At 61.2% G+C, this 55,679-nt stretch carries 54 protein-coding genes and 1 tRNA gene (2 of these 55 running past the window's edge); 26 read left to right on the top strand and 29 right to left on the bottom strand.

Annotated elements, in window-relative coordinates; all coding sequences use genetic code 11:
• Together MEFOE_RS10090 and MEFOE_RS10085 are read left to right on the top strand one after the other, a co-directional pair.
• Positions 1–2,092: the 3' portion of a thioredoxin domain-containing protein gene (locus MEFOE_RS10090; protein ID WP_067051709.1), read on the top strand. 47 nt of this gene lie to the left of the window's left edge; 2,092 of the gene's 2,139 nt are visible here — the last part of the coding sequence; the start codon falls outside the window, past its left edge; the stop codon is at positions 2,090–2,092.
• 19 nt (positions 2,093–2,111) lie between these two features.
• On the top strand, positions 2,112–2,756 hold the full coding sequence (locus MEFOE_RS10085) for a fasciclin domain-containing protein (protein WP_201785191.1): 645 nt from the start codon (positions 2,112–2,114) through the stop codon (positions 2,754–2,756).
• On the opposite strand, the gene MEFOE_RS10080 is transcribed toward MEFOE_RS10085, so the two are convergent.
• Both MEFOE_RS10080 and MEFOE_RS10075 read right to left on the bottom strand, forming a co-directional pair.
• Entirely contained in the window at positions 2,740–4,113 is a 1,374-nt protein-coding gene (locus MEFOE_RS10080; protein ID WP_067051707.1) for an MBL fold metallo-hydrolase, read from the bottom strand. The genes MEFOE_RS10085 and MEFOE_RS10080 overlap by 17 nt on opposite strands.
• Positions 4,114–4,189: 76 nt before the next feature.
• On the bottom strand, positions 4,190–4,501 hold the full coding sequence (locus MEFOE_RS10075; RefSeq protein WP_067051704.1) for a YbjQ family protein: 312 nt from the start codon (positions 4,499–4,501) through the stop codon (positions 4,190–4,192).
• Positions 4,502–4,743: 242 nt separating this feature from the next.
• Here MEFOE_RS10075 and MEFOE_RS10070 point away from each other — a divergent pair, with 242 nt between their 5' ends.
• Positions 4,744–5,112, top strand: a complete 369-nt coding sequence (locus MEFOE_RS10070) for a hypothetical protein (RefSeq protein ID WP_153015940.1) — start codon at positions 4,744–4,746, stop codon at positions 5,110–5,112.
• A 23-nt stretch (positions 5,113–5,135) separates the two neighbouring features.
• On the opposite strand, the gene MEFOE_RS10065 is transcribed toward MEFOE_RS10070, so the two are convergent.
• Genes MEFOE_RS10065 through MEFOE_RS10055 form a run of 3 tightly spaced genes read right to left on the bottom strand, consistent with a single transcriptional unit; the run spans position 5,136 to position 8,273 of the window.
• Complete coding sequence (locus MEFOE_RS10065) at positions 5,136–5,954, bottom strand: ABC transporter ATP-binding protein (RefSeq protein WP_067051699.1); 819 nt, start codon at positions 5,952–5,954, stop codon at positions 5,136–5,138.
• The gene (locus tag MEFOE_RS10060) at positions 5,951–7,066 is read right to left on the bottom strand and encodes a FecCD family ABC transporter permease (RefSeq protein ID WP_067051697.1); all 1,116 of its coding nucleotides are present in this window, start codon (positions 7,064–7,066) and stop codon (positions 5,951–5,953) included. The genes MEFOE_RS10065 and MEFOE_RS10060 overlap by 4 nt, the downstream gene beginning before the upstream one ends.
• Before the next feature lie 43 nt (positions 7,067–7,109).
• Complete coding sequence (locus tag MEFOE_RS10055) at positions 7,110–8,273, bottom strand: iron ABC transporter substrate-binding protein (protein ID WP_067051695.1); 1,164 nt, start codon at positions 8,271–8,273, stop codon at positions 7,110–7,112.
• Between the two features lie 303 nt (positions 8,274–8,576).
• Between MEFOE_RS10055 and MEFOE_RS10050 the strand changes: the two genes are divergently transcribed.
• From MEFOE_RS10050 to MEFOE_RS10040, 3 genes are read left to right on the top strand one after another with little or no spacing between them, the layout of a single operon-like run.
• Positions 8,577–9,071, top strand: coding sequence for a hypothetical protein (locus MEFOE_RS10050; RefSeq protein ID WP_067051693.1), 495 nt, complete (start codon positions 8,577–8,579; stop codon positions 9,069–9,071).
• On the top strand, positions 9,071–10,087 hold the full coding sequence (locus MEFOE_RS10045) for a PIN domain-containing protein (RefSeq protein WP_067051692.1): 1,017 nt from the start codon (positions 9,071–9,073) through the stop codon (positions 10,085–10,087). The genes MEFOE_RS10050 and MEFOE_RS10045 overlap by 1 nt, the downstream gene beginning before the upstream one ends.
• Positions 10,051–10,734 (top strand): HAD family hydrolase, encoded by a 684-nt coding sequence (locus tag MEFOE_RS10040; RefSeq protein WP_067051690.1) that lies wholly within the window; start codon positions 10,051–10,053, stop codon positions 10,732–10,734. Before MEFOE_RS10045 ends, MEFOE_RS10040 begins: the two co-directional genes overlap by 37 nt.
• A gap of 661 nt (positions 10,735–11,395) precedes the next feature.
• Here the strand turns inward: MEFOE_RS10040 and MEFOE_RS10035 are convergent.
• Positions 11,396–11,719 carry a DUF1622 domain-containing protein gene (locus MEFOE_RS10035; protein ID WP_067051688.1) on the bottom strand — a complete coding sequence of 108 codons (324 nt, stop codon included), beginning with the start codon at positions 11,717–11,719 and terminating at the stop codon, positions 11,396–11,398.
• 97 nt (positions 11,720–11,816) lie between these two features.
• Between MEFOE_RS10035 and MEFOE_RS10030 the strand changes: the two genes are divergently transcribed.
• On the top strand, positions 11,817–12,098 hold the full coding sequence (locus tag MEFOE_RS10030) for a glutaredoxin family protein (RefSeq protein ID WP_067051686.1): 282 nt from the start codon (positions 11,817–11,819) through the stop codon (positions 12,096–12,098).
• On the top strand, positions 12,095–12,589 hold the full coding sequence (locus MEFOE_RS10025; protein ID WP_067051684.1) for a ferredoxin-thioredoxin reductase catalytic domain-containing protein: 495 nt from the start codon (positions 12,095–12,097) through the stop codon (positions 12,587–12,589). Before MEFOE_RS10030 ends, MEFOE_RS10025 begins: the two co-directional genes overlap by 4 nt.
• Positions 12,590–12,595: 6 nt before the next feature.
• Here the strand turns inward: MEFOE_RS10025 and MEFOE_RS10020 are convergent, their stop codons facing one another.
• Positions 12,596–13,405, bottom strand: coding sequence for a DNA-methyltransferase (locus tag MEFOE_RS10020; protein ID WP_235809608.1), 810 nt, complete (start codon positions 13,403–13,405; stop codon positions 12,596–12,598).
• A gap of 95 nt (positions 13,406–13,500) precedes the next feature.
• On the opposite strand from MEFOE_RS10020, the gene hxlB reads away from it, so the two are divergent.
• The 3 genes from hxlB to MEFOE_RS10005 are packed head-to-tail and all read left to right on the top strand — an operon-like array spanning position 13,501 to position 16,285.
• Positions 13,501–14,100, top strand: a complete 600-nt coding sequence (gene hxlB, locus MEFOE_RS10015) for a 6-phospho-3-hexuloisomerase (protein ID WP_067051682.1) — start codon at positions 13,501–13,503, stop codon at positions 14,098–14,100.
• Between the two features lie 7 nt (positions 14,101–14,107).
• Positions 14,108–15,220, top strand: a complete 1,113-nt coding sequence (locus MEFOE_RS10010; protein WP_067051681.1) for a pyridoxal phosphate-dependent aminotransferase — start codon at positions 14,108–14,110, stop codon at positions 15,218–15,220.
• A 27-nt stretch (positions 15,221–15,247) separates the two neighbouring features.
• Positions 15,248–16,285, top strand: coding sequence for a M42 family metallopeptidase (locus MEFOE_RS10005; RefSeq protein ID WP_067051679.1), 1,038 nt, complete (start codon positions 15,248–15,250; stop codon positions 16,283–16,285).
• Between the two features lie 461 nt (positions 16,286–16,746).
• On the opposite strand, the gene nadC is transcribed toward MEFOE_RS10005, so the two are convergent.
• The 3 genes from nadC to nadX are packed head-to-tail and all read right to left on the bottom strand — an operon-like array spanning position 16,747 to position 19,243.
• On the bottom strand, positions 16,747–17,589 hold the full coding sequence (nadC, locus tag MEFOE_RS10000) for a carboxylating nicotinate-nucleotide diphosphorylase (protein WP_067051677.1): 843 nt from the start codon (positions 17,587–17,589) through the stop codon (positions 16,747–16,749).
• A gap of 5 nt (positions 17,590–17,594) precedes the next feature.
• The gene (gene nadA / locus MEFOE_RS09995) at positions 17,595–18,488 is read right to left on the bottom strand and encodes a quinolinate synthase NadA (protein ID WP_067051675.1); all 894 of its coding nucleotides are present in this window, start codon (positions 18,486–18,488) and stop codon (positions 17,595–17,597) included.
• Complete coding sequence (gene nadX / locus MEFOE_RS09990; RefSeq protein WP_067051673.1) at positions 18,485–19,243, bottom strand: aspartate dehydrogenase; 759 nt, start codon at positions 19,241–19,243, stop codon at positions 18,485–18,487. Before nadX ends, nadA begins: the two co-directional genes overlap by 4 nt.
• Before the next feature lie 135 nt (positions 19,244–19,378).
• On the opposite strand from nadX, the gene MEFOE_RS09985 reads away from it, so the two are divergent.
• Together MEFOE_RS09985 and MEFOE_RS09980 are read left to right on the top strand one after the other, a co-directional pair.
• Positions 19,379–20,647: a tRNA (N(6)-L-threonylcarbamoyladenosine(37)-C(2))-methylthiotransferase gene (locus tag MEFOE_RS09985; RefSeq protein ID WP_067051671.1), complete on the top strand. Its 1,269-nt coding sequence runs from the start codon at positions 19,379–19,381 to the stop codon at positions 20,645–20,647.
• A gap of 1 nt (position 20,648) precedes the next feature.
• Positions 20,649–21,182: a hypothetical protein gene (locus tag MEFOE_RS09980; RefSeq protein ID WP_067051669.1), complete on the top strand. Its 534-nt coding sequence runs from the start codon at positions 20,649–20,651 to the stop codon at positions 21,180–21,182.
• A 31-nt stretch (positions 21,183–21,213) separates the two neighbouring features.
• Here the strand turns inward: MEFOE_RS09980 and MEFOE_RS09975 are convergent, their stop codons facing one another.
• Positions 21,214–21,666, bottom strand: coding sequence for a hypothetical protein (locus MEFOE_RS09975; RefSeq protein WP_067051667.1), 453 nt, complete (start codon positions 21,664–21,666; stop codon positions 21,214–21,216).
• A 398-nt stretch (positions 21,667–22,064) separates the two neighbouring features.
• Here MEFOE_RS09975 and serS point away from each other — a divergent pair, with 398 nt between their 5' ends.
• Positions 22,065–23,342, top strand: coding sequence for a serine--tRNA ligase (gene serS, locus MEFOE_RS09970; protein ID WP_067051665.1), 1,278 nt, complete (start codon positions 22,065–22,067; stop codon positions 23,340–23,342).
• A gap of 59 nt (positions 23,343–23,401) precedes the next feature.
• Complete coding sequence (locus MEFOE_RS09965; protein ID WP_067051663.1) at positions 23,402–24,070, top strand: TMEM175 family protein; 669 nt, start codon at positions 23,402–23,404, stop codon at positions 24,068–24,070.
• 340 nt (positions 24,071–24,410) lie between these two features.
• Here MEFOE_RS09965 and MEFOE_RS09960 read toward each other — a convergent pair whose 3' ends face one another.
• From MEFOE_RS09960 to MEFOE_RS09950, 3 genes are all read right to left on the bottom strand, one after another.
• A complete protein-coding gene (locus MEFOE_RS09960; protein ID WP_235809607.1) occupies positions 24,411–24,779 on the bottom strand; it encodes a hypothetical protein in 369 nt (122 codons plus the stop codon).
• Between the two features lie 375 nt (positions 24,780–25,154).
• Positions 25,155–25,685: a hypothetical protein gene (locus tag MEFOE_RS09955; RefSeq protein ID WP_067051659.1), complete on the bottom strand. Its 531-nt coding sequence runs from the start codon at positions 25,683–25,685 to the stop codon at positions 25,155–25,157.
• A gap of 374 nt (positions 25,686–26,059) precedes the next feature.
• Positions 26,060–26,132 (bottom strand) — tRNA-Ile (locus MEFOE_RS09950).
• Between the two features lie 135 nt (positions 26,133–26,267).
• Here MEFOE_RS09950 and iorA point away from each other — a divergent pair.
• The 6 genes from iorA (at position 26,268) to MEFOE_RS09920 (ending at position 31,730) form a co-directional block, all read left to right on the top strand.
• Positions 26,268–28,040, top strand: a complete 1,773-nt coding sequence (iorA, locus tag MEFOE_RS09945; RefSeq protein WP_067051657.1) for an indolepyruvate ferredoxin oxidoreductase subunit alpha — start codon at positions 26,268–26,270, stop codon at positions 28,038–28,040.
• Positions 28,037–28,615, top strand: coding sequence for an indolepyruvate oxidoreductase subunit beta (locus MEFOE_RS09940; RefSeq protein ID WP_067051654.1), 579 nt, complete (start codon positions 28,037–28,039; stop codon positions 28,613–28,615). Before iorA ends, MEFOE_RS09940 begins: the two co-directional genes overlap by 4 nt.
• A gap of 49 nt (positions 28,616–28,664) precedes the next feature.
• Positions 28,665–29,093 carry a GNAT family N-acetyltransferase gene (locus tag MEFOE_RS09935; protein WP_067051652.1) on the top strand — a complete coding sequence of 143 codons (429 nt, stop codon included), beginning with the start codon at positions 28,665–28,667 and terminating at the stop codon, positions 29,091–29,093.
• Positions 29,077–30,003, top strand: a complete 927-nt coding sequence (locus MEFOE_RS09930; protein WP_067051650.1) for a DUF2156 domain-containing protein — start codon at positions 29,077–29,079, stop codon at positions 30,001–30,003. Before MEFOE_RS09935 ends, MEFOE_RS09930 begins: the two co-directional genes overlap by 17 nt.
• Entirely contained in the window at positions 30,000–30,527 is a 528-nt protein-coding gene (locus MEFOE_RS09925; RefSeq protein ID WP_067051647.1) for a flavodoxin domain-containing protein, read from the top strand. The genes MEFOE_RS09930 and MEFOE_RS09925 overlap by 4 nt, the downstream gene beginning before the upstream one ends.
• Before the next feature lie 213 nt (positions 30,528–30,740).
• On the top strand, positions 30,741–31,730 hold the full coding sequence (locus MEFOE_RS09920; protein ID WP_067051645.1) for a hypothetical protein: 990 nt from the start codon (positions 30,741–30,743) through the stop codon (positions 31,728–31,730).
• Positions 31,731–31,769: 39 nt separating this feature from the next.
• On the opposite strand, the gene MEFOE_RS09915 is transcribed toward MEFOE_RS09920, so the two are convergent.
• Complete coding sequence (locus MEFOE_RS09915) at positions 31,770–33,380, bottom strand: sodium:solute symporter family transporter (RefSeq protein WP_153015939.1); 1,611 nt, start codon at positions 33,378–33,380, stop codon at positions 31,770–31,772.
• A gap of 445 nt (positions 33,381–33,825) precedes the next feature.
• Between MEFOE_RS09915 and MEFOE_RS14065 the strand changes: the two genes are divergently transcribed.
• Complete coding sequence (locus tag MEFOE_RS14065; protein ID WP_160329533.1) at positions 33,826–34,071, top strand: hypothetical protein; 246 nt, start codon at positions 33,826–33,828, stop codon at positions 34,069–34,071.
• A gap of 570 nt (positions 34,072–34,641) precedes the next feature.
• Here MEFOE_RS14065 and MEFOE_RS09910 read toward each other — a convergent pair.
• The 8 genes from MEFOE_RS09910 to purH form a co-directional block, all read right to left on the bottom strand.
• The gene (locus MEFOE_RS09910) at positions 34,642–37,092 is read right to left on the bottom strand and encodes a DNA-directed DNA polymerase (protein WP_067051641.1); all 2,451 of its coding nucleotides are present in this window, start codon (positions 37,090–37,092) and stop codon (positions 34,642–34,644) included.
• Positions 37,085–37,957 (bottom strand): malate dehydrogenase, encoded by an 873-nt coding sequence (locus MEFOE_RS09905; protein ID WP_067051639.1) that lies wholly within the window; start codon positions 37,955–37,957, stop codon positions 37,085–37,087. Before MEFOE_RS09905 ends, MEFOE_RS09910 begins: the two co-directional genes overlap by 8 nt.
• A 254-nt stretch (positions 37,958–38,211) precedes the next feature.
• The gene (locus MEFOE_RS09900; protein WP_067051637.1) at positions 38,212–39,714 is read right to left on the bottom strand and encodes a sodium:solute symporter family protein; all 1,503 of its coding nucleotides are present in this window, start codon (positions 39,712–39,714) and stop codon (positions 38,212–38,214) included.
• Positions 39,715–40,413: 699 nt separating this feature from the next.
• Complete coding sequence (ilvN, locus tag MEFOE_RS09895; RefSeq protein WP_067051635.1) at positions 40,414–40,917, bottom strand: acetolactate synthase small subunit; 504 nt, start codon at positions 40,915–40,917, stop codon at positions 40,414–40,416.
• Positions 40,914–42,584 (bottom strand): biosynthetic-type acetolactate synthase large subunit, encoded by a 1,671-nt coding sequence (ilvB, locus tag MEFOE_RS09890; protein ID WP_067051633.1) that lies wholly within the window; start codon positions 42,582–42,584, stop codon positions 40,914–40,916. Before ilvB ends, ilvN begins: the two co-directional genes overlap by 4 nt.
• A complete protein-coding gene (locus MEFOE_RS09885; protein WP_394326511.1) occupies positions 42,581–44,056 on the bottom strand; it encodes a 2-isopropylmalate synthase in 1,476 nt (491 codons plus the stop codon). Before MEFOE_RS09885 ends, ilvB begins: the two co-directional genes overlap by 4 nt.
• A 574-nt stretch (positions 44,057–44,630) precedes the next feature.
• Positions 44,631–45,290, bottom strand: coding sequence for a DUF4013 domain-containing protein (locus MEFOE_RS09880; RefSeq protein ID WP_067051628.1), 660 nt, complete (start codon positions 45,288–45,290; stop codon positions 44,631–44,633).
• A gap of 253 nt (positions 45,291–45,543) precedes the next feature.
• A complete protein-coding gene (purH, locus tag MEFOE_RS09875; protein WP_067051626.1) occupies positions 45,544–47,028 on the bottom strand; it encodes a bifunctional phosphoribosylaminoimidazolecarboxamide formyltransferase/IMP cyclohydrolase in 1,485 nt (494 codons plus the stop codon).
• An 84-nt stretch (positions 47,029–47,112) separates the two neighbouring features.
• Between purH and MEFOE_RS09870 the strand changes: the two genes are divergently transcribed.
• From MEFOE_RS09870 to dnaJ, 4 genes are all read left to right on the top strand, one after another.
• The gene (locus MEFOE_RS09870) at positions 47,113–48,486 is read left to right on the top strand and encodes a phosphoadenosine phosphosulfate reductase domain-containing protein (RefSeq protein ID WP_067051624.1); all 1,374 of its coding nucleotides are present in this window, start codon (positions 47,113–47,115) and stop codon (positions 48,484–48,486) included.
• A 120-nt stretch (positions 48,487–48,606) separates the two neighbouring features.
• A complete protein-coding gene (locus MEFOE_RS09865) occupies positions 48,607–49,164 on the top strand; it encodes a nucleotide exchange factor GrpE (protein WP_067051622.1) in 558 nt (185 codons plus the stop codon).
• A 10-nt stretch (positions 49,165–49,174) separates the two neighbouring features.
• Entirely contained in the window at positions 49,175–51,022 is a 1,848-nt protein-coding gene (dnaK, locus tag MEFOE_RS09860; RefSeq protein ID WP_067051620.1) for a molecular chaperone DnaK, read from the top strand.
• A 6-nt stretch (positions 51,023–51,028) separates the two neighbouring features.
• Positions 51,029–52,165 carry a molecular chaperone DnaJ gene (dnaJ, locus tag MEFOE_RS09855; protein WP_067051617.1) on the top strand — a complete coding sequence of 379 codons (1,137 nt, stop codon included), beginning with the start codon at positions 51,029–51,031 and terminating at the stop codon, positions 52,163–52,165.
• Between the two features lie 219 nt (positions 52,166–52,384).
• Here dnaJ and MEFOE_RS09850 read toward each other — a convergent pair whose 3' ends face one another.
• The 6 genes in view from MEFOE_RS09850 to MEFOE_RS09825 are tightly spaced (at most 60 nt apart) and all read right to left on the bottom strand, a layout consistent with a single transcriptional unit that may run on beyond the window.
• Entirely contained in the window at positions 52,385–53,251 is an 867-nt protein-coding gene (locus MEFOE_RS09850) for a universal stress protein (protein ID WP_067051615.1), read from the bottom strand.
• Positions 53,248–54,327 (bottom strand): ACR3 family arsenite efflux transporter, encoded by a 1,080-nt coding sequence (gene arsB, locus MEFOE_RS09845; RefSeq protein WP_067051612.1) that lies wholly within the window; start codon positions 54,325–54,327, stop codon positions 53,248–53,250. Before arsB ends, MEFOE_RS09850 begins: the two co-directional genes overlap by 4 nt.
• Positions 54,324–54,710 (bottom strand): DUF2703 domain-containing protein, encoded by a 387-nt coding sequence (locus tag MEFOE_RS09840; protein ID WP_067051610.1) that lies wholly within the window; start codon positions 54,708–54,710, stop codon positions 54,324–54,326. The genes arsB and MEFOE_RS09840 overlap by 4 nt, the downstream gene beginning before the upstream one ends.
• An 11-nt stretch (positions 54,711–54,721) precedes the next feature.
• Positions 54,722–55,126: a putative zinc-binding protein gene (locus MEFOE_RS09835; RefSeq protein WP_235809657.1), complete on the bottom strand. Its 405-nt coding sequence runs from the start codon at positions 55,124–55,126 to the stop codon at positions 54,722–54,724.
• A gap of 60 nt (positions 55,127–55,186) precedes the next feature.
• Entirely contained in the window at positions 55,187–55,426 is a 240-nt protein-coding gene (locus MEFOE_RS09830) for a thioredoxin family protein (protein ID WP_067051606.1), read from the bottom strand.
• A protein-coding gene (locus tag MEFOE_RS09825) for a hypothetical protein (RefSeq protein ID WP_067051604.1) crosses the window boundary here: on the bottom strand, positions 55,423–55,679 show its 3' portion. The gene runs 4 nt beyond the window's last position; 257 of the gene's 261 nt are visible here — the last part of the coding sequence; its start codon lies off the right edge, out of view; its stop codon occupies positions 55,423–55,425. Before MEFOE_RS09825 ends, MEFOE_RS09830 begins: the two co-directional genes overlap by 4 nt.

Raw genomic sequence — 55,679 nt, 5'->3', positions numbered from 1 at the left:
GAAAAGTCCGTACCTGCTGCAGCACGCCTACAACCCGGTGGACTGGTATCCCTGGGGAGAGGAGGCGTTCGAGAGGGCGAAGCAGGAGAATAAACCGATATTTCTCTCGATAGGCTATTCCACCTGTCACTGGTGCCATGTGATGGCCCGTGAGTCCTTCGAAGACCCCGAGGTCGCCAGACTGATGAACGAGACCTTCGTCTCCATCAAGGTGGACAGGGAGGAGAGACCAGACATCGACGCCGTGTACATGCAGGCATGCCTCGCCCTCACCGGACAGGGGGGCTGGCCCCTCTCCATCATCATGACCCCCGAAAAACTCCCCTTCTTTGCGGCAACCTATATCCCGAAGATGTCACGCTTCGACATGACCGGGATGCTCGACCTCGTCCCGAAGGTCAGGGACCTCTGGACAGAACGGAGGGAGGAGGTCAGGTCTTCTGCCGAAGAGGTCGCCGTCGCCCTGAAGACCGCGCTGCAGGAGAGTTCCGGCGGGGAAAAACCCGGCATGGCACTCGTCCACCGCGCCTTCAGGAACCTGGAGCGGGAGTACGACCGGGACCACGGCGGTTTTGGCCATGCCCCGAAGTTTCCCTCCCCTCATGTCCTCATCTTCCTCATCAGGTACTGGCAGGCGACAGGGGAGAAGATGGCCCTTGAAACGGCGGTAAAGACCCTGACTGAGGTCCGCAGGGGGGGTGTCTTCGACCAGATCGGTTTCGGTGTCCACCGCTATGCCACCGACGATGCATGGGCGCTCCCGCATTTCGAGAAGATGCTCTACGACCAGGCGATGCTGGTCCTTGCCTGCACGGAGGCCTTCGAGGCGACGCGCAACCCGGCGTGCCGGCGGACGGCAGACGAGGTCATCACCTATGTGCTCCGCGACCTTGCCGCGCCCGACGGTGCATTCTATACGGCCGAGGACGCAGAGAGCGAGGGTGCCGAGGGGAGGTTCTATCTCTGGACGGCACCTGAGGTGCGCGAGGTTGCAGGGTCGGACGACGGCGACCTCTTTGCCGCGGCCTATGCTCTCGGTGAGAGAGCTCCGGCCCGGGTGCCGCAGGTCGGGATGAATGTCCCGCACAGGGCAGGGACGACCGCAGAGATCGCGCGGCACGCCGGCATCACGGAGGAGGAGTGTGCCGGGCGACTTGAAAAGGTGCGAAAGGAACTTTTATCGGCGCGGGCCGGGCGGATACGGCCGCACAGGGACGAAAAGATCCTCCTCGACTGGAATGCCCTGATGGTCGCCGCCCTTGTCCGGGCCGGGAGGGTCTTTGGAGAGGAGAGGTACACCGGCGCCGCCCTGCGTGCCCTGGCATTTCTCCGGGCGCACCTCCGCGACGCGGACGGGCGACTCTTCCACAGTTACAGCGGCGGCGAGACGGCCATTCCTGCCATGCTCGACGATCACGCCTTCCTGCTCTGGGCCCTGAACGAGGTCTACCAGACGACATCCGACTCCACAGTCCTGAAGGAGGCCTGCGAAGTCGCCGACAGGATGATCGCCGGGTTCGCCGACACCGCAGGGGGAGGATTTTTCTTCGCACATGAAAGCGGCGAGGAACTCCTCTTCAGGCAGAAAGACGCGTACGACGGGGCGATGCCGTCGGGCAACGCGGTGGCGCTCCTGAACCTCCTTGTCCTCTCGCGGATGACCGGGGAGAGCAGGTACGAAGAGGCCGTGGCCGAAGGCTTCAGCGCGTTCTCGGGCAGAGCCGCAAAAAACACGTCCGCGTCGATAGGGTACCTGGCGGCGCTTCTCTCTGCGGTCACGCCTTCCTACGAGGTCGTCATCGCCGGAGAACGAGAGGATATGGTGACAGGGGCGATGCTCGACGTCGTGCGCGGATTCTACATCCCGAACCTCACCCTCGTCCTCAGGGACGATGAGAACGCCGGCGTGCTTGCCGTTATCGCCCCTCATACTGCCCGTCTCACACCTATCAGGGGAGGCACGACCGCGTATCTCTGCCGGGAGCGGCTCTGTGAACAACCGGTGCAGGACGCCGCTGCCCTGAAAGAACTGCTCAGCGTGGACAGTCACGCGGGAAAATATTATATGGCATATGCCCAGGGTATGCGTTGACCCGGAGGAGGGGAAGAATGTGAACACGATCTATGGGGGGATAGCATGTGTCGTGCTCGTCGTTGCCGTCATGATCTGCGGATGTACCGGACAGCAGCCGGGAGTCACGCCGACGCCGACGCCGCTGACGACTGTACCGACAACGGAAACGACAGTCCCTGTTATGGGGAATGAAACGATAACGGCAACGGAAACCACAGCAACAGAAACGACTGCGGCGACAACGGAGACGGCGGCCGTCAATACGACCGGATCGGCCGCGGAGAAGGACATCATCGAAACGGCGACAGAAGCAGGGACATTTACCACGCTGCTGACGGCGATCGAAACCGCAGGCCTTACCGAAACCCTGAAGGAGGACGGACCGTTCACCGTATTCGCTCCGCCTGACGAGGCCTTCGCCGGAATCCCGGCAGGGACGCTCGACGCCGTGTTCTCGAACGAGACTGAACTCACCCGGGTGCTGACCTACCACGTGGTGCCGGGCACCTACACCGCCGCCGATCTCGCCGGAACCGATAACCTGACGACCCTGTCAGGCGCAAACCTCACCGTCTCCACAGACGGGGGGGTGAAAGTGGACGGCGCCACCGTCGTGACCGCCGACATCCAGGCGAAAAACGGTGTCATCCATGTCATCGACACCGTTATGCTGCCCCCATAAGGGGGGCCACCTCTTTTTCCAGCGGCAGGCCGGCATTCATCCATGCCGTCATCCCGCCGAGAACGGTTGTCAGCCGCGTGTAGCCGTGTCTGAGCAGGATGGAAACGGCGAGGCTTGCCTTGAAACCGCTGTCGCAGATGACATAGACGTCCCGATCCCGCGGCACCTCGTCGATGTGTCCCTCGATCTGGCCGGCATAGATGTGGGCCGATCCCGGGATATGGCCGGTCTTCTTTCTGACGTCGATATCCCTGACGTCGAGGATGTACCGAGTTGCATCGACCTCATGGACGGTGCAGGTGCCGCACCTCCCGATGAGTCGGCCGCTCCTCGCCCATGCCGTCATCCCGCCGGCACAATATCCAGAGATCAGGTCATAGCCAATACGCCGGGCCTGCACCACCGCATCCGTGACGCCGCAGTCGAACTCGTCGACAAAGATGATCGGGTGCGTGTAGTCGGCATAGTAGCCAAGGAAGGAGGAGATGCCCCTCTGCCAGATGCTCAGGCTGCCCGGGATGTGGCCGGCTGCAAAGGCCGATGGTCCCCTGATGTCGACGACCAGGGCGCCCTTCGCGGCCGCACCGGCGACCTCGTCGGGCGAGAAGGGGCGGGGCGTCCTGGCAGGAATCGGGGGAGGGCCTGCCCGGTTGTACCGTTCCATCACGGCAAAGTACGGCGGATAATAGTGGCGCTCTGCAACCTTGAAGCGGATGAAGGTGTCCCGGTCCATATCGAGGGCGGGGTTCGTCCTCTTTTCGTACCCGATCGTCGTGAGGGGCCTGTCGGCTATCCCTCCGCCGCATACAGACCCCGCCCCATGGGCCGGGCAGACGATGACGCCGTCGCCAAGGGGAAGGATCTTTTTCCAGAGAGAGTCGTGGAGTTTCCCGGCCATCTCGCCCAGGCGGTCAGGGAAAAAGTCGGTCCTGCCGACGTCGCCGGCAAAGAGGGCGTCGCCGGTGAAAACGAGGAAGGGGTCGCGGGAGACCCTCGTGTCGGTCAGCACGAGCGATATGCTCTCGTCCGTGTGGCCGGGCGTCTCCAGGACGCGGAGGCGGAGAGGGCCGACGGAGAACTCGTCGCCGTCACGGACGGGGACGCCGTATGTGAAGTCCATCTGCGCACCGTGCAGGACCTGCGCCCCGGTCTTCTCTGCCAGTTCGAGAGACCCGACACAGTAGTCCTCGTTTCTGTGAGTCTCGAAGATGTGCGTGATCGCAAGGCCGTGCTGTTCGGCGAGGTCCAGGTAGACGCCGGTGTCGCGCCGCGGGTCGATGACGGCCGCCTCGCCCCCTGCCCCGATCAGATAGGAGTTGTGCGCCAGTCCATCCGAGACGATTCTTTCGATGATCATGTTCCCTCGATGAGGGGGTATCGATCTCTCTATATAAACCTGCCCGGTGCAGGGGGTGCAGAAAAAAGGGAGGGGTTTACCGCAGTTTGACTGCAGTCCCATAGGCCATAAGTTCGGCGGCGCCGGGCATTGTCTCCGCGGTCGAGAACCTGAGGGCGATGACGGCGTCGGCACCGAGCTTTTCGGCCTCTTTCTGCATCCTCTCCAGTGCGATCTTCCGTGCCTCGGAGAGCATCTCGGTGTAGGCCGTGATCTCCCCACCGACCATGCCCTTCAAACCGCTCAGGATGTCGCGCCCGATATTCTTTGCCTGTACAGTGTTGCCCACGACGAGACCGAGCACTTCGAATTCGTGGCCGGGGATGGATTCATTGGTCGTAATGATCATCGAATTTCACCAGAATTGTACAGAAAGTCTTTGGTATGGTATGATATATGCTTTCTTCACCGGGATTGTTCCGCCCGTCGTTTCTGGAGAAATCTGCTGGATCGGTGGATCTGCTTCGGTCCGATCTCTGAGTGAGGAAGAGAACGTCCCGGAGTTCCGGGATCTGCTCATCCCGTAATGAGACTACGAAAATATTCGCAGTCTTAAAAAGCACTATGTCCCACCAGGGCAACCACATGGTGATGGAAATGATGCGTGGCAGACCATGGATGACCGCCCTGGTACTCATCGCACTCCTCTGCGGTGCGGTGCTCATCGGAGGGTGCACCGGCACAGACAGCAATAAAGAGTTGAATGAGACACCCGACAGAACGATGAATGAAACGCCGACCGCCGCGATCACCGGCACCGGCACCGTGACCTACATTGACCTCGAAGGCGGTTTCTACGGGATCGTCGCCGACGACGGCATGCGGTACCTGCCCATGGACCTCGACCCCGCGTTCGAGCAGGACAACCTTTCCGTGACGTTCACCGTCGAGAAAGTGGATGTCGTCACCATCCAGCAGTGGGGGACGCCGGTGAAGGTGATATCCATTGAAAAAGCCTGAAGAAGGGACCTTTGTTCCCCTCTTCATATCTCTGCCCGACTTTTCTCCTGTTTCATAACCGGGACGTGTATCTCCGGGACATCCGCTCCTCCGTCAGGGATGACGCACTGGACGCCGGCGATCTCGCCGATGATCACGGGCAGCCCGTAGACCTCCTCGATCACGTCGGCCGTGACGACTTCGCGGTCGCCGTGGACGTAGATCCGCCCGTCTTTCAGGAAGATAAAGCGGTCCGCGTACCTGAGCGCCTGGTTGAGGTCGTGCATCGTCATCACCGCCGCAATGTCGTGCTGGCGGACGACCTGCACGATGATGGAGAGGATCTCCACCTGGTTCTTGAGGTCCAGACTGCTCGTCGGTTCGTCGAGGAGGAGGATCTTCGGTTCCTGCACGAGGGCCCGCGCGATCGCGATCTTCTGGAGTTCGCCGCCGCTCATCTCGTCGATATAGGAGAGGCGGAGGCGGTCCATCGAGAGGCGGTGGAAGATGGCATCGACGATCCTGAGGTCATGCTCGGTGACGTCCCACCCGATATGAGGGCGCCGGCCGAGGAGGACCGCGTCGAACGCGGTCAACCGCCCGGTCTCCACTCTCTGGGGGACATACCCTACTCTTCTGGCGATATCCATCTGGTCGAGGCGGCAGAGGTCTTCGCCGTCGAGGTTGACGACGCCCCCTTTCGGGCGGAGGATACGGTTGAGACACTTCAGGAGGGTTGTCTTCCCGACACCGTTCGGACCGAGGATCGCAACGACCTCGCCGGCATCGATCGAGAAGGCGATCGTGCTGAGCACCTCCCGGTTCTTGTAGAGGAAACAGAGTTCTTCGACCGAGAGGATCATCGCCGATACCCCCGCAGGAGCAGATAGATGAAGACCGGCGCACCCATGAACGCCGTCAGGACGGCAACAGGAAGGACATACGGCGCTATGATAAGTCTGGCGACGGTGTCGGAGGCGAGGAGGAGGATGCCGCCCATCACGCACGACCCCGGGATCAGGTAACGCTGGTCGTCGCCGATGATCCTTCTGACCATGTGCGGGCAGACCAGCCCCACAAAGCCGATCACCCCGAGGAACGAGACGATCACAGCGGAGACGAGCGTCGCGACGACCATTCCGACATTCCGCACCCTCTCGACATTGACGCCGAGCCCTCGTGCGGTCTCGTCGCCGGCATCGATGGAGTTGTAGTTCCAGCGGTTCGCGATAAAGAAGACGCAGGCTGCCACGACGACGAAGGCCATGACCCAGAGTTCCTGCCAGGTGATCCGGCCGACGTCGCCGAAGGTCCAGAAGACGACGGCGGCGAGCTGTGTGTCGTCGGCGAAGTACTGGAGGAACATCGTCCCGGCCGTGAAGAGGGAGGAGAGGGCGACGCCGGTGAGGATCATCACCTCGGGAGACGCCCCGCGTATCCGGGAGATGAGGAGGATCACGATGGTGGCAAGGAGGCAGAACGCGAATGCCACTATCGTCGTCAGGTAGGGGTTGTTGAGGGTGACGGCACTGGCGACCGTCGACTGCATCTGCCCGGTGCCGAGGACGATGACCGAGAAGGCCGCCCCGAAGGCGCCGGCATGCGTGATGCCGAGGGTGATCGGCGAACCGAGCGGGTTCCTGAGGATCGACTGCATCGCGACCCCTGCCACTGAGAGGCCGGCACCGGCGACGATCGCGGCGAGTGCCTGCGGGAGGCGGATGTTCCAGATGATCAGGTCCCAGTTGCCGGGCACGCCCGTGGATACGCCGGGGTGAAGCAGTGCATTGATCCGGTCGATGATGCCGTTCACGAGGGAGAGAAAGACGTCGTACGGGGGGATGCTGACCGCACCGACAGAGATGGATAGGATCAGGAGGAGAAAAAGGAGGGCAATACCCCCCAGAATCCAGAGGTACTTGCGCCGCACGTACCCCATGTAATCCATGGGGATGGTCCCGTCTGCAAAGTGCACGTCTCTACATCCTCCTTTGCGATCTCGTGCCCCGGGTCATGGATCACACCGAAATCTGCGCGAAGCCGAGGTCCCTGTACTGGCCGTTCAGGTCGCCAAAGTTCGATTTGCCGATGAAGAAGGTGTAGATCTCGTCCGCCTTCTGGACCGGATCGACGTCGGCGAAACGGTCGGGATACAACGTCTTGCCGATGAAGTACGCGTCGGCAAGCACGGTCTCGTAGTTCGTGTTGTAGAAGTTGTACGGGAGGACGCCGTAGACTTTACCGCCCTTCGATGCGGAGAGGCCCTGCAGTGAGGCGTCGGTCTTCAACTCACCAATCGCCCCGTCACTGTCCATCTGGATGGTGCCGACGTCGACGAAGATATACTCGGGGTCCCAGTCGACGAGTGCCTCTTTCGCCACATCGACGTGGGCCGTGCCCATGCCCGAGGCGACGTTCTTTGCGTGCACCCAGAGGAACGGCGGGTAGGCCGGTTCGGTGGAGATGATGCCGTGGGCGCCTGCCGACGAGACCCCGCCGATATAGACGGTCTTCTGTTCGGCTTCAGGGATGTCGCCTGTCCGGCGCTCAAGGTCGGCGATCGTTGCATCGATATAGGTGATCACCTCTTCGGCACGGTCCTGCTTCCCGATTACCTGGCCCATAGTCCGGAGACCGCCGTACATCTCGGCCTTCTCGGCGTCGTTCCGCAGGGAGCCGTACGGGAACGCCACGACCGGGATGCCCGTCTTCTCCTGTAGTTTGTCGGCCTCGGCGGCGCTCGTCCCGTACGCCGTGCCGGTTGAACCGGTCTTGAAGACGAGTTGCGGGGAGATCGCAAGGATCTTCTCCGGGTCGTCCTTGCCCCTGAACTCGCCGATCAGGGGGAGACCCTTGAACTGCGACCCATAGGCAAGGGCATAGGGGCGCCCTTCGATCTCCTGATCTTTCTTCTCGATGCTGTCGACACCGATGGTCAGGTCCTGACTCTGCAGGTACACGAGGTAGCGGAGACATCCCGACCCGGAACAGACGACGCTCTCGGGCGGAGACGGGACGGTGACGGTGCGGCCGAAGCCGTCGGTGAGGGCGTTCTCGGCGGACGGCGCGGGGGTGACCGCAGGAGTCTCCTGGACGGTTGATGAACTTCCCGTGCATCCGGCCACGGCGATCATGGCGACAAAGAATGCCGCCACAATAATACTATTATTAATACTTATCATATATTTGCCAACTCCATTGATACAAAAATACTACTTAAGCGCACCTATTTTAAAGTATGTAATGAGGAACACATACCAGATTAAAAGTGTGGTGAATTTTTGCTATAAGTATTCACAAAAATATACATCTGATCGGAAAAATGTACCCCTTCCGCAGATCCCTGAACGGATGGGGGAAGTCATCGTCTGTCGCAGAAGAAGGAGAGAAGAAGTCTTGGGGGCAGCACCCCGGAGAAGAGGAGATCTCTCTACCCCGCCGCCTTCAGCAGAGCTTTTTTTAACCCTCGCCCCCGACTCCCCATCATGGGATCAGGGACCCGGGGCAGGACAACATACATCACTTTTGCCGGACGGTCAGTCTGGGCGCTCCTCAACACCTACCACGCCGTCCTGCGGGAGGGGCGCTGCCTCCCCGACGAGGTTCATATCGTCTCGGAGACACCGTACATGCCCGGCACGGCCACGACCGTCGAAGGGATCGGGATCATCTCGCGGAGGTACGTGACCTCGCCTGTCGTCTCGGTGACCGCGGTGCCGTGCGGCGACTTTGCCGGAGCCGCCGGGACGGTGCTCGACCTTGCCCGCGGCCGCGTCGCGGAGGGGTACGAGATCGCCCTCGACATCACGCCAGGGAGGAAGGCCCTCATCGTTGCGGCCTGCCTGGCCCTGGCCGACGCCGGCATCGCCCCGGCGCACATCTTCTACCTCGGCTTGCATGGCGGCGGCCCCCTCCCCCTGCCGCACCCGATGATCCCGTTCCACCTCCAGACCCTCCACGACCTTGCAGGAGGGGCCTGATGCCGGGCGCCAGCGAGGTGGTCGAGGGCAGGGAACTGGTCGTCCTTGCAAACCTCTTTGCCGACGGCTTCACCCTCTCGTATCCGGTCTACGGGACCGACCTGCTCTCCGCCCGTCCTGCCGGTGACGGGTATGCGATCACAGTCCTCTGCCGGTACGAGGACTTTTTCGACGGTGCCGAACAATTCGGGGAGCACGCGCAGGAGATGCCCCTCTTCACCGACTTCGAGGAATGCCTCCTTGCGAGCGGGATCACCGCCTACGAGAACCTCGACGAGTTCGTGACGCGGGCCGACCTGTACAGGGGCCTCCGGAAGGACGTGTACTACGGCATCGACACCAACCTCCTGTACCACCGGTTCGTCACCGTCACTGGCGCCCTCCAACCCGAAGAGACGATATTAGTCGACGTGGTCAGGCAGGAGATCGAGTACGTCATGAACCACAAGTACTCGGCCCGCCTGATCGGCGAACTCATTGCAGGCGCCCCGGAAAAAGAATGGATCATCGCGGAGTTCGAGAACAGGCGGAAGAAGAAGTCGAGAAAAGCGGCATACCGTGCGATGGCCGAGTACAGGGCGCTCCGCGACCGCGCCATCCTCCTCGAATCGGGCCAGAAGGCCACCCATGCCACGCGGGAGAACGACCAGTTCATCGTCAGGGCGCTCAGGCGGTTCGAGGAGGAGCGCTTCAGCCTCCCCGTCCTCCTCACCGCCGACGCCGCGATGGCCGACCTCTGCGACGCCGACGGTCTCGAGTACTTCCTCTTCAGGGTGCCGTACCATGCACGGCCGCGGACGGTCTCCCCGGAAGCGCTCCTCGGTTTCATCGCCGACCTTGCCGTGACCTTCGGGGTCGTGGAGATGGAGGGGACCTGCATCTTCAGCGAGTACGGCGGCAAGGGCAACAACGCCGATGCCTTCAAACTAACATTCATAGATGAGCATCTGCATACAGAGTTTGCACTGGACGTGGACGCATGCAGACATCTTCTGGCCCTCGGAATAGAGAGGTAAAGGCCCTCCTCTTCGACATGGACAACACGCTCTGGGACTTCGTCACCGCAAAGCAGGCGGCATGCCATGCCGTCGTGGACTTTCTCAAAGTGGGCGACGGCGAAGATCTCTACCAGTACTTCCGGAGGCCGGGGGTCGGTTTCGAGGACCCGGGAAACATCCTCGACTATATCAGGGACATCAACGCCCCTGCCGCGTCATTTCCTCGGTGCTGCACCGTCTACGAGAAGACGAAACTCGCCGCCATCTCTCCGTACGAGGGGGCGGCCGAGACCCTTTCCTCTCTTTCTGACGCGGGTATTCCCCTTGCAATCGTCACCGACGCCCACTCCTCCCAGGCAAAGAGGAGGCTTGAGAAGGCCAGGCTCAGCGAGTACTTCTCCTGTATCGTCACCCCCGATATCTCGGGGCAGAGAAAGCCAGACCCTGCGTCCTTCCTCTACGCCCTCAGGGCCCTCCCTGCCAACGCCGCGGAGGCGATGGTCGTCGGCGACAGCATCAGGCGCGAGATCGAACCGGCGCAGGGTCTCGGCATGAAGACGGCCTACGCCCTGTACGGCGACAGGAGCGACGGCCCGGCCCCCCTCTGCAGGCCGGACTTCGTTCTCCACGACATCAGGGACATCATCGGGATCCTGGGGATCTGAAACTCAGACAACCGGAAATCCGGCAAGGGGGAAAGCAGACGAAGTCTTCGCTGTGGGGGGTGAAACTCCGGATCTAGATTGAAGGGAAGGTGGTGGATCTGCGCTCTCCTCCGGGGGGCAAAGCCCCCCGTTCCCCCCTCCATTAGGATAGTGGGGTAGACAGCAATCCCCCTTTCAGGGTTATCTGTTCTGTCTTCCCCGGTCTAATCCTGAGCGGGGACGACCGAAGGGAGTCGAGAATACGGAAAATCGGGCTCTGTAGAAATCCTATTCTGGAGTGTCTCGTCCGGGGGGCTGCCACCCCCTGGCCCCCCTCGCCATGAGGATAGGGGGGTGGAGGGCAGTCCCCTCTTCAAGATGCACGTTTGCCCTTTTGAGGTCCAATCCTCGCGCGGGGGTCCGGGGGCAAAAGTCCCCCGGTGCAAAGATGGAGGAAGGCGGTTGGGTCACGTTCATACACGGAAAAGGTGAGGGTTTCTACAGAGCCGAAAATCGAAGATTTTCCTGTGCGTGCACATCTTCGATGTGCCACGGACCGTAGGTTTTTGAGTGGCCTGGGGCAAAAGTCCCCTGGCGAAGGGGGAGGGGAAGGCAGAGGATCAGCATGCGCTATCAACCTATGGAAGAGGAATTCTACAGAGCCCTTGAAGCGAAAATCTTCTCAGTCCAGATTGAACTCGGTCGCCTCTTTGGTGAGGAAGTACCCGAGGACCGTCCTGATGATGACGATGCTGCCGAGGAAGAGGATCTCCTCCTGTGAGGGCGTGACGAGTGTCTGGAGGATGTCGGCGGCGATGAGGAAGTCCAGGCCGAAAACGATTTTTATGGTGAAATCCCGCCTGATCTCACCGTACCCGAGGGGCCGCCCGAGCACCTCCTTCCCCAGCGTCTCCGCAGCCGCCTTGATCCCGCCGTAGATGATGATGATGGCCCCGATGAGTCTGAAGGCATTGGCGGCCGCGTCGTAGACCTCGAGGGGCAGCATGCACGCCACCGGAGGCGATGCGGCAGCATCAATCTTCTGATCCGCATCACTCCGAAATCCTTATGAGAAGGCCGGTTCATCCTCGCATTGAGATACTATGGATATGATACATGTGGACGGAAAAGACCGGGGCCCGATCTACCTCTATGCCCTGAGCACCTGCGGGTGGTGTGCAAAGACGAAAGAATTCCTCTCCTCGCTCGGCGTCGCCTTCGACTACGTCTTTGTCGACCAGCTCCCGAAGGACGAGATGGAACAGACCTATTCTGAGATGTTGCAACTCTACAACCCCCTCGGTTCGTTTCCGACACTTGTGATCAATGGGAAGGCGATCATCGGTTACCAGGAGAACGAGATCAGGGAGGCCCTCGCGGAATGATCCCGGACGAGCAGGTCGAGAAAGAATATCTCCGCCTGAAAAAAGAGGCCGAGGCCGGGGGGTACCGCCTCAACCCGGACCGGGAGTTCGTCGCGGGACTTGTGCGGGGCCTCCTGACCAACACGGAAAGGTACGGCTACCCGGCATGCCCCTGCCGCCTCGCCACCGGGGAAAGGGAGACGGACCTCGACATCATCTGCCCCTGTGACTACCGCGACCCCGACCTCACCGATCACGGGGCCTGCTACTGTGCCCTCTATGTCTCCGCGGAGGTCGCGTCCGGGAAGGCGGAGGCGAAACCCGTTCCCGAACGCCGCCCGCCGGGCGGGCCGAAAAAAGGAGAGGCACGCCCATCAGGCAGGGTCGCCGGGTCTCTCCCTCTCCCGGTCTGGCGCTGCAGGGTCTGCGGCTACCTCTGCGCCCGGGAGAACCCACCTGAGATCTGCCCGATCTGCAAGGCGGGAAAAGATCGTTTCGAGCGTTTCATCTGAGGAGCGTCACTCGTCGTCCTCACCGAGGAGCGCCCGGAAACGCCTGACCGACAGGTCGAGGTAGGTCTGCTCCTTCTCGATCCCGATAAAACGGCGGCCGAGGAGACATGCGGCGATCCCGGTCGTCGAACTCCCGGCAAAGGGGTCGAGCACCAGGTCGTCCTCATAGGAACTCGCCAGGATCACGCGCTGAAGGAGGGCGAGGGGTTTCTGGGTCGGGTGTTTCCCCTCCTTTTTTTCCGAGCGTTTCGGTGTCGGGACAGACCAGACAGAGCGCATCTGTTTTCCCGGACGTTTCAGGACGTCGTAGTCCCACCCCCCGTGCTTCATCTCGTCATAGTTGAAGGTATGGCGGCCCTCCCCTTTCCGCGCCCATATCAGGGTCTCATGACTCGCCGTGAAGACGCGCGTGCTCAGGTTGGGGGGGGCGTTCGGCTTGAACCAGCAGATGTCGTTGAGGATATGGAAGCCGAGGCTCTGGAGGGCATAGCCGCAGGCATAGATCGAGTGATAGGTGCCGCTGATCCAGATCGTCCCGCCGTCCCTGAGAAGGCGGCTGCAGGCCTCTATCCAGCGGCAATGAAAGTCAAAGTCCTCCCTGATCCCGCCGCTCCGGTCCCACGCCCCCTTGTCGACGGGCGCCCTCCTCCCGCTCTGGCAGGTGAAACCGCCGTTCGAGAGGTTGTACGGCGGGTCCGCAAAAATGAGGTCGACGGAGCCCGCAGGCATGGCATTCATGCACTCGACAGAATCGCCATGGTAGAGAGTCACGCCGTCGCAGGAGTAATAGGGTTGCATCATGCCACCGGTCTGCATAGACATTGCCCTCCTGAAAGATGACATTTCCCATCTGAAACCGGACATCCGCGATATTCTCATCTAGTTGGCACGACCACCCCTATTGAAGGATCATGGAGAACCACGACGTTCAGGATATGATGCGCCTGATGGCATCAAAAATCAGTTCTATCGCCGACAGGATCGCTGACACAGAGGTGGAATCCCTTTTGCAGGAACTCCTCTGTGCAAAGAGGATCTACGTCCTCGGGGCAGGCCGCTCGGGCCTTGTGGCAAAGGCATTTGCAATGCGGCTGATGCATCTCGGCCTGCAGTCCTTTGTCGTCGGCGAGACGATCACGCCGGCCATGCAGGCCGGGGACGTGCTCGTCGTCTTTTCCGGGTCAGGGAAGACAAAGACCGTTGCCGAACTTGCCGAGACCTCGAAAGAGATCGGCGGCCGGGTCTGCCTGATCACCTCCAACCGGGACTCCCGGATCGGGAAGATCGCCGATTGCATGGTCGAGATCGAGAGTCACCGCGACGAGGTGAAGGACGACTCCGTGGAGTTTGAGATCCGGCAGATGATGGGCGAACACAAGTCTTTTGCCCCGCTGGGCACGATCTTCGAGACGGCATGCATGGTCTTCTCCGATGCGATTGTCTCCCGCCTGATGGAGATCACGGAGACAGATGTCGAAGCACTCAAATGCAGGCACGCCAATATCGAGTGACCGGCATATGACTGGGTATAGGTTTGCAGAAAGGGTCCGCGGGATCGAGATCTCGGGGATCAGGCGGATGTTCGAGGGGGCGGGGAAGGACGCCATCAACCTCGGCCTCGGCCAACCCGACTTCCCGACTCCGGCGCACGTTCGTGAGGCGGGGATCAGGGCGATCCGCGACGGGATGACCGGGTATACGATGAACTCCGGCGTCCCCGAATTGAGAGAGGCGATCTCAGGGAAGTTCGGCCGCGAGAACGGCCTGCAGTACGCGCCCGACCAGGTGATCGTCACCGCGGGCGCAAGCGAGGCCATGCACATCGTGATGCAGGCCCTGGTGGAGAAGGGGGACCGCGTCCTGATGACCGATCCCGGCTTTGTATCCTATGCGGCCCTTGCAACCCTTGCAGGCGGGAGGCCGGAGGGCGTCCCTCTCGACGCCACCCTCCATATCGATGTGGAGGCGGCAAAGAAGCAGATGGACGGCGCGCGCCTCTTCGTGCTGAACACCCCGACGAACCCGACAGGCATGGTGGAGAGCGAGGAGTCGATCAGGGCGCTGGTGGAGTACGCCGCCGATGCGGGCGTGACCGTCATCTCCGACGAGGTCTACGAGCACTTCACATACGGGAAACCCCATGTGAGCGCGGCCCGCTTTGGCGAGGATGTTATCACGATCAATGCGACCTCGAAGACCTACTCCATGACCGGGTGGCGCCTCGGCTACATGGCCGCACCGAAGGCGGTGATCGAGGAGTGCATCAAGGTCCACCAGTACTGCCAGGCCTGCGCCACCTCGATCTCGCAGTACGCCGCCCTTGCGGCCCTGACCGGCGACCAGACACTGGTCCCGGCGATGCGGGAGGAGTATCGGCGTCGTCGCGACCTCGTCTGCGACGGCCTCGCCGACCTCGGCCTCTCCTTCCCCACGCCCGAAGGCGCGTTCTATGCCTTCGTGCCGATGGAAGCGGACCTCTTCGCCCGGATCATCGCGAAAGGCGTGATCATCGTGCCGGGCACGGCCTTCGGCACGCGCGCACCCGGCTATGCCCGTCTCAGTTATGCCGCCTCGCAGGACGATCTGCGGCGTGCTCTCGGCCGGATCCGGGAAGCGGTCGATGAAGCTTAACATAATCCCGAACAAACAGGTGATCGTATGGTAAAGGAGTTGCTGAGGAAATTATCCAACGCTCACGGGATTTCCGGGAGCGAGGGGAGCGTCGCGGCGGTGATCAGGGAAGAGGTCGCCCCGTACGTCGACGAGATCAGGGAGGACACGATGGGGAACCTCATCGCGGTGAAGAAGGGCGACGACTTCTCGGTCCTGCTCGCAGCCCATATGGACGAGATCGGGCTGATGGTCAAGTACGTCGACGAGAAGGGCTTTGTCAGGTTCGTCACCATCGGCGGCTGGTTCGACCCGACGCTCTATGCCCAGCGCGTGATCCTCCACGGGACGAAGGGGCCGGTGTACGGCGTCGTCGGCGGCAAGCCCCCCCATGTGATGAAGGAGGAGGACCGGAAGAAGCCCCTGAAGGTGGACGACATGTTCATCGACGTCGGCGCAGCCTCGGCCGAGGACGCGGAGAAGCTCGGCATCGAGGTCGGGACACCGGTCACCGTCGACCGCGAGTTCGCCGAACTTGCGAACGGCAGGGTGACGGGCAAGGCCTTCGACAACAGGGCCGGCTGCGTGATGCTGATCAAGGCCCTCCGGACGGTGCAGTCGCCGCACACCATCTACGGCGTCTTCACGGTGCAGGAAGAGGTCGGGCTGAAGGGCGCGAAGACCGTCGCCTACTCCCTCAACCCCGACTGCGCCATCGCCACCGACACCACCATCCCGGGCGACCACCCGGGCATCGAGAAGAAGGACGCCTCCCTCCAGATGGGCGAAGGACCGGTCATTACCATCGTCGACAGCAATGGCCGGGGCCTCATCGCCAACAAGAAGGTCGTCGCCTGGTTGCGGAAGGCCGCGGCCGGAAAGGAGATCAAGGTGCAGCTCGAGGTCGGGAAGGGCGGCACGACCGACGCCACCTCCATCCACCTGGAGCGCGGCGGCATCCCCTCGACGACTCTGAGCATCCCGACCCGCTATATCCACTCCCCTGTCGAGGTGCTCGACATGAAGGACATCGAGGGAGGCATTGCCCTCTTGGTCGAGGCCCTGAAGTCGAAGCCCGACTTCTAATCTTTTTTTTGGCTTAGGGAGGGTCGTCCTGGAATTCTTTCCAGATATTTTGTATGAGGAGGGTCGTTCTCTCCCACTTCGCGACTTTCCATTCTGTCTACCCAGGACCATCCAGATCAGGGGTCTACGGACAACGAGTGATAGTGAGTTTGAGAAGATCGAGGTCTTTGAGAGAAACACAGGGGGGCAGTATAGGATAGGCAGTGTACGGATGTCCTCCTCCGGGGGGTTTCACCCCCCGATCCCCCCACATTAGGATGGGAGGGGGATGGTTTTCTCCATCCTCAAAATATTTTGATCTTACTTCCCCCGTCCTATCCTGAGCGGGGGTCAGGGGGCGTAGTCCCCCGGCCTGTGTTTTTGGGAAGGCGGTTGGTTACCGCCATTAATTCACGAATGTCGCATCACGATGGACTAACTATAGCAGAAAGGAGGGATCACCCTCCCCAAAAAAAGACTCTTCACTCGCCATCAGGCACGACGTCCAACCCGACGTCGACGTTCCTGACAGAGTGGGTGAGGGCGCCCATGCTGATGATGTCGGCCCCGGCCCCGGCATAGAGGGGAAGGGTGGCGCGGGAGACGCCGCCCGATATTTCGACGACGACGTTATCTCTCTGGCCCGCGGCCATGAGGGCGGCCACTGCCTCCCTGACACCCTCGGGCGTCATGTTGTCCAGGAGGACGATGTCGGCGCCGTACTCCGCCGCCCTGACGGCGTCTTTTGCCGACTCCACCTCGACCTCCACCTTGTGGTAGGGGGAGTGCGCCTTCGCCCGCCGCACCGCCTCCTCCAGGCCCACCAGGGCGAGGTGGTTGTCCTTGATCATGACCATGTCGGAGAGGGAGAAGCGGTGCGACACGGCGCCGCCGAGCATCGCAGCCTTCTTGTCAAGTGTCCTGAGGCCGGGGCAGGTCTTCCTGGTGGAGGCGACCCGCACGACAGGGTCGACCGCCCGCACCGCGTCCACCGCCTCGCGGGCCGCGGTCGCGATCCCGCTCATCCGCCCGATGATATTGAGGGCAGTCCTCTCGGCAGCGAGGACGGCGCGGGCCGGACCCCTGATCTCCATGACGATCGTCCCCGCGGCGACCGCGTCGCCGTCCTTCACAGGTGTGACGACACCGGCGCCAAGATGGTCAAAGAGGAACGCCGCCTCCTCGAGTCCGGCGATGACACAGGCCTCCTTCGCCCTGATCACGGCCGAAGCTGTGAGGTCCGCGGGGATGACCGCTTCGGAGGTGAGGTCTCCAAAGGGCATATCCTCCTTGAGAAAGGAGAGCATCGTGCCGGGGTCCATCATCTGATCTACCTCTTGAGTGCGATCATCCTCTCGATGGCCCGGCGCGCCCCGGCGGCGACGGTCTCGTCCACCGCCACGCGGTGCTTCCCGGCCTTCAGGGCCACGAGCACGTCCTCGACCGTCGTCATCTTCATATCGGCGCATTCCGTGCCCTCGATCGCGTGGAAGGCGGCGTCCGGGAAGACCCGGCCGAGACGGTAGGTCATCGCCTCCTCGGTGAGCACCGTCCACTGCGGGTGGAGGTGGGCCTGTCTCACCATCCCGCCTGTGGAGGCGACAAGGTCGGATGCCGCCTGCACCTCTGGACTGCACTCGGGGTGGCAGACGACCGCGTCGCCCCGCGCCCGTCCGGCCTCGACGTCGGCAAGGGTGAACCGCAGGTGCACCGGGCAGTGGCCATCCGCAGGCAGGGGCAGGACAGTCTTCTCAGGCACCTGCCCTCTCACATAGGAAGCAAGGTTTGCGTCGGGACCGACGAAGACCACGTCCTCGTCGAGGGACCTGACCACATCGACGGCATTCGCCGAGGTGCAGGTGATATCGGCCTCCGCCTTGCACTCGGCCGTCGAATTGACGTACACCACCACGGCAGCGCCGGGGTGGCCAGCCCTCACCTCCCGGATCATGTCGGGCGTCAGCGCCTGCGCCAGGGGACAGGTCGCCTCCCTGGCCGGGAGGAGGACGGTCTTTGTCGGGTTCAGGATCTGGGCGGTCTCGGCCATGAAGTCGACGCCGCAGAGGACGATCACGTCGGCATCGGTTTCTTTCGCCCGGATCGCAAGTTCGAGACTGTCTCCGACGAAATCGGCGACGTCCTGCACCGCAGGCACCTGGTAGTTGTGGGCGAGGACAACCGCATTCCTCTCCTCCTTCAGCCTGCGGATCTCGTCTGCTATCATGTCCCTATCCTCATCGGCTCGTCGAGGTTCTTGAGCAGGGTCACGATCGAGAGAGCGGCAAGATAACTGGTCGCCGGGTTGTCAGGGCTCGGCAGGTTCCGCACCGTGATCGTCGCGTCCCCGAAGTCCCCCTCAATGACGATCTCGTGCACGTTCCTGTCCACGGCAGGGTCGGCCCAGAGTTCCACGTCTACCGTGCGGCCGGCGGCGAGTTCGAGGGCGACAGAGACATTGGTGTTCTTCGGGTAGTGCTTGATGCACTCGTTTGCCGCTCCCGAGAAGAGGAGTGTGCGCTCGTCGCACTCCATATTGAGGGAGCGGGGGTTCTTCGTCGTCCGCAGAAGAAGACGGTGGATCCCGGAGACCTGCCCGATCTTGAGGTTGTCTAACCCGAAGATCGCTCCGCTCGGGATGTAGATCTTCCTGCCGAGAGACCGGGCGAGGTCATTGACGGCGTCCCGGAACGGTTTCTCGGCAAAGGCACCGACGCTCATCACCACAAGGTCCTTGCCATGTTCAAGGACCGCGGCGGCATGCGCCTGGGCGGCGGCGACCGAGGCCGCTTCCACGACGATGTCAAAATCTGCACTGAGGAACTCGTCGATATCCCGGAATATCCTGGCATTACAGAGGCGTCCCAGGTCCTCCGCACGCTCGGGCATCTGGTCATACAGGGCGACAATATCGACTCCTACATGATTTTTGACTATTATATTTGCGATATTGCCGCACCCCAGCAGGCCTATCGTGAGCATTCATATATGATAGGCAGAAGCAGGGTTAAGCATTGTGATGAAACCCATGGTGGCCCTCCCGATGACGCCATAACGTGACAGAATAGGGGCCTTTGTCTGCAGAATGATAAGGTCTGACGCACAAGTACCGTACCAATGGATCGCCTCACTGATCAGCGGGTGTACATCGAGACCTATGGGTGCACCTACAACCACGGGGACACCCTGAAATTGATGGATATACTGAAAGGTCAGGGTTGTACTCTCGTCGACGATCCTGATGAGGCGGACACCGTCGTCATCAATACCTGCACTGTCATCGGCTGGACGGAGAGGCACATGCTCAGGAGGATACGGGCGTGCTCCGGGCGCACCCTCTATGTCACCGGGTGCATGCCCGTGGTCCAGAGGGAGGAGATCCTGGCCGCTGCCCCGGAGGCGCGGGTCATCCTCCCCGACGAGATCGAGCGGCGCTTTTCCGGCAGGTGTACGAAGGGGAAAGATGGCATCGGGATCGTACAGGTGGCGGCCGGGTGCGTGGGGAGGTGCGCGTACTGCATCACGAGATTTGCGCGCGGGCCCCTGAGAAGTCGTTCGATGGAAGAGATCTGCCGGGAGGTCGGGGCCCTCGCAGAGGAGGGGGCCTGTGAGGTCCAGTTCACCGCGCAGGACGTGAGTGCCTGGGGGATGGACATCGACGAGGCGCTCCCGGATCTGGTCCGCGCCGCCAGTGCAGTGCCGGGAAATTTCAGGGTCCGCCTGGGCATGATGAATCCGGCAACGGTGAGGCGCATCCTTGTCCCCCTCGCGGAGGCGTGCCGGGACGGGAAGGTCTTCTCCTTTCTCCATCTCCCTGTCCAGTCGGGGTCGGACGCCGTGCTGGCGGGAATGGCGCGCGGCTACACCGTGGCCGAATACGAGGGTATGGTCGCCACATTCAGGGAGGTCTGCCCGGATGTCAGGATCTGCACCGACTTTATCGTCGGCTACCCGACCGAGACCGAGGAGGACTTTGCCGCGACCTTCGCCCTCCTCCGGAGGGTCCGGCCGGAGAAGGTGAATGTGACGCGCTACTCCCCGCGGCCCGGCACGGCGGCGGCGGCCCTGAAGGCGCAGCCGGAGAGGATCGCAAAAGAGAGGTCGCGTCTCCTCGACGCCGCCACAAAGGCGATCTATGCCGAACAGAATGCTGGCCTCGTCGGGACGACCGTCGAGGCGGTGGTCACTGCACGGAAGAAGGGAGGGTCATGGGTGGCGCGGGACCGGGCGTACCGTGAGGTCGTCGTACCCGGCGACTTCAGGCCCGGCGAATGGCTTTCCGTCGAGATCACCGGGAACAGGACTGTCTACCTGACAGGGGTGCCGAAAGACAGGTCCACACCATCATATACGGGTGCCGACAACCAGATTGTAAGGAAGAGATAGCATGGACGAGATCGAAGCAGGGTATGCCGCGCTCATCAGGACGATCGGTGAGGCGCAGAAGGAGAAGGAAAAGTTTGTCGGGGAACTTGCCGGGCAGGAGGGTGTGCTCCTTGCCAGGATGGCCGGGATGGCGGCGCCCCTTGTCGGGCAGATCGGCATGAACCTCCTGAAGAAGGGGCGGCAGGACCAGAAGGGGGAGATCTTCAACGCCGAGTATTACCGCGAGCGGATGATCGTCCTCGGCAAGACAGAACCGATGCCGTACAGGCCTGACGACCCGACAAAGAAGGTGGACGACCAGTTCTGCGCCCTCAACGAGAAGGGGGAGTTCGTCGAGTTGATGTACTCCTCGGACGGCCAGACCATCGACTCGTACGCCTGCCCCCTCGGCCCCGAGGACGCCTTCGGGATCTATGGCTACGAGGCCATGCTCATGCTCTACCGGGCGCTCAGGGAATACCTGAAAGGGGAGGAGGAACTTGTGGCGGCGCTCGGTACGGCCGTCGAGTTCCTCAGGAACGAAAAAAAGGAATGACGCGGCGACGGTCGCCGCCGCATATTTTTTCTTACTTCCAGGAGAACATCGGGAAAGCCGGCCTGAGGGGGTCGTTCTCCTCCAGGGATGAGAGCTTGAACGAACGGCCGAACTCCCGGCCTTCGTTGTTTTTGTAGGTGACGACAGCCTTTATTTCTTCGGCCATCGCGGGCAGGGCATAGGCGTACTCCGCGTCGACGCCGAGGCCTGTCACGTCGAACTCAAGGTTCATGGGGACGAGGGCGATATGGATCGCCTCTGCCGGGGCGTTGCCGCCGTTGACGACCACGACCGACTTTGCATCGTCGGAGAGCTGGCAGGTGACTGCAGGGAGGTTCTTCGTCTCGGTCATGATCTGCAGGCACATCGCAACTGTCAGGAGGACGACGAAGATCGAGACCCCCATGAAGATGTTCTCGGCGACGGCGAGAACGAGGCCGATGACCACACCGGCGACAAGGATGAGAACCGGGACCTTATCCATACTATGGAGTCTCTCTCACATCATATAAGAGGTGAAGACATGCTCTCCGCAGCGCCACCTTCTTCATAACAGATTATTCGCCGTCCGGAGGACATGAAGCAATGATACCTTCCATATCCGACGCCTTCGTATGCTCGGGTATGCCCGGTGCCGCCACCACGGTCCGTACCCCTCTTCAGACGTAAACTCATTATGACACCTCCACATTTTTCCCTCACCATGTCGATGGACTCCCGCAGCCTGATTTGAAAAGAATATCATCGATTGTGCAGCCATCTGCACCACAGCAGATAATATTGTAGATGAGGACTAATATCTCAGGGATTGATCGTTACGGTACAGGGCCGGATCTCCGGCCCTGATCGACGCCGCAACAGACGAGAGATGGTGGAAAATACATGCTTGAATTGAAGTTCATTCGCGTCCACCCCGAGATCGTCAGGGCAGACCTGGAGAAGAGGGGGGACACCGAGAAAATGGCCTGGATAGACGACCTGCTGGAGAAGGACAGAAGGAGCAGGGAACTCCAGATCGAGGTCGACAGGCTGAGGAACCGGCGCAACGTGATCGGCCGCGAGATCAACGCGACCAGAAAGGCGGGCGGGGACGCCGCCGCTCTCCTCGACGAAGCGGCGGCCATTCCCGGCGAGATCAAGGGTGCCGAGGCCGAGCTTGAGGAGATCAGGGAGAGAGTCCACTTCTACCAGATGCGCATCCCCAACATCCTCCATGAGAGCGTGCCCGTGGGCAAGGACGACACGGAGAATGTCGAGGTGAAGAGGTGGGGCGAGCCGAAGGTTCCGGCCTTCGAACTGAAGAACCACGGCGAACTGGCGGTGGAGCACGACTGGGCCGACTTCGAGCGCGCCACGAAGGTCGCCGGCGCGGGTTTCTACTACCTGAAGGGGAGGCTTGTCCTCCTCGATATGGCCCTCCAGCGCTATGCCCTCGACCTGCTGGTGGAGCGCGGCTACACCCCCATATCCCCGCCGTACATGATGAACAGGGCGGCATACGAGGGCGTCACCGACCTTGCCGACTTCGAGAACGTGATGTACAAGATCGACGGCGAGGACGCGTTTCTCATCGCGACCGCCGAGCACCCGATGGCGGCGATGTTCAAGGACGAGATCTTCGAGGCAAACGCCCTACCGATCAAGTTCGCCGGGATAAGTCCGTGCTTCAGGCGCGAGATCGGGTCCCACGGCATCGACACGAAGGGGCTTTTCCGCGTCCACCAGTTCAACAAGATCGAGCAGTTCGTCTTCTGCAGGCCCGAAGACTCCTGGACTTTCCACGAGGAACTGCTGGCAAATGCCGAGGCGGTCTTCCAGGGCCTCGGCCTCCCGTACCATGTGGTCAACATCTGCACCGGCGATATCGGCACGGTGGCAGCGAAGAAGTACGATATCGAGGTCTGGATGCCGCGCGAGAACATGTACCGCGAGGCGGTCTCCTGCTCGAACTGCACTTCGTACCAGGCGACGAGGCTGAATATCAGGATGCGCAGCCCGACAGACTTCAAGGAGAAGGAGTTCGTTCACACCCTCAACAGCACCGCGATCGCCACCTCGCGGGCGATCAGGGCGATCCTGGAGAACTACCAGCAGGAGGACGGTTCTGTCGTGATCCCCGAGGTGCTCAGGCCCTACATGTACGGGCTTGAGACGCTGTGAGTTTGAGCGGGCAAACTCTTTTCACCTCCCCGTTCCATCGGACGGCGTGGAGGTGAAGGGTGGCGGCTGGCAGCGGGGATGATGAGGGGTCCGACCTGAGCCGCCTCCCCGACTTTCTCCCGCCGGACAGGTTGAACGCCTTTGCCGACGGGGTGTTCGCGATCGTCATCACCCTGCTCGTCCTCGAACTGCCTGTTCCCGAGGGGGCCGACGACCTCTTCCTGGCGCTCCTGGCAGAGTGGCCGGATTTTCTCGCCTATGTCGTCAGTTTCGTCTTCATCGGCGGGATCTGGATGACGCACTCGTCCATCACGCAGTTGACCGAAGAGGAGGACGAGGTCACCTTCCGCCTGACCCTCCTGATGCTCTTCTTCGTCTCCCTGCTGCCTTTCACGACGAGCATGATGGCCGGGCACCTCACCGGGGCTGGTTCGCATCTCGCCGTGTTCCTGTACGGGCTGGACCTCTTCGTCGCCTCGGTGATACTGAGCGCGATCATGCGTTACCTCGCCTGGCGCCCGGAATTGCTCGTCGACGGTCTCGCCGAAGAGAACCTCAGGGAGATGGTGCGACGGCGGCGGTCGGGCGTCGTCTCCTGCGGCGTCGGCGTGCTGCTCGCCCTCTTCGTGCCCCTGGTGGCGGTCGCCGTGTACATCGCCGTGACGGTCTTTTTCTTCGTCCATCCGCTGTTCTATAAGAGGGCGATCAGGAGGGCGGGGAAGGGGTGAGGAGAGTACGGGGTCCCTCATGTGTTCGCAATGGATCTGTGCGTCACCATCTCGTGAGGTCTGGCAAAAACGCAATGGTTCCCCATACTGATCGCCGGGGGACTACCTCGAAGACCTTCGGTCTTCTCGTTGCCCCCGGACCCCCGCAATTAGGATTAGCTCTGGGAAGAGCAAACGGGACCAGATGAAGGAGATTGCCGTATCCCTGCCAATCTTGAACGGGGGTCTGGGGGCGTAGTCCCCCGGTGCAGGCACACCAAAAAAAGGTTTTCAACAGAGCCCTAGAATTATTAATCCCACCACAGCTTTCGACTGCGGGGCCATCGTACTGCCGTTATAATCAGGCAGGATAGCGATTAATGAAATCACGGACACTCATAAGCATCAGTTCTACCTGTTCCTGAGTATACTCATTGTATTTTCCGTGTGCTGCATTATTTCTTAGATCTAGCCAAGCAGTAACACTCTTATTATCCCCATTATTGTAAACTTTTGTGGTATAGAGATCAGAATTCATTTGAGCCGCTTTTACTGGTTTACCGTCACTCTTCGCTACCTCAATGCCGTGTTTCAAACATAGTTTCCTCAAATGGCCTTCCAGAACCCCGCCAACTGTGACAGCGGCAGCATCCTTATAGCCTTCACTTAGTAGATATTTGCTCATTTCAAGGAAATCGTCAAAAAGATCAGCATGAATTAATTCTTGCACAGACGTTAGAAGATTATTTCTATACGCTAAACGTAAGGCTTTCAAAACTTCTATGAGTTGTTAGTTTATAAGATATAGATCCATTGAAATGGAAAAAGGAACGCCTGATTTTAAGATCTGTGCTTTGATGTTAGAATAACTAGAGTTATTGGGAGCAAATTGATCTATAGTCGAATTAAGAAGAGCGAATATTTCCACGTGCCTATTTTCCGCTTGGCTAAAGAAACCCCGAGAGTCATATTTCCGACATTCATTAAGGACGAAGTCTATTTTTTTAAGGATCTCCTCAACTCCACTAGGCATGATACTCAGATCTCACTACCTGTAATTTCAGAGAGAGGTAATTTTAATTTTTACTATTTTTTTCTGTCTCTTTTAATAATCCCTTTTGTCTGTGAGACTGCCTGTTAGATCTTCATCATCGTGTGGCTCATCTGAGGGTTTGGCTTGGGGGATACTGTCCTTCAGTGACTGGATCTGGTCTGCCAATGCCTGTTGTGACTCCTCTAACTGCTTTATGTGTGTGGTGAGGTTTAGGATGCCCCGCATAATATCGAGGTCATCCTGCATAATATCGCGAGTATTGTCGCAGACTTTATCTATATCGTGGTGAAGATCAGTTACTGTTCGCTTCTGACTTATTTGTGCATAATAAGTTGTTATAAGCGCTCCAATTGCGAAATTTATACTTAATATTGTGTATTTATTTACTACATCTTGAGGGATCGTTTCCTCAAAGAGACAGATATAGGTCAGAATTATAAGGAGACAATCCATCATCGTTACGGCGGCATATCGAATTGTATCATCTATTTCCCATTTACGACGATATTTTCCATATAACCCAACAGCAAGTGGTAGCCCCATAAATAAGCCTATTACAACAATCCAATCCTCGATATCCATTGAATCATCACCAGATTATGCTGAATCGATAATGCCACCAATAGAGTGTTTAGATCCGACAATATCGCTTTCGATTTGTTCGTCGCCGCTCTTTCGATGTGTGATCGCACCGGCCACCAGCCGCACTTTTGTTACCCCCTCTTTATCATCCCTTCACGCAATGAGATGTCAGTGCGATCTGCGACTGTGTGAACAACCGAAGAGAAAAAAAATTGGGGGAAAAGAAAAATGGCGAAAGAAACTATCTACGAATGGAAGAAAAAAAATTGGACACTACAATCTCAGAGGAAGCACACAAATGTCTGTCAGAAATTTTTCATGACGGCAAAAACAGAACGAGAACTCACAATTCTTATAATCACACAAAAAGGAAGTGGGCCCGATGAGGCTCGAACTCATGACCTCCCGGTTATCAGCCGGGTGCACCACCGACTATGCTACGGGCCCTAATACACTCGTATTAGTGCCTGTAAATGTTGTACCACCTCCGATTTAAAGGTTGCGCCAGAACCCCGCTCCAGGGCCGCCCGAGAACGACATCATTAAAGAACACGCAGGAGTAATAGCACTGGGACGAGATCCATGGCTAAACAATACCTCCTTGGAAACGAAGCCATCGCGCACGCCTGCATCGAGGCAGGCCTCGACTTCGCGAGCGGCTATCCAGGAACCCCATCGTCCGAGGTGATCGACACCCTGCGGGCGCAGAAAAAGCGTGAGTTCTATATCGAGTGGTCGGTGAACGAGAAGGTCGCGTTCGAGAATGCCCTCGCCGCCTCCTGGTGCGGCCAGCGGTCGATGGTCACGATGAAGCACGTCGGCCTCAACGTCGCCGCCGACCCCCTGCTGACGAGTGCGTACACCGGGGCGAAAGGCGGTTTCGTCGTCCTCTCCGCCGACGACCCCTATGCCCACTCCTCCCAGAATGAACAGGACACGAGGAGGTACGCCCACTTCGCCAGACTCCCCTGCATGAACCCGTCGAGCGTGCAGGAGGCGCACGACATGATGAAGGACGCCTTCGCCCTCTCCGAGCAGGTCGGCCTCCCCGTCCTCTTCCGCCCCACCACCCGCATCTGCCACTCCAAGGGCGACGTCGACCTCGGCGAGGTCTCGGAGGAGCACCGGACCGGCGTCTTCGAGAAGGACCCGAAGCAGTACGTGGTCATCCCGGCCCACACCAGAGTCCTCCACAAGAAGCTGAACGAGAAACAGCCCATGGTCAGGAAGGCCGTCATGGACCTCGGCTACAATACCGCGGAGCTGCGGGGCGAGACCGCCGTCGTCGCGAGCGGCATCGCCGCCTCGTACGTGCAGGAGGTCATCCCCGAGGGCGTCTCCTTCATGAAGGTCGGGTGCTTCCCCATCGACGGCGCATGGATGGAGGCATTCGTCCAGCAGCATAAGAAAGTGCTCGTCGTCGAGGAAGGTGCGCCGATCGTCGAGGAACGTCTCAGGCAACTCGCCTGCGGCGTCGAGGTCTTCGGCCAGATGAACGGCTTCGTCCAGAAAGAGGGCGAACTCTCCCCCGCGGCCGTCGCCGCCTCGATGGTGAAGGCCGGCATCCTGACGGAGAACCCCTTCCCGATCCCCGTCCCCGCCGGGGGCCTCCCGCCGCGTCCCCCCATCCTCTGCGCCGGGTGCGGACATCGGGCGACGTTCTACGCGATGAAGAGGGTCTTCCCCGACGGGATCTTCCCCTCTGACATCGGCTGCTACACCCTCGGCCTCCAGCTCGGCACCGTGGACACCACCATCTGCATGGGCGCCTCGGTGACGATCGGGAGCGGCATCGCAAACTCGGGCGAGAAGAGGCCGGTCGTTGCCACCATCGGCGACTCGACCTTCCTCCACACCGGCATCCAGGGCCTCCTCAACGCCGTCTACAACGGTGCGGACATGACCCTCGTTATCCTGGACAACAGGATCACCGCCATGACCGGCCACCAGCCAAACCCCAACACCGGAGAGACCGCGATGGGCGAGGCAAGCGTCCCCATATCCCTCGAAGCGATCTGCCGGGCCTGCGGGGCGTCCTTTGTCGAGACCATCGACCCGTACGACCTGACCGCCACCCTCGAAGCACTGAAGGCGGCAAAGGCCCGTGCGGGCACGAAGGTGATCATCGCCAGGCAGGCCTGCGTGATCACGGCGCGGCGTGCCGGCGTGCGGCGGGCGCACTACAGGGTCGACCCTGAGACCTGCACCGCCTGCGGCGCCTGCCTCCGCTTCGGCTGTCCGGCCATTGGGAAAGATGCGGACGGGAAGGCCGAGATCAACGAACTCTGCTCAGGCTGCGGGGTCTGCGCCGAGATCTGTCCTGCCGGGGCCATCGTGAAGGAGGGGAGAAAATGAGCAGTTACGACCTTCTGATCGTCGGTATCGGCGGGCAGGGCACGATCCTCGCCTCGAACATCATCGGCGAGGCCTGCCTCATCGAAGGCGTCCCGATCAAGGGCGTCGAGACCCACGGCATGGCCCAGCGCGGCGGTTCCGTCGAGAGCCACGTGCGTATCGGGGGCACTTTCGGCCCCCTGATCTCGCCGGGCGGGGCCGACCTGATGATCGCCCTCGACCTCATGGAAGCGGTGCGGTACCGCCACTACCTCAAGCCCGAGGGCAGGATCATCGCGAACGACCACACCGTCGTCCCGACCTCGGTCTTCATGCAGAAACTCCCGATGCCCGCACGCGACGACCTCGTCGCCGCCCTCGAAGGCCACCCGACGACCATCGTCGACGCCGCGGGCCTCGCCGCGGAGGCGGGCAACCTCATCGTCCAGAACGTCGTCATGCTCGGCGCCGCCGCCCCCCACCTCCCCCTCAAGGTGGAGAGCCTGGAGGAGGCGGTCCGGCGCCTCGTCCCGCAGAAGTTCCTGGACCTCAACCTCAAGGCCTTCGCCCTCGGCCGCGAGGCCGGGCGGTCCTGACCCACATCTTTTTCGTTGTGTCTTTATAGGATGGCGACCAGTCCTCTCCATGGACCCCGATATCGCCCTCCATGTCGTCGCCGCCTGGGACGCCGGTGAGATCGTCGACCTGTACCGTGCCGGCAGGTGGTGGCAGGAGGAGTGGTCGCTCGACGGCATCGCCCCCCTCATCGCCGGGAGTTTCTGCTTTGTCGTCGCCACGGACGGCGACCGCACCGTCGGCATGGGCCGGGCGATCTCTGATGGGTGCTCGGATGCCTATCTCCAGGACATCGTCGTCCTCCCCGCATACAGGCGCCGGGGGATCGGCGACGCCATCGTCGAAAGACTTGTTTCCTTCTGCAGGGAGAAGGGGATCTCCTGGATCGGCCTTGTCGCACAGCCAGGGACCATACCTTTCTATGAAAGGCACGGCTTCGCCCCGATGAAGGGACACGTGCCGATGCTCCTCGGAGAGAACCATGCTCACACTCGATGACTTCACACCTCTGGCCCTGGAGGACAGGGCCTTCTTCCTCGATCTCTATGCGAGGTACCCGCAGCAGCACTCGGACATGAGTTTCGTGACCATGATGTGCTGGAACCACTATGCCCACTACGCCTATGCCCGTGTCGGGGACGGCGTCGTGATCATGAGTGTGATCGAAGAGGAGAAGACCTTCAGGGGGCCGATCGGCCCGCGTGGCCCCGCGGCCCTGGAGGACGTCCTCGACCTCGCCGTCAGGGAGGGCTGTGCCGCCCCCTATTATGTCTTCGATGAGGAGACCCTGGCCTGGGTGAAGGCACTCTATCCCGGTCTCCCTTTCAGGTCTGACCGGGACTTCGCCGACTATGTCTACCTCGCCTCAGACCTCGACGATTTGCCGGGAAAGAAGTACCTCACCATCCGCGGCCACCTCAACCGGTTCAGGCGGAACTGCGAACCTGTCGTCGACGAGATGGGCCCGGAGAACCTCGGCGAGGTGCGGGAGTTCCTGAAAAAATGGTGTGCGTGGCGGCACTGCGACGAGTCGCCGGTGCTGGCCGAGGAGAAGGAGGCAGTCCTCTATGCCATGGACCACTTCTCCGCCCTCGGCCTCGCCGGCCTGATGATCCGGGTGAACGGGGCGATCGCCGCCATCTCTGTCTACGACGCCCTCAACCTCGACACGGGCCTCATCCACTTCGAGAAAGGGCTGCCAGACTGCGAAGGGGTGTACAAGGCCGTGAACCAGGAGGCAGCCCACGTGCTTGCCACGGACCATACCTACATCAACCGCGAGTCAGACGTCGGCGTGCCGGGCCTGCGAGAGGCAAAACTCCGCTACCACCCCCACCAGATGGCAGAGGTCCATGTGGCGGAGAAGGCCAACCTGGAAAAGAGACATCAGGAGAGGGGGGAAATATGATAGAGGAGACCATGAACACGAAGATCCTTGTAGCCTATGCGAGCCGGTACGGCTCGACCCGGGAGATCGCCGATTCGGTGGCGCGGACACTCGAAAAGGCGGGCTATACCGTTGACTGCATGAATGTGATGGACGTCTCCGACCTCTCGCCCTATGCGGCGGTCGTCGCGGGGAGCCCGATCTATATGGGCAAATGGCTCGTCGAGGCGGTGGACTTCGTCAAGAGGTTCAGTGTCGAACTGCATGAGAAACCGCTCGCCGTCTTCGCCGTCGGCTACTCGATGAAGGACGAGACAGACATGATCCGGAGGTCGGCGTCGGCCTCGATGACCGAGGTCAGGATCTATGTCAGGCCGCAGGTCGAAGGCCTCTTCGCCGGGAAATTCGAGCCCGAGGGGATGAGCAGGGCCGACCTCGACATCATGAAGATGGCCGGCGCCGTCCCCGGCGACGCACGGGACTGGAGTCAGCTCTCCCGCTGGGCAGAAGCCCTGCCGTCGGTCCTCTTCTCTCTCAAGGAGTGACAGCAGATCACCGGGCAAGGAGACCCCGGCATCCACTAATTTTCATAAAGATACATTTATAATACTCTCCTGCAATAGGGCACATCATCCGTGAGGGGGACGGACTGAAGAAGATATCGTATCTGCCGCATGCCCGAATAAGAGTGCCATCGTTCCCGGCACCGGCAGATCCACAGGCCCGACCCGCGTCACGCACCCAAGGAGAAGATGATCATGCCGATAGACTATGCCCCGCACCTGCTGGTGCTGCTCCTCGTCGCCGCGATGGTCGCCCCTGCCGTCGCCGCCGGCGACGAGGTCAGGATCACCGACGATAGAGAGTATCAGATCCTCCCTGATATCGACGGAGACGGGATCGTCTGGACAGATTACCAGAACGGAAACGCCGACATATACTATTATGACCTCACGACAGGGAGGGAGAAGCAGATCACCAAAGACACGGCAGACCAGTTCGACCCTGCGATCTCGGGGAACAGGGTCGTCTGGACAGACCGCAGGAACGGGAACGACTACAACTGGAACACCGACATCTATCTCTACAATATCAAGGCCGGGAAAGAGTTACAGGTCACAGATGACGCCGCACCGCAGGGTGACCCCGCAATCGACGGGTACCGGGTCGTCTGGACTGACCTCGGCAACGGCAATGCCGACATATTCTTCTACGATCTCGAAACGGCGGAGAGGAGAGAGATCACCGACGAGGAAGAGGACCAGTACGGCCCTGACATCTCCGAGGATCGGATCGTCTGGACAGACAGGAGGAACGGGAACGCCGACATCTACATGTACGACCTCGATAAGGGTGAAGAGCGGCAGATCACCACCGAGGAGGCCGAGCAGTACGGGCCTGCAATCTATGAGAACTATGTCGTCTGGACAGACGAGAGGAACGGGAACGCCGACATCTACATGTACGACTTCCTGACCGGCGAAGAGAGGCAGGTCACCGCGGACGACATACCCCAGTCCTGGCCGGCGGTCTCGGACGAGAGTATCGTCTGGATGGAGACCCGCAAGGGAAGAAAAGATATCGTCCGGTACGATATCTGGACCCGGGTCGAATACCGCCCCACCACAGACGCGGCAGAGCACCTGTGGCCCGCGATATACGAGGACCGGATTGTCTGGACTGACCTCAGGAACGGGAAGGCCGACATCTATTTCCTCGACCAGAGTCCGGAGGACGAGACGACGTAAGGCAGAAAAAGAAGAGATAAAGAAGGAGGGAAACCCCCCTCAATCGTCCTCGGTGCTCACCGGCGAGGCGAGCACGGCAGGATGCCCCTGTTCTTTTACTATTCCTCCGGATCCTGTCTCCAGGTCAGGCCACTTGAGAACATTCCCGTCCGTGTCCTTCAGCGGGACAGGCGGGTACGTCTCCTGCGTCAGCATGGATACGACATACATGGCGATGCCGGCGACGACCGTTGGCCCGAAGGTGAAGAAGACCGTCCACTCGTTGTCGGGCGGGACAACAGTCGGCGCCCCCTGCTGTATCGAGAGGACGACGATCCCGAGGACCGTCGTGACAAGGCCGCCAAGCATCGAGGCGATGGCGCCGGGTGCGTTCGCTCTCTTCCAGAAGAGACCGCAGACGACGGCCCAGAAGAGGCAGGCGAAGAGCAGGGTGAACCCGAAGATCATCAGGTCGTAGAGGCCGGGCGCACAGAAACTGATCCCGATGCAGAAGATACCGATGGCGACGACGAGGAAACGGGTGAAGCGCAGCACCGCCTTTTCGTCCCTGATGTGGTCGGAGACCGCACCGTGGACGAAGTTGGTCGAGATCACGGCCGCGGACGCGAAGATTGCGGAACTCGCCGTTGACATGATCGCCGCCATCAGGGAACCGATGAAGAGGGCCATCATCCAGGGGGAGAGGAGGGTCTTTGCCAGGAAGGGCACGATCAGTTCGGGGTCTTCGGCAAGGATGGCGCTGTCGATCATGCCGGTGTTGATCATCACGATGCCAAGAAGGCCGAGGAAGATCGGGCCGAGGCCGGCGACCCAGTACAGTCCGGTGCCGAGGAGAAGGCCCTGCCGTGCGGCCTGGTCGTCACGGGCACAGAAGACACGCTGTGAGATGTCCAGGGACGCAAGGCTGCCAAGACCCATGCCGCACCATGCCGCAAACCAGGCCATGATACCGGTGACCGTCCACCCGATCCCGCTCGGGGAGTTGTCGCTCGGGAGGATCGACCAGAAGTCCGTCGGCGTGTTGGCGGCGATGACATCGAAGCCGCCGACGTACGTGATCCCTGTCGGTATGAGGACGGCGAGACCGAGCAGGATGAGGACCATCTGGATATTGTCGGTGATGATGACGGCGAGCATGCCCCCGAGGTAGGTATAGACAATCACGATCAGCCCCGCGATGATGGCACTCTCGACGCCGGGAATGCCGACAAGGACGTTGAGGATCTTGCTGATGGCGAGGATCTGCACCGAGGTCCAGAAGATGAGGGTGGGAAGGGAGAGGATGGAGGCGACAAGTGCCCCTTTCGACCCGTACCGCAGGTAATACATCTCACCGAGGGACGCGATCTTCATCTTCCGCAGGATCGTCACGAAGAATATCGCCATCAGCAGGAGCGTGATGCCCGAGGCCCACGGGTCCGCGATGGTGGCAAGCATGTGACCCCCATAGGCCGCACCGGCACCCCCGAGGAGGGTGCCGCCGCCCCAGAACGTGGCAAAAAGTGTCCCCCCGATAAGAACAGGGCCCACGTTTCTGTTGGCGACCAGGTACCCCTTGGACGTCTCGACGCCTCCCCGGCGCTGGACAATAAAGCCGATGGCAAGCATCGAGGCGAGGTACAGCAGAATAATCAGGACTTCTATGGTCATCTGGTAACTATCATAGGTTTTCCTCAGGTGTTTTGAGAATTTCGGAATGAACAAGAGAGGGATTTTCTCTAATCGCAAGAAAAATCAGGATTTTTTGGGCAGAAGAGGGGCCGAGAGACCCGCAAAGAGTGATCGGGCATGATGAGGTAAATGGGCAGGTGAGTGCCGACTGGCGCACAAAAGGTACTCCCTCGCGGCCCCTGCGGTCCCGAGGATCCGGGTATGGAGGGGGGTGCCCGCACTCCGATGGGGCCTCCGGCAGGATAAAACCGGCCGATGGGAATGGTCATGTGACCGCCCGCCTCGTCGTCGGGTTGTGGCGGATGGCGTCATCCGGAAAGGTACGGTGCATCTGCTCTCCGAACAGAAGTGGCGGGTGTGTGCCGCGGGACGGTGGCCGGGAACGTCAGGACGGACTCAGAAAGAAGGCCCGGGTGTGCGCTCGATGTACCCGATGCCCTGTCCAATGAAAAAAGCAGCGAAATATCGGGCAAATATATACGCCCCGAGGTCACAGTCTACCATTATGAAAAAACAGGGCGAACAGAAGACAAAAGGGCACAAGGCAACGGAAGGTCAGGACGCCTCATCACCGGCAAAGTCAAAGGCCGAAGAGACCCTCTCAAAGGAGAAGATCGACTCGCTCAAGGACAAATACGCCGCAAAAATGAAGAAAGGAAAAAAGCACTGACATTTATCTGAACCGTACCAAATGTTCGGGCTAATCCCGGGATAAATCTCCTCCTGCTCCAGGAGACGGCACTGCACATATCCCGTCTCGGGGCAGGGCCGATGCCTGGCCGAAGAAGGTTCGGGGCGTATCCGGATCTCGTCGCGTATTTTTTTAAATAGATCTTTTTTCGGCGCTTGATTACGTATCCGACAGGAGAATATATACACTTCAACACCATTGGACACATTATGAAAGGTCAGAGCAGTCCAAAGGGTAAGAGTCCCAAAACGGAAAGTACGGATGTAAAATCACCGGCAGGAGCCGAAAAGACAGAACCCGTGGTCAAGAACGCTCCCCTGACGTCAAAAGAGAAGATCGCAGCCAACAAAAAGAATAAAAGACGGAATTAAGCGATTATAGTGGGTTGCAGGGCATCGTCCGCCCTGAAAGTCTGAACCTTTTCATTGTGTGTCCGTCCCGTCTCCCCTCGTTTTGTGGGGGCGTGCCATCCCTGGTTTCCATGATGGCGCCGCACCCCCACTGTAAACCGCCTATAGGTCGCACTTCAGATTCCCGGCGGTCGGCACTTCACGCAAAGTCGAAGAGGGTTGTCCTGGAAGGGTCGACGTCCGTCCAGGTCCATCCCAGGGGTTCGATGATCCGTTCGATCGGTTGCTTGATCGTCTTCTCGAGCATCGTCTCCCAGTCCACCACAAACTCGGGCGGCACCTGATCGGCGTACTCGAAGTCCATCACGTCGGTCTGGGGGTACTTCGCCGTCACCGACCTGATATAGATCCTCTTTGGCTTGCTCCCTCTCTTAAAGTCGGTGCCGAGATAGGTGTTCGAGTAGACCGCACCCCTGATATGCGCGTCTTTCGTCTCGTAATCTTCCAGCGCTTTCCCGATGCCGCCCGGGATCCCGGCCTCGTCGAGGGAATAACCGCCGCGGCGGTACGTCCGGATCACGTTGCCGAGGAAGGCCTTCACCTCGGAAAGCGGGGCCCCCTTCAGGATGAGGGAAAGGACCTGCTCCTGCACCTCGCGCGTGATCTGGGGCGAATCGCTCCTCCTCATCTCGAAACCGACGATGTCGATCTTGTCGGCCTCGACTCCCTCCTTCCAGACCAGGTGACCTGCGTACCGCTTTTTCTTGCCTGCCTGGAAGAAACGGGCATAGATCTTCTCGAACTTGATGGAGAAGTAGTGACGGTCGGCATGGAGGGTTTCCCGGGCAAAGACCGAGTAACTCTCATTGAGGCGCGCCTCGATCGCGCGGGCCATCGCGATCGTCTCCTCCAGAGGTGCATTCGGAAGTTCGACCATGCACGAGTCTGTGTCCCCGTACAGCACGGAGTAGCCCATGCCGGTGATCACCTGCCGCGTGTGCCCGATGATCGCGCGGCCGACCGAGGTGACCGCGGCGCCGATCTCCCGGTCGTACAACCTGAACCGGGAGTAACCGGAGACGCCGTAGTAGGTGTTCATGATCACCTTGATCACGCCCTGCTGGAGGTCGAGGAGGGTGTACCCGGGCGAGCCGTACGGGTATTCGTTTCGGCGCTTCTTCAGGGCGTCGCGCTCGGCCATCAACTCCGCAAGGATGCTCCGGGTCAGGCCGTCAGGTTCCTTCCTGAACCTGATGCCGTTTGGCGCCGTGAGTTCGCCTGCCGGGTCCTTGGTCTCGGGCGAGGCGTTGATGGTCATCATCGCCATCGGGTACAGGGACTTGAGGTCGAGGACGACGACGTTCTCCTTCACGCCGAGGGAGGGTTCGAAGACGGTGGCGCCCTCGAACTCGTCGGCGACGACGTTTCCCTTGGACGGGAGGACGAACTTGCCGTGCGCCTTTCTCAGGATGTAGATGTCGATGACATTGGAGGAGTTGAGGGTGCGGTCGAGGGGAACGCCGACGTAGCGTGCGATCATGCGGTAGAAGTCCACGATGTTGTTCTTCTCGTTGATCCGGACGCAGAGTTCGACGTCTGTGCAGTTGTACTCGACGAGTTTCTCCGGGTCGTCGGCCCAGAGGCCGCTGACCGTGCCGGTGTAGCGCACCTTCCTCTCGCCGACTTCATCCTCGGCGACGGCGTCGAGGCGGTATGACTCTTTCTGCGAGGGCTGGAGTTTTTTGTAGGCGGTGAGGAGGTCGAAGAGGGCCCGGCCACGCACCGCGGCCCTCTCGGTCATGCCGGGGAGGCGGGAGAGATCGGCGGGGTTGAGACGGAGGGCCTGCATCCTGCCGGTGATGTAGGGGAAGTCGAAGTCGGTGAAGTTCCAGCCGGAGAGGATGTCGGGGTCTTTCTCCCTGATATAGGCGACGAAGGCCTTGAGCATCTCCACTTCGGTGGCGTACGAGCAGACGGTGTGCCTGCTCTTCCCCTTCCAGAGGCACCCGTTCTTTGCGGTCCATTCCTCGGAAAAGGAGGGAGAGGTGCCGGGCGAGGCGTACAGGAAGGTGGAGTACTCGTCGTCAAAGGAGTCCCAGGCGGTGATGCAGATGATGGCGTCCCGTCCGGGTTCGGGGAAGCCCCGCACGTCCTCGCACTCGATATCGATGAAGCAGAGGCGTGCCGGCGCTTCGACCTCCGCGGGGGAGACCTCGGTCTGGTCGGCGATCTCCGCGGGCGCCTCGGCCCCGCCGGTGAGGCCGGCGTCGATCATATAGCGCGTCGCAAAGGGGATGTCGGCCTCGAAGTGGTGCGTGTAGAGGTCACGGATGTCGCGCACGTCTGTCGGCCTGAAGGTGTACAGGCGCTTCAGGTCCTCGCCCTTGATCGAGTGGTAGAGGGGGCCGTCCACTGCGGTGACCTGAGAGGGGAGGGTCTTTTCTGCCACCATCTGTGCGACCTCGTCGACAGGCGCATAGAAGTACGGCCGCACGCCTGTCACCTGGAGGTGCACGGCCCTGCCGTCAGGTTCGCGGCCGAAGATGTGGACGATCGGGCCGGTGCCCGCGACGGTGTACTCCACCTGGTTGATCGCGATCCTGATGCCGGGCTGTGCGCCCTCAAAGAGGGTCGCCTGTTTCTCAGACATGGAGATCCCCGCAGAGTTTCCCGATGAATGATGCCGCTTCGTCGAGTTTCTGCCTCTCCCATGAGTCGAGGTCCCATTCGACGACCTTCCTGATCCCTTCCCTGCCGATCCTGGCCGGGAGGCCTATGGAAAGGCCGGAGAGGTCGTATTCGCCGTCGACGATGCACGAGCACGGGATCACCTCGTCCGACCGTCTGCCGAGCGCCGCTTCGACCAACCTGACGATATGCGCGGCGGGTCCGAAGACCGTGCCGCCCTTCCCCCTGATCACCTCCATGCTCGCTCCCCTGAGGTGAGCGAGCACCGCGTCGCGCTGTGCCTCGGGGACAGGGACGCCGAGGCGGGAGAAGACCGGGACCTGATGTTCTCCGTGTTCGCCGAGGACAAGGGCGTCAGGGGCGTGCACGCCGTCGTCTGCCAGCCTGTACACGAAGCGGGCGCTGTCGAGTTGCCCGCCGAAACCGATGCACCGGGAGGGTTCGAGGTCGAGGCAGTGGCTGAGGTAGTAGTTGTTCACGTCCATGGGGTTGGTGACGGTGATGAGCACGCCGCCGAAGGAACCGAGGTGGCTGCAGCAGTCACCGAGAACGGGGAGGTTGGCGGAGAGGAGGTCTGCCCGCGTCCTGACATCGGGGGTCCTTGGACTGCCTGCGGTAAACACGCAGATGTCCGCGTCCCTGATGAGGGCGGGGTCGGTCCCGATAGAGACGTCGAAGGCGGCGTGTCCGATATCAAGGACCTGCGCGCGTTCGAGGGGCTTGACGGCGTCGCAGAGGATGAGGTCGTCGACGAGCCCCTGCGCTGCGGCAAGAAATGCGACTTCGCCACCGACTCTGCCGGTTCCGATCACAGCGAGGCTTGTCATATGATCTCTCTATGGGAATGCCAATCATAAATAGTAGAATCTTTACGGTCTGCCTGTGACGGGAGCCACCTTTTGAAGACCGATGGCTTTCTCCTGATCTTTTCGGTCTTTTCTCCTGTCAGGATAGGGCTCTGGAATGGACCGCGCCCATCTTCGGACCTGGTAGAGAGAAGAGGGGGGTTGCCAGGAAAAACGGCTGCGGTATTTTTTGAGAACCGTCTGGCAAGCGGTTCCCCGGAACTGAAAAAAGAGTATTATCTGGGCTGGATGAAGCCACCGGTGAGGGTGGTGTCCAGCACCTTCGCATCGGTCTTCCGGGTCATGAGGCTGACGACGATCATGGCGACCGCCGAGATGACGACGGCGTAGAGGCTGAAGTGGACGGGGAGTTTGTCGACCACATAGTACCAGTAACCGAGCACACCGCCCGAGACGAGACCTGCCGCCATCGAGGCGAGGGCGCCTTCACGAGTCGCGCCCCGCCAGTACAGACCGGCGAGGAGGGGCACCGCGAAAGTGGAGAGCATGATCCCGATACCCGACCAGATCAGCCAGGCGAGCATTTCGGGGGGGTTGACCGCGAGGAGGAGCGTCCCGCCGGCCGCCACCACGACCGCAACCCGGGAAACGAGGAGGGTCTCGCGGTCACTCGCCTGTGGCCTGAAGAGGTTCTTCCAGATGTCCCAGGCAAACATCGTGCCCACGGTGAGCATCAGGCGGTCGGTCGTCGACATCACAGCCGCGAGCACGATGACGGCGAAGAACGACCAGACCCAGATGTTGGGCATGGCATATTCGAGCCCTGATATGAAGATGTAGTCCTGGGCGTTCGGGACGGCCGGCAGGGCGATCTGCCCCTCCTCGACGAGGACGCGCCCGGCAAAGCCTGCGAACTTGACGAGGAGCATGACCACCGCGTAGACGGCAAAGGCGATGAGGGGCGACCACTTGAAGTACCTCTCCTCCTTTGCGGCGAGGACATTGTTGATGACGTGCGGGGCGCAGGCGAGGCCCACGACGAGCATCAGCCCGAAGGAGAAGAGGAACGCCGGCGTGAAGGTCATGCCTTCGGTGAGGTACGGCTGGACAAGGGCGGGGTCGACGCTGGCCATCACTTCATTGATGTGCGCCATCCCGCCGGCCTTCATGATCAGGACAGGAGCGATGGCGATCACGCCGACGATCAGGAGGCCGCCCTGGATCACCGTTGTCCAGGAGACGGCGTACAGACCGCCGACGACGGTGTAGGCCGTGATGATAACGCCGGAGATGATCAGCGCCTCCCAGTGGGGCAGGCCGAAGAGCCAGACCAGGACGATCGAGATGGCGGTGTACTGGCCGACAAGGTAGATGAGGGAGACGATAATACCGGCAAGGGCCGAGAGGCCCCGCATCGCTTTCGGGCTCTCGAAACGGTGGGCGAAGTAGTCCTCGACCGTCAGGTAGCCGTTCTGCTTCCCGATCCTGTGGAGTTTGACCCCGAAGACGATGATACAGAAGGACGCCGCAAGAGGGACGAAGAGTTGCTCCCAGATCGACGGCCACCCTGTGGTGAACCCGAGTCCGCTGACGCCGAGGAGGGTCATGCCCGAGCAGATCGAGGAGATCATCAGGATGGTGAAGACCCAGAAGCCGAGCGACCTGCCAGCGACGATGTAGTCCTCGGTGTTGTGGATCTTCTTCGATGCCCATGCTCCGATAGCCAGGAGGACGACAAAGTAAAGCCCGATGATCCCCGCGGTGATCGGTTCGATCATTCTCCTACCTCTTTGAAGAGGAAGGCCCAGACCAGGAGGAGGGCGGTGACTGAGATGAATGCTGTTCCGACGAGTGCCAGAGTCTCAAAAGGAAGTCCGATCATATGCTGTGCTAGCGTGTGGCATGCTAACATATAACACAATCGGTGCCTGACGGGGGTGCTGTCCGTGATACGGGAAATCAGACCTTATTCGCGTGGGACGGGGCGGGCGCACGCAGGAGGAGGGAGAGAGGGAAGATCCGCGGGGGAGGACGTTTCGATCCGGGGGATACGTAGTATGGGGGTTGGAAGGGGGGGCGGTTTTTTTGTGATGAGGGGTGTTGAAGACCTTCACTCCCGGTTATCGACATGCCTGCAACGTGCGTGGGGGGAAGGCAGTGAATCGTTGTCTTGTGCCGGGGGACTACCGCTCGAAAATCGAAGATTCTCTCAAGGTCGCTATTGCCCCCACTCCCGGTCCCCCCGTGCAGGACAAGGGCATAACCGGCATTCCTACCTTTGGATTATCCTGTTCTATCTTCCCAGCCCCTATCTTGAGCGGGGGTCTGGGGGCGTAGTCCCCAAGCACAGGTACTCCAGAACACATGTTCTGCAAAAATTTTCTCGAATTTATCCGGTCATCCCACCTCTGGATCAGTTCCGGTAAAAAAGAACAGAGATATCCCGGGGGAAGAAGAGTACCCCCCCTCCAGAACCCCTACTTCATACTCCTGATCGCCTTCTGCCCCCGGAGGAGGGCGATCTTCCCGGTCCGCACGAACTCCTTGATCCCGTACTGCCGCAGAAGGGTTTCGAGGGCGTCGATTTTCTCCGAGTCGCCGGTGACCTCGAGGATGACCGTCTTCGCGCCGACGTCGATGATCTGGGCCCTGAAGATGTTTGCGACCTGCATCACCTCGGCCCTGGTCTCGCCGGGCTCGGCCGCCACCTTGATCAGGGCGAGTTCGCGGGCGACCGTGCTCTGCTCGGTGATGTCGGAGACCTTGATCACGTCGATGAGCTTGTTCAACTGTTTCTTGACCTGCTCGATCTGGGCGTCGTCCCCCAGGACGACAATGGTCATCCTGCTCATCCCGGCCTCCTCGCAGGTTCCGACGGCGAGACTCTCGATGTTGAATCCCCGCCTGGAGAAGAGTCCGGCGATCCGGGAGAGGACGCCCGCCCTGTTCTCGACGAGGACGTGGAGGGTGTGGAACTTCATCTCTGCCTCCTCCCGATCATCTCGTTGATCGCCGCCCCGGCCGGGACCATAGGGAAGACGTTCGCCTCCCTCTCGATCCTGAAGTCGAGCACGAAGGGACCAGCGGTGGCAAAGGCCGCCTCGAGTGCCGGCCTGACGTCCTCCTTCTCCTCGACCCTGATCCCGTCGACGCCGTAGGCGCGAGCGATGCCGACGAAGTCCACGGCCGGGAGTTCGGTGTACGAGTACCGGCGGTCGTAGAAGAGTTCCTGCCACTGCCGCACCATGCCGAGGTACATGTTGTTCAGGACGACCACCTTCACCGGCACATTATACTGGACGACGGTGCCGAGTTCCTGGATGTTCATCTGGAAACTCCCGTCCCCGGCCACGTCGACGACCGTCTCGTCGGGCCTGGCGAAGTGCGCCCCGATCGCCGCCGGAAAGCCGTAGCCCATCGTCCCGAGCCCTCCCGAGGAGATCCAGGTCCGCGGCCGCCTGAAGCAGTAGTGCTGGGCCGCCCACATCTGGTTCTGCCCCACCTCGGAGACGACGATGCCGCGGTCGCCAAGGAGGTCGCTCATCTCCCCGATGATATAGGCCGGGGAAAGGCCATCTTCCCCGTCCTTCACCGTCTGTTTCTCCTTCCAGTGGCCGACGCGGGCGAGCCACATCTCCCGCCCCTCCGTCCGGGCCAACCGCCTGATGATGCTCTGGAGCACTTTTCCGGCGTCCCCGACGATCGGGACATCCACCGGTTTGTTCTTCCCGATCTCGGCCGGGTCGATGTCGATGTGGATGATGCGGGCATTGGGAGCGAAGGCGTCGATCTTCCCCGTGACCCGGTCGTCGAAACGGACACCGACGGCGATGAGCAGGTCGCACTCGGTGACCGCGTAGTTCGCCGCCTCCGTCCCGTGCATCCCTATCATGCCGAGGTTGAGGGGGTGGTCGCAGGGGACGGCGCCGAGGCCCATCAGGGTCGTCGCGACAGGGATGAGCATCAGTTCGGCGAGTCTCAGAACCTCCTCAGACGCCCCCGAGGCGATCACGCCCCCGCCCACGTACAGGAGGGGCCTCTCGGCCTCGCCGATGAGGGCGACCGCCTTCTCGATCTGGAGGGCGTGGCCCTCATAGGTCGGCTGGTAGCCCCGCAGTTTTGCCCGGCCGATCGGCAGCTCAATGTCGATCTGGGCGGTCATCACGTCCTTCGGGATGTCGACCAGGACAGGGCCCTGCCGTCCGGTGCCCGCGATATAGAACGCGTCCTTCACCACCTGCCCGAGGTCGGCGGCCCTCTTGACGAGGTAACTGTGCTTCGTGACCGGCATTGTGATCCCGGTGATGTCAGACTCCTGGAAGGCGTCGTTCCCGAGCATGAAGGTCGGGACCTGGCCGGTGATGGCGACAAGGGGCACCGAGTCCATGTAGGCGGTGGCGATGCCGGTGACAAGGTTGCAGGCGCCCGGTCCCGAGGTGGCAAGACATACCCCTACGCGCCCGGACGCGCGGGCATAGCCGTCGGCCGCGTGGGCCGCCGCCTGCTCGTGGCGTACCAGGATGTGCCTGATAGGTGCGTCATAGAGTTCGTCGTAGATCGGCAGGACTGCCCCGCCGGGGTAGCCGAAGATCGTCTCGACCCCCTCGCGCTGCAGGCTTTCAACCAGCAGTTTTGCTCCTGTCTTCATCTTTGCTCCTCGAGAAGTCTGTTCATCCCGGCAACCATCGCCTCGACGCTTCCCATGATGATGTCGGTCCGCGCCCCCCGCGAGGTGAGCATGCGCCCGTCCCTGCTCAGGCAGACGGTGACATCGACGAGAGCGTCTGTCCCCCCGCTGATCGCGTCCACCCGGTAGTCTTCGAGCCTGATCTCGCCAAGGCCGGTGATGGACCGGCGCAGGGCCTCGACCGCGGCGTCCACCGGGCCGTTGCCGGTAGCGGCGCAGGTCACCTCTTCCCCGTTGACGGTGACCGTGACCGATGCGGTGGGGACAACATTGCTCCCCGAGACGACCGTCACCTGTCTGAGCCGGATCACCGGCTCGCGCACGAGGTTGAGCACCGAGTCGGCGATGGCCATCAGGTCCGCATCGGTGATCCTTCGACCTTCGTCTCCGAGGCTTTTAACTCTGGCGACGATCTCCGCGAGCTGCACCTCGTCGCAGGCATAGCCGAGTTCCTTGAGGGCGGCCCTGACCGAGGCCGATCCCGAGTGTTTGCCAAGGAGGATCCGCCGCGTCCGGCCGACGCGTTCCGGGCCGATCGGTTCGTAGGTGCTCGCCTCGCGGAGCACGCCGTGGGCGTGGATCCCGCTCTCGTGGGTGAAGGCCATCTCGCCGACGATCGCCTTGTTCACGGGCAGGGGCACGCCTGTCATCTTCGAGACCTCGGTCGCGAGGTGGTAGAGCCCTTCTGTCCTGATCCCTGTCTTCGTGCCGTACAGCACCTCCATGGCCATCACGAGTTCTTCGAGAGGGGTGTTCCCGGCGCGTTCGCCAAGGCCGTTCACGGTGACATGCGCGGCCGACGCCCCGGCCTTCAGGGCGGCGAAGGTGTTTGCGAGGGCGAAGCCGAGGTCGTCGTGGCAGTGGATGCTCAGGGGCGCGAAGAGGAGGCCCGGGACCACCTCCGCGATCTTCTCCGGCGTCATGATCCCGACGGTGTCGCAGAAGCAGAGGCGGTCGGCGCCGCGCTCCACGCCGCCCCTGAAGAGGTGGGCGAGGAAGGCCGGGTCGGCGCGGGAGGCGTCCTCCCCGGAGAGTTCGACGACGAGGCCCCGCTCCTTTGCGTATTCCACGGCGTCCCATGCCATCGTGCAGACCTCCTCGCGGGTCTTTCGCATCTTCGCCCTGATATGGAGGTCGCTTGCCGGCACGACCAGGTGGACGCAGTCGACGCCGCACTCCGCAGCATAGTCGATGTCCAACTGCAGGGCGCGGACAAAGGTCGCGACCTCGGCGGAGAGTCCGGCACCCGCGATCAGCCGGATCGCCTCCCTCTCCCCCTCCGATGCGGCGGCTGAACCGGCCTCGACGGTGTCGATGCCGATCTCTGCGAGCATGGTTGCGATCGAAAGTTTCTGCGCGGGTTTCAGCGAGACGCCCGGCGTCTGTTCGCCGTCCCGTAAGGTGGTATCAAAAAAGCGGCATTTAGCGGCCAATAAAACAATCACTCATGGTGCTTGCCATGGGCCAGTATGGAACGACGACGATATTTATATTTTGGCTTTTCTGATCTCCAGAGCCCGATCGGGACATTTTCCAGGCCCTCTCTCTCCCCCTCCCCGGCACCAGGGGGAGCCTGGAGAAGGAGGACATTACCTGCAATCATACCGGCGGCCTGGGGGCGTTGAGTCCTGTCGGATTTCATTCTGTTCTGCCCACAGCCCCCGGTATGCCCGGATCGCCGGATCTCCCCGATATGGCCCTGAATATGGGGTGGGATCCCTCAATCGGAGGTCGATACGGGCGTATCTGGCCCGTACCGTCTCCCGCGGGGCCACCCCCTCACGCTCTGACATGCGGGTGCCACAGGGATAGGGTCAGGGGGATTTCTCCGGGGCCTGGTTTTGTAGAATCAGGCATGATAAGAAGTTTCTGGCGGTTTTTTGAAACTACCCCGGTGATTTTCATGATAATCCCTGTTCTAGAGTCCCCCGGTAAACGGTATGGGGAATCATGCGATGTTTCAATTCAGAACGGGTTCGGAAAAGAAAAAAGGGGAGAAAGGGAGTTTCAGGCGGGGGCCGCCGCGCTCTCGTAGATGTGGGTCATGTACCGGGCCACGAAGATCGCGAGCACCGGTTCGATGAAGATGGCGATGAGCCAGCCGATGATCGGGATCATCATGAGGATGCCGAGGACCACGCCGATCACGATGACCGCCACCCAGAGGACGATCAGGGCGATGATGTAACTGCCCCAGCCGACCGCACCGATGTGCGCCAGGATCGCCGAGATGTTGAAGGCCTCACCGAAACTGTCCGTCCGTGCGAACCTGATGACGCCGAAGGCGGCGATCAGGCCGATGATGAAGGCGACCACGAACGTGATGAGCATCCCGAGGAGCATCCCGCCGGCTCCGGCAGCAACCGCAGCGTCAGATCCGCTTGCCATGAGGGCGAAGGAACCGCCGAGGAAGATCGCCATGACGATAAGCGCGGGGATGCTGTAGATGATCCCGACGATGAGGAGTTTGATACCGTCGATGAAGAGTTTGACCCAGTCTTCGAATTCGGGTGCCGGGGTCTTGCCCCGATAGATCTCCATCACATAGCCGTAGAGGAGGGGGAAGATGATGGTGGAGATGACGAGGAAGATCCACTTCATCCATTTTCCCCAGACCGCTTCCTTCGCATACTCGAAGGAGTTTCCAAGCATAGAACCGTAATCCATAACAAATCACCTTGGGGGTGTGCATACGAGACTCTAAGGTGTTTGTATTTATTTATTTCGTAAATAGGATATGATGAATCGGCTCGTCACTTCAAAAAAAACATTGTCTCCCGGATACTAACCTGTCGGTTGTATCGTTCCCGGCCCCGTATGATAGTGCGGCCTCTCTTTCGGACACAGCAAAGATGGCACATTCTCCGGGCCAACCGGAGAGAGCGTCCTCGAGCGAGCGGGAAAAAAAGAAAGGAAGTATTCAGTGCCTGAAATAGCGCACGCCCGTGAAGACCATCGCGACATTGAGCTTGTTCGCCGCCTCGATGACCTCCTGGTCCCGGATCGATCCGCCCGGCTGCACGAGGGCCGTCGCGCCGGCCGCCGCCGCGACTTCCATCGTATCGGCGAAGGGCAGGAAGGCGTCGGACGCCACGACCGAGCCCTTCAGTGAGGAGCGCGCCTTCTCGACGGCGATCTTCGCCGAGTCGACGCGGTTCATCTGGCCGGCGCCGATGCCGAGGGCGGCATGGTCGTTGGCATAGATGATCGCGTTGCTCTTCGTGTGCTTGCAGATCTTCATCGCGAAGCGCATCGCCGCGAGTTCCTGCTCGGTCGGTTCGCGCTCTGAGACGACCTTCCACTCCTCCTTCGGGGCGGGAGTCCTCTGGACCAGGATGCCGCCGTCGATGCTCCTGACCTCGTCGGCCTCCGTCTTCTCGGGCAGCACGAGAACACGCATGTTCGGCTTCTTCTTCATCATCTCGACGGCCTCGGGCGAGTACGACGGGGCGACGATCACCTCGACGAAAGTGCCGCAGAGTTCTGCCGCGATCGCCGTGTCCACCGGGGTGTTGAGGGCGACGATCGAGCCATAGGCGGAGACCGGGTCGACCTCGCGGGCGGCGAGGTAGGCTTCGAGACCGTTCTTCCCGACGGCGACGCCGCAGGGGTTGTTGTGCTTCACAATCACCGACGTCGGTTCGTCGAACTCACGGAGAAGGGAGACGGCCGCATCGACGTCGAGGTAGTTGTTGTACGACATCTCCTTCCCCTGCAGGGGCACCTGGCCGGCGATGCCGTGGTCGCCGTAGACGGCCGCCTTCTGGTGCGGGTTCTCGCCGTACCGGAGAGACCGGCCGTTCCTGAACTGGAAGGAGTAGGTCTCCGGGAAACCGCCGTCGAGGCCGGAGAGATAGTTCGAGATCGCGGCGTCGTACGCGGCCGTCCGTGCAAAGACCTTCTTTGCAAGGGCAAGCCTCTCCTCGTAATCGAACCCGCCCTTCGCGACGGCCTCCTTCACCTTCGGGTAGTCGGCCGGGTCGACGACGACAGAGACGAACGCGAAGTTCTTCGCCGCCGCCCTGATCATCGCGGGGCCGCCGATGTCGATGAACTCGATGAGTTTGTCGAGGTCGAGGTTCTCGCCCGCCATCTTCTCGAAGGGATAGAGGTTCACGACGACGATGTCGATCGGGTTGATGTCGAGGTCCTGCATCACCTTGGCGTCGACGTCGCGCCGGCCGAGGAGGCCGCCGTGGATGCGCGGGTGAAGGGTCTTCACCCTGCCGTCCATGATCTCGGGCGAGCCCGTGTACTCGGAGACTTCGATAAAGTCGATCCCTGCTTCTTTCAGGGCCTTTCCAGTCCCCCCGGAACTGATGATACGGTATTTGTTCTCAACAAGCGTCTGCGCAAGGTCCACGATACCGGACTTGTCCCAGACAGAGAGAAGTGCCCATTTCATACTGAAGATATGGGCCTCAGATCTCTTATATCTTTCAAGGGCAGGATGCAATCTCTTATCCCCCTGCCCGGTACACGTTATTCTATGCGGGAACCTGCCGTCAAGAAGACGCTGTACTGGTGCAGGGAGTGTAACCTTCCTCTGATCGGGAAGACCTGCCGGTGCGGCGCGGCCGGCGTGGAGATCCCGATCCAGAAACCCTACGATCTCCGCCCGGCCCTCGCCCACGACCACGAGCTGTTGCGGTCCCTCCTCCTCGAACGCTACGGCACCGACCGCCTCCCTCAGGTGGTCCTCTTCAACAAGAGCAGCGGCGTCGACAGGACCGAGGTCGTCATAGCAAACGGCGTCGAGTTTGGGCGCCTCTCCTATGGCCCGGCAGAGCACGCCTATACCCTGGACCTCTCGCAGGACGCTCTCCGCTTCCTCGCCCCCTTTATCACGAAGGGCATCGTGGACATCACCGCCGAGGCCGAAGAGCAGGGGTTCGGCAACCGCCGTCTCGGCGGGAAGAAGGTGATGGTCAGGACCAACCTTTCCGACGGCCCGGTGGTCGTCAGGATGAAAGACCTCCTCGGCGTCGGCCAGCTCCACGACGGGGGCGTCAGGGTGCGGCAGATCGGGAAGGTTCAGCCCGAGTCGCCGCCAGACCCCTCGTGGGGCGAGGCAGTCCGCGTGAACGTCCCCCTCCTCAAGGACCTCGAACGCACGGCTGTCAGGTTCATCAGGCAGCACATGGACGACCGGCCCGCGGCGAACGTCTCCTTCTCGGGCGGCAAGGACAGCACGGTCTGCCTCGAACTCGCGCGACGGGCCGGGGTCAAAGACGTCTTCTCTGTCGATACGGGCCTGGAGTTTCCCGAGACAGTGGAGTTTGTCAGGCAGTCGGGGGTTCAGGCCGTCATCCACGGGAACAATTTCTGGAAAGAGGTGGAAAAATTCGGCCTCCCGAGAAAGGACAACCGCTGGTGCTGCGAAAGACTCAAACTCCAGCCTGTCAAAGACTATCTCTCCCATAAGGGTCCCTGTGTCACCGTGCAGGGGAACAGGTGGTACGAGTCCTTCTCCCGCTCCACTCTGCCGGGTGTCGTAGTCAATCCCTTCAACCCGCTGCAGCTGAATATCTCGCCCATCAGGAACTGGCGGGCCCTCGAAGTCTTCCTCTACCTCTGGTGGCGGAAGGTGCCGTACAACCCCCTCTATGAGATGGGCTATGAGAGGGTGGGGTGCTATCTCTGCCCGGCGATGCTGGAGAGCGAGGCCGCACGGACGCGGGAGGTCCACCCCGACCTCGCCGGCCACTGGGATGATTATCTGGTGTCGTGGGCAAAGAAGAAGGGCCTCTCCCGGCGCTATATCGATCTCGGTCTCTGGCGGTGGGAGAACCCGCCCCCGAAGATGTGCGAACTTGCCGGGCGGTGCGGGGTCTCAGTCTCGAAAAAGAGACAGAAATCTTAAAAACCACGAATCTTTTCTTGAAATGATAATCAGGTGTCAATCTGTGTCCCTCTCCGTATCTCTGACACAAAATTATATATAGAACTACATTGCAATTGATATTGCATACAGAGGATTTCCATGGAGGCGGATAGAGATAATCAGGCGCCGGAGAAGCAACCGGCCCTGGAACAGCCCGGCCCCCCGGGAGAGGGCAAAGATATCGAGTCCCTCGGGAAGGCCTGTGACGATCTCAGGGCGGCGAACGCCGACCTCAAGAGATCCTGTGACGACCTGAACGAACGGTATCTCCGCCTTGCTGCGGATTTCGATAACTTCAGGAAGCGTACTGCCCGGCAGAACGAGGAGATCAGGGAGTACGCCCTCCAGACGTTCGCCGCGGAACTGCTCGACGTTGTCGACAACTTCGAGCGGGCACGGAAGTCTGACGATGCCTCCCTCCGCGAGGGCCTTGAAAGCATACAGAAACAGTTCTCCGGGATCCTGGAAAAACACGGGATCGAACCTCTTTCATGTCTCCACGCGGCATTCAACCCCGAGGAGCACGAAGCGGTTGCCTGCATCCCGTCAGAGCACCCGGAAGGCACAGTTGTCGAAGAATTCATCCCCGGCTACCGCATGCACGACAGGATAATCAGGCATGCGAAAGTCGCGGTGTCAAAAGGAAACAACGAATAAGAGGAATATTATGGCAACAGAAAAGGTTCTTGGTATTGACCTTGGCACGACGAACTCCTGCATGGCCATCATGGAGGGCGGTCAGCCTGTCGTGATCGCGAATGCAGAAGGCGGCAGGACAACGCCGTCGATCGTGGCGTTCAGCAAGGAAGGCGAGCGGCTTGTCGGCAGCGTCGCGAAGAGGCAGGCGATCACCAACCCGAAGAGGACGATCATCTCGATCAAGCGCAAGATGGGGACGAGCGAGACCGTCGACATCGACGACAGGAAGTACACCCCGCAGGAGATCTCCGCGATGATCCTCCAGAAGATGAAGCTCGATGCCGAGGCATATCTCGGCGAGAAGATCGAGAAGGCCGTCATCACCGTCCCGGCCTACTTCAACGACGCCCAGAGGCAGGCGACGAAGGACGCCGGCAAGATCGCCGGTCTTGACGTCATGCGGATCATCAACGAACCGACCGCGAGCGCCCTCGCCTACGGCATCGACAAGGAAGAGGAGTCGACCATCCTCGTCTACGACCTCGGCGGCGGCACCTTCGATGTCTCCATCCTCCAGCTCGGCGACGGCGTCTTCGAAGTGAAGGCGACTGCCGGGAACAACCGCCTCGGCGGCGACGACTTCGACCAGCGTGTCATGGACTGGGTCGTCGCCGAGTTCAGGGCAAAGGAAGGCCTCGACCTCTCGAAGGACCCGATGGCACTGCAGCGGATCAGGGACGCAGCCGAGAACGCCAAGAAGGAGCTATCGACCGTCCAGAAGACGAACATCAACCTCCCCTACATCACCACCGACGCCAGCGGCCCGAAGTTCCTGGACATGGACCTCACCCGTGCGAAGTTCGAGCAGCTCATCGGCGACCTGGTCGAGAAGACCGTCGAGCCGGTGAAGCAGGCCCTCTCCGACGCGAAACTCACAGCGTCCGATATCGACCACGTCCTCCTTGTGGGCGGTTCGACCCGCGTGCCCCTCGTTGTCGAGACGGTCAGGAAACTCCTGGGCAAGGAACCCGACAAGGGGATCAACCCTGACGAGTGCGTGGCCGTCGGCGCCGCGATCCAGGGCGGCGTCCTCACCGGCGAGGCAAAGGACGTGCTCCTCCTCGATGTCACGCCCCTCTCCCTCGGCATCGAGACCCTCGGCGGCATCGACACGAAGCTGATCGACAGGAACACCACCATCCCGACCCGGAAGAGCCAGATCTTCTCGACGGCTGCGGATGGCCAGACGAGCGTCGAGATCCACGTGATCCAGGGCGAGCGCGCCCTTGCCAAGGACAACTTCACCCTCGGCAAGTTCCAGCTCACCGGCATCCCGCCCGCACCCCGCGGCATCCCCCAGATCGAGGTCACCTTCGACATCGACGCCAACGGTATCGTCCATGTCTCGGCAAAGGACCTCGGGACAGGCAAGGAGCAGACCATCACCATCAAGGGCGGCAAGGGGATCTCCGAGGACGAGATCAACCGCATGGTCAACGACTCCAAGAATTTCGAGGAAGACGACAAGAAGAAGCGCGAGGAGATCGAGGTGCGGAACACCGCCGACACCGCGGTCTACACCGCCGAAAAGACCCTCAAGGAGTCCGGCGACAAGATCGGCGAGGACGATAAGAAGAAGATCGAGGAGACTTCCGCCGCCCTGAAGACGGCCCTCGAAGGTGACGACACCGAGGATATCAAGAAGAAACTGGAAGAACTCACCGAGGCCGTGTACGCGGTCACCGCCAAGATCTACCAGGAAGCGCAGAAGGCACAGGAGGCCCAGAAGGCCGCCGGTGCCGAGGGTGCACAGAAGAAGCAGGACGACAATGTCGTCGATGCCGACTTCGATGTCAAGGACGAGAAGAAAGAGTGAGCATAGATGAGTGCGGGAAGCTACTATGATGTCCTCGGCGTCGCCCGGGACGCCGGCGAGCAGGAGATCAAGAAGGCATACCGCAACCTTGCACGGAAATATCACCCTGATGTCTGCAAGGAGCCTGACGCGGAAGAAAAGTTTAAGGATATCAACGAGGCCTACTCGGTGCTCTCGGACCCGGAGAAACGCGCCCAGTACGACAATATCGGGCACGAGGCTTTCAAGAACGCCTCGAAGGGTTCGTACACCGGTGGCGGCGGATACGGCGGCGGGTTCCAGGCTGACTTCAGCGGCTTTGGAGACATCTTCGACACCTTCTTTGGTGGCGGCGGCGGGCCGAGAGGCCCGCGGCCCGGCGCCGACCTCCTGTACCGCCTCTCGATCAGCCTGAAGGATGCGGTCTTCGGGACAGACCGGGAGATCGAGGTCATGCACACCGAGTCCTGTCCTGAGTGCGACGGGAGCGGGAGCAAGAACAAGAAGTTCCGGGTCTGTCCGAAGTGCGGAGGCAGCGGCCAGATCAGGCAGGTGAGCCAGTCGCTCTTCGGGCAGTTTGTGCGGATGAGCGCCTGCCCCGACTGTGGTGGCAGGGGGAAGATTCCGGAAGAACCCTGCAAACGCTGTAAGGGCAGCGGCCATGCCCGGGTGAAGAGGAAGGTCTCTGTCCGCATCCCGCCCGGCGCCTACAGCGGGCTCCGCCTGAGGATGGAAGGATATGGCGAGGCCGGGGACTATGGCGCCCCGGTAGGCGACCTGTACGTCGAGATCATCGTTGAGGAGAGCCAGGACTTTGTCCGCAACGGCGAAAACCTCGAAACCACGGTGAAGGTCACCCCGGCGATGGCGGCGGTCGGTTCAAAGGTCGAGGTAAAGACGATCGACGGCCGGACCGTCGAGCTGAAGATCCCGGCCGGCATCCAGCACGGCACTGCGCTGCGCATTCCGGGCGAGGGCGTGCGCCACCGCGGCCGGCCCGGCGACCTGCTCGTGCGCGTGAAGATCGTCGTCCCGAAGAGTCTCTCCGACGAGGAGAAGGAACTCTACCAGAAACTGCTTGAGATCGAGAACAAGAAGGGCCCCGAGAAGAAGGGCTTCTTCAAGGACTTCGTCGACAAGATGCGGGGCGAACCTGAGAAGTAGGCTGCTCCCCGTCATCTTTTCACGCTCTTTTTCCGTGGAGTGCCGGTCTCCGTGGGGATGATATGGTGAGGGCAGACCCTTCACCGTCTTACCACAACCACACGTTCCCGATGGAATAGAGGCCGAACACAACGAAAACCACGGCGACGATCCCTGCGGACCTGATCTCATCGATGGTCTTCATCATACGCACAGTGATTCAAAAATATTTGAAACCCGTCATCTGACGACGAGCACATGCGCCCGTGCGCCGTGGACCACCGCCCCGGTCACCCCGCCAAGAAGGGACCGAATCGCGCTGTGCCGCCCTTTCGCCCCCATGACAATCAGCGTCGGCTCAAACGTCTCCTCGACCCCCAGGATCTCGTCGATGGCGTTGCCGGTCACAAGCATCGTGACGACCTGCGGGATCCCCAGGGGTTCGAACCGCTGCTTCAGGTCGGCGAGGCGTGCGGCGTCCTTCCGGTTGAACTCAGAGATCTGCTCCTGCGAGGCTGTCCAGAGGCGTCGGGTGTCCTGGACATGCATGATCACCAGGCGCTCGGGCCGGGCCCCGGCCATCCACTCGATGAAGGGGATGCACCGGTCCGCATCCCCGGAGAAGTCGGTCAGGTAGAGGACCCGGCGGAAGATCCGATCGGTCGTGAGGGTGCAGGCGGTCGGGTCCCCCTCCTTCATCACGGTCAGGCGGAGGATCAGGAGCGGCACCGTCGCATGGGCGAGGACGTTCTCGGTCTGGCTCCCCAGGAGCATGCGGGGGATCAGAGAACGGCCGTGCGAGCCCATCACGATGAGGGACGGCAGCGCCGCCTCGGCCCGCTCCAGGATCTCGATCCAGGGGATGCCGGCGACGACCTCGGCCCCGACATCGGGGACGCCGCAGGTCTCCAGGCGTTTTGTCCACCCGGCCATCACCTCGCGGTCGTGCGCATGAATGCCGGGATCGCCCGCCGTCTCGCGGATGTTGATCACGTACAGCAGTTCCACCCGCTCCACACCGAGACGGGCGATCTCCTCCACGGCCGGCGCCATCGCGGCGGCCGCACCGTGGATCTCCAGCGGGACAAGCATTGAATCCATCTTCATGTCGGTTCACTCCTGAACATTCCCTGCGTGCGCAGGCAGATTTTTACGAGCATCAGCATCACCGGCACCTCGATCAGGACGCCGACGACCGTCGCAAGCGCCGCCCCCGACCCCAGGCCGAAGAGGATCGTCGCCGTTGCGATCGCCACCTCGAAGTGGTTCGAGGCGCCGATCATCCCGGCCGGGGCGGCGTCCCGGTAGGGGAGGCCGATCCTCGGGGCCAGGACGAAATACCCCAGGGTAAAGATGAGCACCGTCTGGATGAAGAGCGGGACGGCGATCCAGAGGATCGTCAGGGGGTTCTCGACGATGACCTCGCCCTTGAAGGTGAAGAGGAGGACCAGGGTGCCGAGCAGGGCGACGATCGAGACCGGGGTGAGCAGGTTCAAAAACCGCGTCTCAAACCACGCCATCCCTTTCTTTGCGATGATCCACTTCCTGGTGACGTAGCCTGCGACGAGCGGGAGGGCGACGTACACCGAGACCGAGAGGAGGATCGTCTCCCAGGGGATCGGCATGGCGTTCACGCCAAGGAGGAACCCGCCGAGCGGGGCGTAGAGCACCAGCATCGTGAGGGAGTTGATCGCCACCATGATCAGGGTGAGGCCGTCGTTGCCCTTCGCCAGGTAGCTCCACATCAGCACCATCGCCGTGCACGGGGCGATCCCGAGGAGGATGCACCCGGCGACGTAGCTCCGCCAGAGTTCGACGGTGCTCCCGTCGGCGAGCACCTCGGTCCCCGGGATGAACCCGACAAAGACATATCCCAGGAAGAAGGTGGCGAGGAGGTACATCGTGAAGGGCTTGACCGCCCAGTTCACGAAGAGGGTGAGGGCGACGGGTCTCGGGGTCCGGGCCGCCCTGAGCACCTCGGCGAAGTCGATCTTCACCATGATCGGGTACATCATGAAGAAAAGGGCGATCGCGATCGGGATCGAGACCTGGTAGACGGAAAAGGAGTCGAGGGCGACGGCGACGCCCGGGGCGGCGCGGCCGATGGCGATCCCGGCGACGATGCAGAGCGCCACCCAGACCGTGAGATATTTCTCGAAGGTGGAGAGGCGGCGTTCGGTCATGGCTCCACCGCCCGCAGTGCCGCTTTCAGGATCAGGTCGGCGGGGAGGGCCTCGTGGGTCTCGTCCCCGCAGACGATCGCCCGGCACGAGGCATCGGTCCCGGTGATGCAGGAGCAGGAGGCGCAGGGGGTCATCTCCACCCGCACCTCGTCGAGGAGGTCCTCGATGGGGATGCCGTTGAAGAGGATCGTGTTGGACTCGGCGATCCGCTCCGGCGGGAGGACCGTCTCGGTCACCCGCACCCTGATCCGCCGGGCCGAGAGCGCCGGGCGGATGGCGGCGAAGACCTCAGCGAGGGTGCGCCCGGTCGCCGCACACCGTTCGCAGGTCGCATCCACGCTCTCGCCGATGTGCCGCCATTCCACGAGAAGGGTGCCGGCCATTTTCCCCCCCTCTAACAGCCCCCGCCGCAGCCGCACCCGCAGCCGCCGTTCCCGGGCTTTTTCTCTTCAGGGGCGGGCTTTTTCCCTCCCTTCCCCTCCCAGGCCGCCGAGACGACCGTCTCAAGGTCGTCTTCATGAACCGTCATATCGCCGATCTTCTTGATCCCCAGTTCGGTGACCACGATGTGCTGGTCGGGCTCGATGCCCGCCGCTGCGGCGATCTTCCCGGCGCATTCGACCGGACATCCGTCGATGACGACGATCTCGTCGGCGTCCTCGACCTTCTTCATCACCGAGGGCGTCCTGATCGCCAGGGAAGCGGTGCAGGCCTTGTTCCCGAAACCCTCACTCGTGAGGGCGACCGACGCCGCATTCGAGAGTTCACCGACGTTCGAGGCGCCCGAGCAGGCGAAGATGATCCGCTTCCGCCCGGTCGCCTCGCCGCCGCCGCAGGTGCAGGTGGGTTGATCTGCCGTTCAGATCACCCCCTGCAGGATCTCCTTGATCTCTTTCACGTCGGCCACCCGGCCAGAGACCCGCAGTTCGCCGTCGACAATCAGTGCCGGGGTCAGCATCACGCCCTTATCCATGATGGCGGTGATATCCTCCACCTTCTCGATCTCGGCGGAGATCCCGAGTTCCGCGACCGCAGATTCGACGTTCTTTGCCAGGCGTTTGCATTTCATGCATCCGGTTCCAAGGATTTCAATCTTCATGGTTTCACCTTTTTCTCGTACTCCCTGAGCAGGGCCGTCCGGTAGGCCGCTTCGGCCGCGCGGGGTACGTAGTTGTAGATCGTGATCTGTTTCATGAGTTCGTCGGCGATGGCGTCGGCGCCGGCGAGGTGCATATCCCGCACCTCGTCGATGGCGTCGTCGAGCATGGCCAGGCCGACGACGATCCCGCCGACCTCGATCTGCCTGATCCGCCGCATCGCCTCGGCGGCGCAGCACGGTTTTGTTCGTTCTG

This window comes from Methanofollis ethanolicus, from assembly GCF_001571385.1.
In the GTDB taxonomy this organism is placed as follows: Archaea; Halobacteriota; Methanomicrobia; order Methanomicrobiales; family Methanofollaceae; genus Methanofollis; species Methanofollis ethanolicus.
This window is presented reverse-complemented; position numbering and strand designations above follow the sequence as displayed.

Excerpts from the sequence above, each read along its gene's own strand:
- MEFOE_RS10080 (WP_067051707.1), bottom strand. The coding sequence starts at position 4,113 with ATGATCATCGAAAGAATCGTCTCGGATGGACTGGCGCACAACTCCTAT.
- MEFOE_RS10075 (WP_067051704.1), bottom strand. The coding sequence starts at position 4,501 with ATGATCATTACGACCAATGAATCCATCCCCGGCCACGAATTCGAAGTG.
- MEFOE_RS10070 (WP_153015940.1), top strand. The coding sequence starts at position 4,744 with ATGGAAATGATGCGTGGCAGACCATGGATGACCGCCCTGGTACTCATC.
- MEFOE_RS10065 (WP_067051699.1), bottom strand. The coding sequence starts at position 5,954 with ATGATCCTCTCGGTCGAAGAACTCTGTTTCCTCTACAAGAACCGGGAG.
- MEFOE_RS10055 (WP_067051695.1), bottom strand. The coding sequence starts at position 8,273 with ATGATAAGTATTAATAATAGTATTATTGTGGCGGCATTCTTTGTCGCC.
- MEFOE_RS10050 (WP_067051693.1), top strand. The coding sequence starts at position 8,577 with ATGGGATCAGGGACCCGGGGCAGGACAACATACATCACTTTTGCCGGA.
- MEFOE_RS10045 (WP_067051692.1), top strand. The coding sequence starts at position 9,071 with ATGCCGGGCGCCAGCGAGGTGGTCGAGGGCAGGGAACTGGTCGTCCTT.
- MEFOE_RS10040 (WP_067051690.1), top strand. The coding sequence starts at position 10,051 with ATGCAGACATCTTCTGGCCCTCGGAATAGAGAGGTAAAGGCCCTCCTC.
- MEFOE_RS10035 (WP_067051688.1), bottom strand. The coding sequence starts at position 11,719 with ATGCTGCCCCTCGAGGTCTACGACGCGGCCGCCAATGCCTTCAGACTC.
- MEFOE_RS10030 (WP_067051686.1), top strand. The coding sequence starts at position 11,817 with ATGGATATGATACATGTGGACGGAAAAGACCGGGGCCCGATCTACCTC.
- MEFOE_RS10025 (WP_067051684.1), top strand. The coding sequence starts at position 12,095 with ATGATCCCGGACGAGCAGGTCGAGAAAGAATATCTCCGCCTGAAAAAA.
- MEFOE_RS10020 (WP_235809608.1), bottom strand. The coding sequence starts at position 13,405 with ATGCAGACCGGTGGCATGATGCAACCCTATTACTCCTGCGACGGCGTG.
- hxlB (WP_067051682.1), top strand. The coding sequence starts at position 13,501 with ATGGAGAACCACGACGTTCAGGATATGATGCGCCTGATGGCATCAAAA.
- MEFOE_RS10010 (WP_067051681.1), top strand. The coding sequence starts at position 14,108 with ATGACTGGGTATAGGTTTGCAGAAAGGGTCCGCGGGATCGAGATCTCG.
- MEFOE_RS10005 (WP_067051679.1), top strand. The coding sequence starts at position 15,248 with ATGGTAAAGGAGTTGCTGAGGAAATTATCCAACGCTCACGGGATTTCC.
- nadC (WP_067051677.1), bottom strand. The coding sequence starts at position 17,589 with ATGATGGACCCCGGCACGATGCTCTCCTTTCTCAAGGAGGATATGCCC.
- nadA (WP_067051675.1), bottom strand. The coding sequence starts at position 18,488 with ATGATAGCAGACGAGATCCGCAGGCTGAAGGAGGAGAGGAATGCGGTT.
- nadX (WP_067051673.1), bottom strand. The coding sequence starts at position 19,243 with ATGCTCACGATAGGCCTGCTGGGGTGCGGCAATATCGCAAATATAATA.
- MEFOE_RS09985 (WP_067051671.1), top strand. The coding sequence starts at position 19,379 with ATGGATCGCCTCACTGATCAGCGGGTGTACATCGAGACCTATGGGTGC.
- MEFOE_RS09980 (WP_067051669.1), top strand. The coding sequence starts at position 20,649 with ATGGACGAGATCGAAGCAGGGTATGCCGCGCTCATCAGGACGATCGGT.
- MEFOE_RS09975 (WP_067051667.1), bottom strand. The coding sequence starts at position 21,666 with ATGGATAAGGTCCCGGTTCTCATCCTTGTCGCCGGTGTGGTCATCGGC.
- serS (WP_067051665.1), top strand. The coding sequence starts at position 22,065 with ATGCTTGAATTGAAGTTCATTCGCGTCCACCCCGAGATCGTCAGGGCA.
- MEFOE_RS09955 (WP_067051659.1), bottom strand. The coding sequence starts at position 25,685 with ATGGATATCGAGGATTGGATTGTTGTAATAGGCTTATTTATGGGGCTA.
- iorA (WP_067051657.1), top strand. The coding sequence starts at position 26,268 with ATGGCTAAACAATACCTCCTTGGAAACGAAGCCATCGCGCACGCCTGC.
- MEFOE_RS09940 (WP_067051654.1), top strand. The coding sequence starts at position 28,037 with ATGAGCAGTTACGACCTTCTGATCGTCGGTATCGGCGGGCAGGGCACG.
- MEFOE_RS09935 (WP_067051652.1), top strand. The coding sequence starts at position 28,665 with ATGGACCCCGATATCGCCCTCCATGTCGTCGCCGCCTGGGACGCCGGT.
- MEFOE_RS09930 (WP_067051650.1), top strand. The coding sequence starts at position 29,077 with ATGCTCACACTCGATGACTTCACACCTCTGGCCCTGGAGGACAGGGCC.
- MEFOE_RS09925 (WP_067051647.1), top strand. The coding sequence starts at position 30,000 with ATGATAGAGGAGACCATGAACACGAAGATCCTTGTAGCCTATGCGAGC.
- MEFOE_RS09920 (WP_067051645.1), top strand. The coding sequence starts at position 30,741 with ATGCCGATAGACTATGCCCCGCACCTGCTGGTGCTGCTCCTCGTCGCC.
- MEFOE_RS09915 (WP_153015939.1), bottom strand. The coding sequence starts at position 33,380 with ATGACCATAGAAGTCCTGATTATTCTGCTGTACCTCGCCTCGATGCTT.
- MEFOE_RS14065 (WP_160329533.1), top strand. The coding sequence starts at position 33,826 with ATGTACCCGATGCCCTGTCCAATGAAAAAAGCAGCGAAATATCGGGCA.
- MEFOE_RS09910 (WP_067051641.1), bottom strand. The coding sequence starts at position 37,092 with ATGTCTGAGAAACAGGCGACCCTCTTTGAGGGCGCACAGCCCGGCATC.
- MEFOE_RS09905 (WP_067051639.1), bottom strand. The coding sequence starts at position 37,957 with ATGACAAGCCTCGCTGTGATCGGAACCGGCAGAGTCGGTGGCGAAGTC.
- MEFOE_RS09900 (WP_067051637.1), bottom strand. The coding sequence starts at position 39,714 with ATGATCGAACCGATCACCGCGGGGATCATCGGGCTTTACTTTGTCGTC.
- ilvN (WP_067051635.1), bottom strand. The coding sequence starts at position 40,917 with ATGAAGTTCCACACCCTCCACGTCCTCGTCGAGAACAGGGCGGGCGTC.
- ilvB (WP_067051633.1), bottom strand. The coding sequence starts at position 42,584 with ATGAAGACAGGAGCAAAACTGCTGGTTGAAAGCCTGCAGCGCGAGGGG.
- MEFOE_RS09880 (WP_067051628.1), bottom strand. The coding sequence starts at position 45,290 with ATGGATTACGGTTCTATGCTTGGAAACTCCTTCGAGTATGCGAAGGAA.
- purH (WP_067051626.1), bottom strand. The coding sequence starts at position 47,028 with ATGAAATGGGCACTTCTCTCTGTCTGGGACAAGTCCGGTATCGTGGAC.
- MEFOE_RS09870 (WP_067051624.1), top strand. The coding sequence starts at position 47,113 with ATGCGGGAACCTGCCGTCAAGAAGACGCTGTACTGGTGCAGGGAGTGT.
- MEFOE_RS09865 (WP_067051622.1), top strand. The coding sequence starts at position 48,607 with ATGGAGGCGGATAGAGATAATCAGGCGCCGGAGAAGCAACCGGCCCTG.
- dnaK (WP_067051620.1), top strand. The coding sequence starts at position 49,175 with ATGGCAACAGAAAAGGTTCTTGGTATTGACCTTGGCACGACGAACTCC.
- dnaJ (WP_067051617.1), top strand. The coding sequence starts at position 51,029 with ATGAGTGCGGGAAGCTACTATGATGTCCTCGGCGTCGCCCGGGACGCC.
- MEFOE_RS09850 (WP_067051615.1), bottom strand. The coding sequence starts at position 53,251 with ATGAAGATGGATTCAATGCTTGTCCCGCTGGAGATCCACGGTGCGGCC.
- arsB (WP_067051612.1), bottom strand. The coding sequence starts at position 54,327 with ATGACCGAACGCCGCCTCTCCACCTTCGAGAAATATCTCACGGTCTGG.
- MEFOE_RS09840 (WP_067051610.1), bottom strand. The coding sequence starts at position 54,710 with ATGGCCGGCACCCTTCTCGTGGAATGGCGGCACATCGGCGAGAGCGTG.
- MEFOE_RS09830 (WP_067051606.1), bottom strand. The coding sequence starts at position 55,426 with ATGAAGATTGAAATCCTTGGAACCGGATGCATGAAATGCAAACGCCTG.